The sequence below is a fragment of the Nocardioides sp. NPDC004968 genome (assembly GCF_040608935.1).
Taxonomy (GTDB): Bacteria; Actinomycetota; Actinomycetes; order Propionibacteriales; family Nocardioidaceae; genus Nocardioides.
In genome coordinates, this window is the sequence record NZ_JBEXJF010000011.1 from 57,672 (window position 1) to 112,470 (window position 54,799).

Below are 54,799 nucleotides of genomic sequence, written 5' to 3' on the forward strand. Positions count from 1 at the left end.
CACGAGCTCACCGACGAGACCCTCGCCGACCTGGCACGGATGTCGATCACCGCCTCGACCGCGCCCGAGTCCACGAAGAAGGGTCTGCTCGTCGAGATCGACGACTGGCTCAACACGCCCTCGCAATCCACGGATCCGGCAAGTTAAGACAGAATGTCGGCCATGACGAACCCGTCCGACGATCAGCCCGATCCCAACAAGCCGGCCGACGCCTCCACCCCGCCTCCGCCGACCCCGTCCGAGCCGACTCCCACCGAGCCGACCCAGGCCGACGAGACCCAGGTGGCGACTCCGCCTGCGTCGACGCCGCCTGCGCCGACCCAGCCGATGTACGGCCAGACCTACGGTGAGCAGCCCTCGAACCCCTACGGCGGCGCGACCTTCGACCAGAAGCCGCCGGTCCCGCCGGCTCCGACCCCTGGCTACGGGACGCCTCCGCCGGCTTACGGTGGTCAGCCGAACTACGGTGGTCAGCCGGGCTACGGCCAGGCGCCCTACGGTGCTCCGGCTGCGTACGCCGGTCCGGTCGGCACCCCGGACTCGGGGGCGACCACGGCGATGGTCCTCGGGATCGTCGGGCTCGTGGGGTCGTTCCTCTGTGGTCTCCCCATCGTCCTCTCGCCGTTCGCCCTGTTCATGGGTCTCTCCGCCAAGAAGCGGATCGACGCGTCGGCCGGTGCTCTGACCGGCCGCGGCAACGCGCAGGCGGGCTTCATCCTCGGCATCATCGGCACCGTCCTGTTGGTCCTGAGCATCCTGCTGATCGCCGTCGTCATCATCATCGGCGTCAGCGGCGGGTTCGACGACCCGGGCTACGACAGCGGCTACGAGACCTACGACAGCGAGTTCTGAGATGACGGACACGCCGCCGCCCGGCTACCAGCCCGCACCGGCGCCGTACGGCTTCCCGCAGCCCCCTCCGCATCCCGAGGCCAACTCGGCGATGGTCCTCGGGATCGTCGGGCTGTGCCTGTCGGTCATGTGCGGCGGGATCGGCGTCTTCGTCGCACCCTTCGGATGGGTCAAGGGCAAGCGGGTGATGGCCGAGATCGACGCCAACCCCGCTGCCTACAGCGGGCGCGGCAACGCGCAGGCCGGTTTCATCACCGGCCTCATCGGGACGATCTTCGGGGCGCTCTACATGCTCTTCTGGATCGCCTACATCATCTTCATCATCGTGATGATCGTCGTCGCCTCCAACGAGACCGACAGCACGACGTTCGACAGCATCAACGCGATGCTGAGCAGCCGAATCTGACGGATGGACTGCGGCTACTTCACCTCCGGCGCCTGCCGCTCCTGCCGCTGGCTGGAGATGGCGTACGCCGACCAGCTCGCGCAGAAACAGCGGCGGGTCGCCGGGGCTCTCGGTGACGTACGTTGGGAGGAACCGGTCTCCAGCCCGGAGGCCGGTTTCCGCAACAAGGCGAAGATGGTCGTCGCCGGCTCCGTGGAGGCGCCGACGCTGGGGATCCTGTCGCACGACGGTCTCGGGGTGGACCTGCTCGCCTGCGGGCTGCACACCCCTGGCCTGCAGGCCGCGCTGCCGGTCCTCTCCCGGTTCGTCACGACCGCGCGGCTCACCGCCTACTCCGTGCCGGAGCGGCGCGGCGAGCTCAAGCATGTGATCGTCACCGAGGCGCCCGGCGGCGAGCTGATGGTGCGCTGGGTGCTGCGGTCCACCGAGGCGCTGGCCCGGCTGCGCAAGCACCTTCCGGCTCTGCTGGACGACCTCCCGATCGGCGTCGCCTCGGTGAACATCCAGCCGGAGCACAAGGCCGTCATCGAGGGGCCTGAGGAGATCTTCCTGACCGCCCGCGAGGCGCTCACGATGGAAGTCAACGGGATCGGCCTGCGGCTGCGCCCCCACTCGTTCTTCCAGACCAACACCGATGTCGCGGCCGCGCTCTACCGCCATGCCCGCGACCTGGTCACCTCGGCGGCGCCGACCTCTGTCTGGGACCTCTACTGCGGCGTCGGCGGCTTCGGGCTGCACGTCGCCGCTCCCGGGCGGGAGGTGCTCGGTGTGGAGTCCAGCGAGCAGGCCATCGAAGCCGCCGCCTCGACCGCCGCGGAGCTGGGGCTGCCGGGCACCAGCTGGGTGGCCGGGGATGCGGCTGCGTACGCCCTCTCGGCCGGCTCCGCGCCCGACCTGGTCATCGTCAACCCTCCGCGGCGCGGGATCGGCTCATCGCTCGCCGGGTGGCTGGAGGAGTCGGGGGTCGAGCACGTCGTCTACTCCTCGTGCAACGTCGACACCCTCGCCCGCGACCTGCGCGACATGCCCTCGTTGCGACCGGTGTCGGCGCGACTGCTCGACATGTTCCCGAACACCGATCACCACGAGGTCCTTCTCCTCCTCGAGCGGGGCTAGACGGCTTCGCGAGCCCGCCTGAGCGCGAGAGCGCCGAGGACGAGGCCGGCGAGGCCGAGGACGATCGCCATGCCGCCGCCGACCACGCCGTTGCCGGTGCCGGGTCCGCCGTCGGCCACGAACAGGTTGACGACGCCGACGACGAGGGCGATCGTGCCGCAGCCGAGCGCCACGACGGCGCCGTTGCGGCCATGGTTGCCGACGCCGCGTACGGCACGGGCCAGCGCCACCGCGCCGGCGACCGCTCCCGCCAGGCCGACGAAGGCGGCGAGCGTCGCCCACAGGCGGGCGGTGGTCCGTGTGTAGGCGCCGACGTCAGGGTCGGCGGCGCTGATGAGTACGTCGTTCAGGGACATGGAGGGCTCCTTCGTCGAGTTCGATCGGATGACTCGATCGTCGCGTCGACGCACGCCGGAGTCGTCCTGCCTACGTGGACTCTTCGGGGCCGTCGCTACTGCGTACGTGGTAGCCGGATCTCCTGCGTCAGAGGGACTCCCGGGCGGCGGGCGCGGGCATATCCTGCTCGCATGGCCAGGCAGCGGATCACGGTCGGAGACTGGGTCATCGCCGCTGGTGTGGCTGTGGCCCAGCTGGCGGCTGCACTGAGCGGCGGCCAGCCCGGCTCCGGCAACGAGCTTCTCGGCTACGCCGCGCTGGTCGCGAGCGGTCTGGTCCTGGTGTTCCGCCGTCGGGCGCCGGTCGCCGTGCTGGTCGCCAGCGGCGCGTGCGGGCTGGCCTTCCAGGCACTCGGGTTCGACGTCGCGGTGATCGCGTTCCTGGTCGCGGTCTACGCAGCCGTACGGGAGGGGCACCGGCTGGTCACGGTGCTGGCCGCGGTGGTGATGCAGAGCGGGCTGTTCCTGGTGGCGTACGCCTCCGTGGGTGACCTCGGCGCCGCCTCCGAGCAGGCGCGCGGGGCCCTGGAGATCGCCTGGCTGATCGCGGCGGGCGCCGCCGGCGAGGCGCTGCGGCAGGCCGAGCGGCGTGCCGACGAGGCCGAGCGCACCCGGGAGGCCGCGGCACAGCGCCGGGCCGACGACGAGCGCCTGCACATCGCCCGCGAGCTGCACGACTCCCTCACCCACCAGATCTCGGTCATCAAGGTCCAGTCCGAGGCAGCGGTCCACGTGGCCCAGCGACGTGGCGAGGAGGTCCCTGAGTCGCTGCTCGCGATCCGGGAGGCCGGGCGCGAGGCTGCCCGCGAACTGCGGGCCACGCTGACCGCGCTGCGCGACGACGATCCGAACCCGCCGCGGGGGCTCGAGGACGTACGCGACCTGGTGGGATCCGCCGGGTCCACCGGGCTGGACGTCACGCTGACCGTCGACGGACAGCCCGGCGCGGTGCCGGTCGCGGTGGGCCGGACGGCGTACCGGATCGTCCAGGAGGCGCTGACCAACGTGACCCGCCACGCCGCGGCGACGACCGCGGCGGTCCACATCGACCACCGGCCCGACTCGCTCGGGATCCGGGTCGAGGACAACGGCACCGGCGCCCCGGCGACGACCGTGCCCGGCATCGGGCTGCTCGGGATGCGGGAGCGGGTCTCCGCCCTCGGAGGTCAGCTGCAGGCGCAGCCTCGCGAGGAGGGCGGTTTCATGGTCGAGGCACGGCTGCCGGTGGAGCGTACGTCGTGATCCGGGTGCTCCTGGTCGACGACCAGCCACTCATCCGCAGCGGTTTCCGGGCCCTCCTCGACATCGAGGACGACATCGAGGTGGTCGCCGAGGCCGCCGACGGCATCGAGGCGGTGGCGCTCGCCCGCGAGCACCTGCCCGACGTGGCGATGGTCGACATCCAGATGCCCGTGGCCGACGGTCTCGAGGCCACCCGGCGGATCGCCGCCGACCCGGCGCTCGCTGACGTGCACGTCGTGATCCTGACCAACTACGGCATGGACGAGTACGTCCTCGAAGCACTGCGCGCCGGCGCTGCCGGGTTCCTCGTCAAGGACGTCCAGCCGGAGGACTTCGTGCACGCGGTGCGCGTCGCCGCACGTGGCGACGCCCTGCTCGCGCCGTCGGTCACCCGCGCGCTGATCGACCACTACGTCAGCCAGCCCTCCCCTGCCGACGCTCCCCTCGGGCTCGCCGAGCTGACCAACCGGGAGCGCGAGGCGGTCACCCTGGTCGCCCGCGGCATGACCAACGACCAGGTCGCCGAGGCCATGGTGATCAGCGTGCTGACCGCCAAGACCCACATCAACCGGGCGATGACCAAGCTGCACGCGCGCGACCGCGCTCAGCTCGTCGTGTTCGCCTACGAGTCCGGGCTGGTCGCTCCTAGAGCTCCACGCCGAGCATGACGGGCTCGTTGACGAGCACGATCCCGTACGCCGCCTCGACCCCGTCGCGTACCTCTCTCGCCAGGGCGAGCAGGTCCTCGGTCGTGCCCCCGCCGCGGTTGGTGAGGGCGAGGGTGTGCTTCGTGGAGAGGGACACCTTCTGGTTCCCGTGGCCCTTCTTGAAGCCGGCGTGGTCGATGAGCCAGGCGGCGGAGGTCTTCACCGTGCCGTCGGGCTGGGGGTACGCCGGAGCGCCCTCGGGCACGTCCTCGGGGGCGACCACGGGGTTGGTGAAGAAGGAGCCCGCCGACCAGGTGTCGTGGTCGGCCTCGTCGATGACCATGCCCTTGCTGCGGCGCAGGGACAGGACGGCCTCGCGGATCTGCTTGGACGGCACCCGGGTGCCCTGCTCGACGCCGAGCGCGCCGGCGAGCTGGGCGTACGCGATCGGGGAGCCGGTCTCGCCGTCGGTGCCGAGCCGGAAGGTGACCTCGAGGACCACGTAACGCCCGGGAACGCCCTTGAACCGCGACCACCGATAGCCGAACCCACACTCCCCGGCGGTGAAGCTCCGCACTTCGCGAAGCTCGCGGTCGAACACCTTGACCGAGGTGATGGTCTGGGAGACGTCCTGGCCGTACGCCCCGACGTTCTGGATCGGGGTCGCGCCGGCGCTGCCGGGGATGCCGGAGAGCGCCTCGACGCCGCTCCAGCCCTTGTCGACGGCGGTCGTCACGAAGTCGTCCCATGTCTCGCCGGCAGCCACAGTGACGCGTACGCCACCCTCGACCGGCTCCGCCGCGACGCCAGTGGTCGCCAGCTTGATGACGGTGCCCGGGAAGCCGGCGTCGGCGACCACGAGGTTGCTGCCGCCGCCGAGGACGAGCACGTCCTTCCCGTCCTCATCGGCCGCGGTCACGGCCTCGACGATCTCGGCCTCGGTGGTCGCGGTGACGAACTCCGCCGCCGGGCCGCCGAGATGGAAGGTGGTGTAGTCGGAGAGCTTTTCAGACACGTACGGAGACCTTCGGCATGCCGAGGACCTTCTGGTCGCCGGAGAGGACGGTCAGGGCGATCGTCGCCAGCCCGTCCTCGACCGACTTCACGGTGCCGCTGATCGTCACCGAGGTGCCCTCGTCGTCATCGGGCACGACGACCGGGTTGGTGAACTTGGCGCCGAAGTCGACGACCTCGGCACCGTCGGTCCACTCCGAGACCGCTCGGGCGACCAGGGCCATGGTGAACATGCCGTGCGCGATCACGCCGGGGAGGCCGACGGCGGTGGCGATCCGGTCGGACCAGTGGATCGGGTTGAAGTCACCGCTCGCACCGGCGTAGCGCACCAGCGACGCCCGGGTGATGGGGTAGGTCTTCGGGGCCAGCTCGGCGCCTGCTTCAAGTGCCATCACGCGACCTCCGCCGCTCGGTGGACCAGGGTGGCCGAGGTGGTGCAGACGACCGCCCCGGATTCGTCGGTGATCTCCGAGACCGTTCCGATGATGTCGTTGCCGCCGATCTGCCGCAGCGAGGCGACGCTCAGGGTCGCGACCAGCACGTCCCCCGGTGCGATCGGCCGGGCGTACGAGAACTTCTGCTCGCCGTGCACGATCCGCGACAGCTCGACCTGGACGTCGTCCAGGAAGGCGTTCATCGCGTCGAAGGCGAGCACGATCGGGAACGTCGCCGGAACCGGGTCCCCGCTCTCCCAGCCCACACCGGTGGCGGCAGCGAACTCCCGCACCTTCTCGTCGGTGACCCGATAGGGCCTGGTCGGAGGAAACGCGCGCCCTACGAGCGACCCATCAACTGCCATGCGGGCAACTCTAGTGGCCAGCCGAGAAGTCACCCACGTCGGCCGAACCGTCACCTCGGTCACGTCTCGGCAAATGACGAACGCCCCGCCTCCCGGCCATCTGGAATTCAGTGGCGGGGGCGGGGCGTTCGGAGCGCCGATCAGCGTCGCGCTCTACCTAGAAGACAGGCGTCAGCGGGTCTCGCGGTGCGGGGTGTGCTTGCGGCAACGCGGGCAGTACTTGTTGAGCTCGATACGGTCGGGGTCGTTCCGACGGTTCTTCTTCGAGATGTAGTTCCGCTCCTTGCACTCGGTGCAAGCGAGGGTGATCTTCGGGCGAACGTCGCTGCTCTTGCTGGCCACAGGAGTTTCCTTACGGTGCTGATCGAGGTGATGCGGTCTTTGGCGGTAGCGGGGGCGGGGATCGAACCCGCGACCTCACGATTATGAGTCGTGCGCTCTAACCGCCTGAGCTACCCCGCCTCAACAGGAATCAGGCCCGCAATATTCCTACTGCGGGACCTCAACCCAAGAATCCTAATGGACTCAGAGCCCCTTTACGGAATCGAACCGTAGACCTTCTCCTTACCATGGAGACGCTCTGCCGACTGAGCTAAAGGGGCGTTGCGTGAGAGAACATTACGGTAGGGGCGCCACGCTCAACAAATCGACACGGCCCTTCCCTCCACCGACCGCATCATCGCAGGTCAGCGGGGCCCTCGGCACCTCGATCGGGGTCCCAGATGCGAGCGAAACCCATCGCTTCCTCGAGCTCGTAGGACAGCTCGAGCAGCATTCGCTCGCGTCCCGGCGCCGCCCCGAACATCATCCCCTGAGGCAGCCCGGCGAGGGTCTGCTGAATCGGCAGCGACACCGCAGGCCCACCGGTGACGTTCTGCCACGGCGTGAACGCCACCCAGTCCATCAGCCCCTTCATGACCAGCTCGTAGACCTGGCCCGGCGCCAGCCGCCCGATCTCCGGGGTCTCGTGCGCGACCGTGGGCGTCAGGACGACGTCGTACGCCGCGTGGAACCCCTCCGCGATCGCCTGCGCCTTACGCAGCCGGACGATGGCGGCCGGGACGTACTTGGCGTTCTTGAGCGTGTGCTGGGCGAGGCCGACCGTGAGGTTGTCGAGCCGGCTGCGGTCCCAGGTCTTGCCGCGGAGCGGGCCGGCGTTGACCAGGGCGACCGCGAGCGTCCCCCAGTAGAGGACGAAGTCGTCGGCGAAGGTCTCGGGCACCGGCGGCGGCACCGTCTCGACGGTATGCCCGAGCTCCTCCAGCACGGCCGCCGTCTTCAGCGTCAGCTCGGCGACCTCGGGACTGGCGTCGCGCCCGAGCGCACCCGTGAAGATGGCACAGCGCAGCCGCTTCGACCCGGGGCCGGTGACGTCCCCGATCGGCGGCAGCGAGGTGTGGTGCGCCTTCTCGGCCTCCCGGAAGAAGGCGGCGGTGTCGCGCACCGAGCGGGTCAGCACGCCGTCGGTGACGATCTTGAGCGGCAGCAGACCGTAGAGCGGGTCCTGGGGCAGCCGGTCGCGGGTCGGCTTGAGCCCGACCAACCCGCACGCAGCTGCCGGTATCCGGATCGAGCCGCCGCCGTCGTTGCCGTGGGCGATCGGAACGGCCCCGGCGGCCACCAGTGCACCCGAACCGGCCGACGAAGCGCCCGCAACGCGGCCGGTGTCCCACGGGTTGCGCACCGCGCCGAGACGCGCGTGCTCGGCCGTGCCCGAGAACCCGAACTCCGAGAGTTGGGTCTTCCCCAGCGACAGCAACCCGAGCTTGAAGAGCAGCTTGGTCATCTCGCCGTTGCGTGAGGCCGGCGGCATGACGTACGAATCCGTGCCGTTCCTGGTGGGCACGCCGGCGACGTCGGTGTTGTCCTTGATCAGGGTGGGGACGCCGGCGAAGAAGCCGGCCCGGGGAGCACGCGCCTGGATCCGGGCCCGGTCGAAGGTGCGGTAGGCCATCGCTCCGAGCGCGGCATCGACCGCCTCGATCCGGGCGATGGACGCCTCGACCGCCTCGAGAGTGCTGAAGTCACCGCGCCGCAGAGCCTCGACGACCCCGACCGCGTCGAGAGTGCCGAGTACGTCGTCGGTGAAGGCGTGCACACGGGCCATGAGACCAACGGTAGGCCGCGGGGAGCCTCAGAGGAGGAAGTACGCCACCAGCGGAACCAGGAGACATGTCACAACCGCGGTGAGTCCCATCGCCAGTCCGGAGAAGGCGCCCTCGACCCGGCTCTCCTCCAGCATCCGCGCGGTGCCGATGCCGTGGGAGACCGCGCCGACGGCGATGCCGCGCGCCCGCGGGTCGCGGATGCGGAGCATGGTCAGGACCCGCGGTGCGACCATCGCGGCGAAGGTGCCGATCACGATCGCGAAGCACGCCGACAGCTCCGGGTAGCCGCCCAGCCGCTCGGCCAGCGCGATCGTCACCGGAGCCGTGACGGCCTTCGTGGCCATCGTCCGCTCCAGCACGTCCCCGCCACCGAGCCAGCGCACCAGCAGGATGCCGCTGACCATCGACACGACCGCGCCGGCGGTCAGTGCGACCAGGACGGGCACCACCATCCCCTTCAGCCGCGCGACCTGGTGGTAGAGCGGGATCGCCAGCGCGACCGTCGCCGGGCCGAGCAGGAAGCTGATCAGCGTGGTGGCGTCGGCGTAGTCGTCGTAGGACGTGCCGCTGACGGCCAGCAGGGTGCCGACGATCACGATCGCCACCGCCACCGGCTGGGCCAGCGGCGAATGGGTCCGCTTGCGAAGCCACCGCCCGAACTCGTACGCCGCCACCGTCACGAAGAGCCACAGGATGTGGCTCACTCGATCTCCTCCCCCGGCGCGCCTTCGGTGCCGGCGACCTCGGGCACGCGGCGCAGGAACAGGCTGAGCACCCAACCGACGGTGACCAGCCCGAGGAACCAGGAGCCGAGCAGCGCGACGACGATCGGCACCGCCGCGTCGCGGATGACCGCGAGGTAGGCGATCACGCCGACTCCGGCCGGGATGAAGAAGAGCTGCAGGTGGGAGAGGAAGTAGTCGCCGACCTGGATGACCGGGTCGTCCTCGCCGTCACGGCGCCGCAGGACGAGGACGACGAAGAGCAGCAGCATCCCCACGACGGGGCCTGGCAGCGGGATCCCGGTCAGCTCGACGATCGCGGTTCCGGCCAGCTGGCATCCGAGCAGCCAGAGCAGGCCGACGATCACTGCGGGTCGGAGAGGGACTCGATCGCCATCGCGGCGCAGCCCACCAGGCCCGAGGAGTCGCCGTGGAGCTGAGCCATGAAGGTGAGCTCGCGGGTGGCGATCGGGTTGGAGCGGGCGTAGACGCTCTCGCGCACCCCGGCGGTGTAGAGGTCGAAGGCACCGGCCATGTCGCCGCCGATGACGACGACCTCCGGGTTGAGCAGGTTGACGGCCGTGGCCACGACCTCGCCGAGCTGTCGTCCACCCTCGCGCAGCAGCCCGCGCGCGACGGCGTCGCCGGCGAGCGCGGCGGCCACCAGGTCGCGTACGTGGCCCGCGGGGACCCCGGAGTCCGTCAGTCGTTGGGCGAGCGCCCAGCCGGACGCGACGGTCTCCAGGCAGCCGGTCGAGCCACAGCGGCAGGGCCGGTCTCCGGCCGCGTCGATGCGGGTGTGGCCGATCTCGCCGGCCGCCCCGAGCGCGCCGGTGACGACCTTGCCGTCGACGATGATGCCCATGCCGAGACCGGTCGAGGCCTTGACGACCAGGGCGTTGCGTACGGGATGGTCGGAGTTGAAGAGCTCCGACCGCGCCAGCGCGTGGGCGTCGTGGGCGAGGATCAGCGGCGCGTCGGTCAGCGCGGTGAAGTAGGGGGCCAGCTGGACGCCGTCCCAGCCGCCCATCGCCGGGGTGTCGATGCTCATCCCGAGATCGGGGTTGACCACGCCGGGCAGGCTCATCCCGATCGCCAGCACCGGCAGGTCGATCGAGGTCACCATCTTGGTCATCCGCTCGACGACCTCGGGCATCAGCACCTCGGCGGAGATGCCGACCTCGTGGTCACGGGTGTCGCCGGCCAGCTCGCGCCCGGCGAGGTCGAAGACCGCCGCCTGGCTACGGCTGCGGCCCACCGCCACGGCCAGCACGACCCCTGGGTCTGAGGATTCGTCACTCACGACTGCAGTCTAAGCACGAACTGAGCACGAGCACTGACGCGACCTAAGACCGCGAGCGAAGCCGGGCATTGGGAAGCGGGGGTGCCGGGATCGGCCGCTGGTGGTTGCCCTCGACCACACCGAAACGGCCCTCGGCCAGGTCCTGGGAGTCCTCGACCACCTCGCCGCCACCGCGGGTGACCTGGCCCTGCCACTCGTCGCGGAAGCCGACGACCTCCTCGTGGGTGCGCCCGACGAAGTTCCACCACATGATGATCGACTCGCCGAACGGCGTACCGCCGAGGAGGAGCAACCGGGTCCACGCCTCCCCGGCCTGCAGGATCAGCGTGGTGGCGCCCGGAGGGGCGTAGGCGAGCGAGTCCTTCTCCACCTCGGCCGAAGCCGGGCCGGACGCGCCCAGGCCGGTCATCGACACCTCGCCGGTGTCCACGAGTACGCCGTGCTCGAACCGCTCGTCCACCGGGATCTCGAGCCGGGTGCCGGGCTCGAGCAGGATCTCGGCGCCGAGGATCTCGGAGTGGGTCCGCACCGGCGAGGTGACGCCGAGGAGCGACCCCATGAAGACCCGTACGGTCGCCCCGTCGCGCTCGATCGGCGTGGGCGCATGGTTCTGGAACCCCGGCTCGACGTCGCGGTACTCGTCCGGCAGCGCGACCCACAGCTGCGCTCCGTGCAGGACGGTGGTCTCGGCGGTGGAGTTCTCCGAGTGGGAGATCCCTCGCCCGGCGGTCATCAGGTTGACCTCGCCCGGGCGCACCATCGCGACGGTGCCGACCGAGTCGCGGTGCTCGATCTCCCCGGTGAACAGCCAGGAGACCGTCGCCAGCCCGGTGTGCGGGTGCGGCGGCACCTCCATCCCGCCGGAGACGACGACGTCGTCGGGACCGTAGTGGTCCAGGAAGCACCACGCGCCGATCAGCGAGCGCGAGCGGGCGGGCAGGGTGCGGCGTACGTTCATCGCTCGTGGACCGCCCAGCGGGACGTCGCGCGGAGTGATGATCTGGATCTCGACGCCTTCGTCCCCGTTTCCACCGACACACTCGACGGGGATGGGGTGCGCGTCCAGGTTGGTCATATCTTCAACGATATCTCGTACGTTGCCTCGCCATGCCGACGTCACATCGAGGTCGCCGCAGGGCTACCTCGATGCCACACGATGTGGCCGTGCTCATCGCTCAGCTCGCGAACTTCGTCGGCCCCACCTCCGGCGGCATGAAGACGGCTCTGGAGGCCCTCGCCCGTGGCTATCTCGAAGCGGGCCACGACCGACTTCTGGTCGTCCCCGGTCCGTACGACTCGGTCACCTCGACCGACCTCGGCGAGGTGGTGCAGCTGAGAGCGCCTCGCGTGGGCGGCGGCTACCGGCTGATCATCGAGCCGTGGCGGGTGACCGACGTGCTGACCCGTTTCAACCCGACGAGCCTCGAGGTCAGCGACAAGTTCACGATGCTGCCCGTCTCCCGCTGGGCCCGGCGCCAGGGCATCGGGACGGTGCTCTTCTCCCACGAGCGGCTCGACGAGTACATGCCCACCTACACCGGCATGGACACCACCTCGAAGGTCTCCACCGCGCTGCTCAACCGGATGCTGGTGCGCTCCTTCGACCAGGTGCTGGTGACCTCCGACTACGCCCGGCACGAGTTCGAGCCGCTGGCCGCGACCGTCGGCTGCCCGATCGCGCAGGTGCCGCTGGGCGTCGACCTCGACTTCTTCCAGCCCTCGCTCGGGCACCGCGACGACACTCTGAGGCTCGTCCACGTCGGCCGCCTCTCCCGCGAGAAGTCCCCCGACCTCGCCGTCGCCACCGCCGTCGAGCTGCATCGGCGAGGGTTCGACGTACGCATGGACGTCTACGGCGACGGGCCGCACCGTGCCGAGATCGAGGCCCTCGCCGCCGGATCGCCGGTCGTCTTCCACGGGCACGTCTCCGACCGCCACCAGATCGCCCGGGCGCTGGCCGAGGCCGACGTGGCCCTCTCCGTCTGCCCGCGCGAGACCTTCGGACTGGCCGTCCTGGAAGCCCTCGCCAGCGGTACGCCGGTGGTGACCGCAGACCGCGGCGGCGCCCGGGAGCTCATCGACCCCCGGTGCGGAGCCTGGGCGTCCGCCCATCCGGCGGCGCTTGCCGACGCGGTCATCGACGTCGCCGAGCGGCCGGTGGTGGCGACCCGGCACGCGGCACGCGAGCGGGCCGAGCAGTTCCCCTGGTCGCGCACGATCGAGGACATGCTGGAGCTTCACGAGAGCCTCACGCAGGAGACCGCGCCGACATATCTCCTCGCGCGCTCGCGGCAGCGACAGGCGGCCCGGCGGGCTCGGCGCTATGCGTGAACGGAGCGGGTTCGTCAGGGTGTCGGAGCGCAATTTCTGTTGGGACACCGTTACCCTGCTGTGACCATTCCCTGCAATGACCACGTGAGGCGCACATGAGTGAGTTGACGACGAAACAGCGCACGCACTTCGCCGACTCCTTCGGGCCGGTGTGTCGGGCGTACGGAGAAGAACCGCTGACCTCCTACGACTATCGAGACGTCACCTGTGGTGAATGCCGGCATGCCGCGCCCTACATCAGCGCGCTGCCCGAGCACCTCAAGCCCAGGTCGACCAGGCGGCGCTCGTGGCCGCGGTCGATGCAGGACCGCTAGGAGACCCGGATCTCGGTTCGCTCGTCCTGCACCGGGGTCCATCTGCTCGCCGACCGTGACCGGGCGAGCCCGACGATCCCGGTGACCAGCAGCGCGCCGGCGCTCACCGCGACCCACAGCGTGGGGGCGGAGGCGCCGAAGGCGACCACCGCGGCGACGTACGAGACGGTGGGGTTGGTGATCGTCATCGCCGCCATCGCCCAGGGCAGCGGACCGGCGGCGAGGGCCGCCTGGGTGAGCACGATCCCGAGGCCGCAGGTGCACAGCAGCCCGTAGAACGCCGGCAGCGTGAACAGCCCGAGGAATCCGTCGGCGGCGGCCCGGTCGGCGGTGATCTTCAGCAGCACCGAGGTGGTGGCGAACGAGCAGCCGGCCGCGACCGCGGTGGTCGCCGCCGCGACCGGCGGCGGGAACCGGTGCGCCGCCAGCAGCAGTACGCAGATCACGACCGCCACACACCCGGCGAAGAGCGCGACGCGGCCGACGTCGGCATAGGTGCCACCGCGATGGTCGTCGGTGACCAGCAGGATCACGCCGCCACAGATCGCGGCCCCGCTGATCCAGTCGGAGACCGTCGGCCAGTGGCGGGCGGCGATCGAGGCGAAGACGAGCGCGAAGAGCAGCTGCGTGGGCATCACCGACTGCACGACGGAGACCGACCCCAGATGGAGCGCGACCGCCTGCACCCCGAAGCCGATCGCGTTGATCATCGCGCCGGTGACCCACAGCGGATTGCGCACCAGCGCCAGCATCAACTGCTCGACGCCGGCCATTCCGCCGCTGCGGCCGGGCGCGAGCGCGCTCGCGCGCTGCTGGACCGCGGCGGAGAGCGAGAACAGGACGCATGCGCCGATGGCCAGGCTCACGGCCGCAGCATGATCCATGCTTCGACGCTAGGCCTCGCGAGGAAAGCCCATCCGCTGCTCACGCGAGCATCGTGCGATCAGCGGATGAACCCTGAGGGTCAGATCTTCACCTTCGCGCCCAGGATCTCGCCGTACTCGACCCCGAGGACCGAAGCGTCGCCGTCCTTCGGCACCAGCACCGCGACCGTCACCGCGGTCCGGATGGACAGGTTCTTGCCGGCCTGGCTGCGGAACTCGTCGAAGGGCGGGTTCCACTCCCACTCGGTGCCCTGGCCACCGACGATGCTGTCGACGGTGAACTCCAGCATCGCGAACACGCCCTCGCGCGTCTGCACCATCCGGGGTCCGGTCTCATCGAATGGCTCCACGGTCGTCTTGACCGTGTCCACACCCATCTCCGCGACGTACGCGTCCATCTCGCGTCGCGGTGCCTTGAGCTTCTTGAGCCCGGCGAGACCTTCGACCCTCTTGGGCTTGCCGAGGTATGCGTCGATCTCGTCGGCGACGTCCTGGACCCGCTTCGCATCGGCGGCGGAGACCGGCGCGGCGCCCTCGACCTCGGTGGGGATGGCGCTCGCCTTGACCTTGACCTCGCCACGGTGCTTCCAGGGCGAGAGGGCGTCCTGCTGCTCGTAGACCGCCAGCGGAGACCTCCGGTCGCCGCCGTTGATCTCCACGATGGCCCACATCGGATACTCGCCGAGCTGCGCCGACCAGACCCGGCCCGCATCCACATTGAAGGTGCGCGAGCGCTGCTTGTAGCCGGTGGCCTCGGCCGCGACCGTCGCGGCCCGGAACACGGCGAGCATGGGACCAGTGGCGGCCTGGTCCCATGCCTCGACCTTCCACTTCCCACGCCCGTTGGCCCTGATCGCCTCGTTGCTGCGCGCGTTCCAGTCCCGCATCACAACACCGACGTCGTCGCTCCGTAGCGAAACCTTGCTCGGCTGCTCGAGCTCGACGGACGCGGGCATCGAGCATCCAGTCAGCGAGAACGCCACGACGCCGATCCCGGCCGCTACGCCTAAGCGGCGGTAGAGCCCGCCGGCCGGCGGACGCGGCATGGCGGGGCGATTCGGCGCCGGCCCCGTCGGCCCCGTCAGGACAGGACGGGCCGGCTGGGTCGGGTAGCCCGGCTGGGCGGGGTGGGGCGGCTGGGCGTACGAAACCGGTGGCCGGGGCGGCTGCCACTGGTGCCGGCGTTCACGCTTCCCGGTCACCAGCAGGACGACCGCGCCGATCAGCAGAAGGGCGCCGAAGCCCGCAATGCCCAGCGCGACCAGGAAGATCCCATCGAGCCGATAGCCGAAGGCGACCTTGATCGGCGCACCGTCCCGGCTCGCGGCCAGGAACGAGACCGGCTCCCCAGTGAGCGTCACGTTCAGCTCCTGGGTGCCGGAGCCCGAGACCGTCTCGTCCCACCACGGCGCCTCGGAGGCATCCGGCACGTTCTCCCCCGAGCCGGCCGCACCGCTGACCCTGGTCAGCGGAGTCTTGGCGATCTCGACGGCCTTGGTGCCCTTGACGACGTCGAGCACGTCAACCGGGTTGCCGACACCGACGTATGCCTCCCCCATCGCCTCTACGCGGACGGTGACCGGAAGCCGGTCGAAGGCGAACGCCTCCGGCGTGGAGTACGCCGCGCCCTGCTGGATGGGGGTCTCCTTGCCCATCACGACGTCGTCGGGTCCGGCTGCGATGGCCAGGCCCGCCCCGACGAGAAGGAGTGGTGCGCCGAGCAGGCCGAGGAGCACCGACAGGAGGATCCTGCCGCCCTTCCTCGGCCGACTGGAATCAGCGATCACGGGTGCGTACGTTGCCGAGCTCATCGATGCCTTCTAGGTGGGGGTCCCGAGAAGAGGACGCGGCAATCTAGCGCGCTCGACGAATTCCAGGAATCCATTAACCCGACCGGGCATGGTATTACCCGGCGGTATGGAACGTTTACGTCCACTTGGTAATTACGAAGCCGTGTCGGACAGAACATCGCACGGTGAGCATCCCTAGCGTCATGAACCGCACGCGGACGTGTCGAAACGAGTGTTATCAGCTCGGCGGCCGCGATGCGATCGATTCGAATTGACGATGAAAGGTATGAAATGAGCAAGAAGACAGGGCTGCTCCGCCGCGCCGCGGCCATCGCCGCCTTCTCGGGTGTCGCCGTCGCACTGACCACCGGCACCGCCGTCGCCGCGCCGGCGCCGGCCACCGCCAGCGTCTCCTCCTCCGACCTCTCGCCCTCCTCGCAGAAGGCGTGGGAGGACTTCATCCTCGGCGGCTCCTACGTCGCCGGCGGTGCTGCCCAGATGGTCAGCGGCGCCTGGGTCGGCGCCCCGGGCCTGATCCTCGCCGGCGCCACCGGCTCCCCGATCACCCCGGAGCAGCTGGCTGCCTGGGAGAACTGGGACGAGGGTGGCCACAAGATCGGTGAGGGTGCCGCCATGATGGTCGCGGGCGCCTACGTCGGTGCCCCCGGCATCATCCTCGACCAGATCGCGGGCGGGGCGACCCCGAGCGACCTGTCGCCGGCCGAGCTCGAGCAGGTCACGTTCCTCATCCCGCAGGACAGCCCGGCGCTCGACGGTATCTCCACCGACCAGATCCCGAACCCGATGGCTCCCTTCGGGTCCTTCTGAGCGTCGACATGACGACCGCCGACCGACCGTAGCTCCCACCACGATCCGATCGGCGCCGTCCCCAGATGGCCCCGGCCGTGCCTTCGCGCACGACCGGGCCATCTGCGCATTTACGCGCGTTCAAACAAGAACGTTGCAGGTTGGCGAAAATTACGTCATTACATTTCATTTGTCATTAGTTGACATGAAAACAGCCGTGTCGACTTGCTGCGATGGTCGTTGATTCTCCTAGCATCACTTCCCGGATGCGAACGTATCGATGCATCTGTTATCGATCCGGGGGTCGCGTCCGTGCGTGATGTTTCAATTCGAGTTGATCGATGAAAGGTACGAAATGAACAAGAAGACAGGGCTGCTCCGCCGCGTCGCGGCCGTCGCCGCCTTCTCGGGTGTCGCAGTCGCACTGACCACGGGTACCGCCACCGCAGCCGACGGCACCCACCACAACCGCACCGAGGCCGAGTGCATCGCGGAGAACTCCTCCGGTGCCTCGGACCTCTCGCCCTCGAGCCAGAAGGCCTGGGCCAGCTTCATCTGTGGCGCCGGCCAGGCCACCGGCGGCGCCGCTCGCATGGTCAGCGGCGCCTGGGTCGGCGCCCCGGGCCTCATCCTGATGGGTGCCACCGGCTCCGAGCTGAGCCCGGCGCAGAAGAAGGCCTGGGTGAACTGGGACGGTGGCTCGCACCAGGTCGGCAACGGTGCCGCGCTGGTCGTTTCCGGCGCCTACGTCGGTGCGCCCGGCATCGTGATGGACAAGATCATGGGCGGCGCCTTGCCGTCCGAGCTGTCCGACAGCGAGATGGACCAGGTTTCGTTCCTGCTCCCGATGGAGAACCCGGCTCTCGACGGCCTCCCCGTCGGCCAGGTCCCGAACCCGCTGGCGCTCGGCACCTTCTGAGAAACATGACCATGGCCGAGTGATCAACCCCCTACCGACTGCTCGGCTACGTCACACAGGTGGCCCTGGGCGTGCACACGTGCACAGCCGGGGCCACCTGCACGTTTTCCGCCGTGTTCAGTCGTACGCCAGCGGCTCCTCGATCACGTCCATCACCGCTCTGGCGATCCAGTAGTGCCGGCCGCCGCGGCCCGACCGGCCGGCGGCCTCGATCCACCCACGCCGCTCGGCGTCCTGGATCAGGTTGCGGGCACCCTGGTTGGTCAGGCCGGTCGCGTCCTGGACGCGCTTGACGGTCAGGTAGGGGTTGGCGAACAGCAGCGTGACCAGCCCGGACAGGTTGGCGCGTGAGGTGGCGGCCTCGTCGAGATAGCTCTCCCGGAGCGCGACCAGGCGCTCGGACCTGGTGGTGGCGTCCTCGGCCGAGCGTCGCACCGCGGTGAGGAAGAACTGCAGCCACTCCTGCATCTCACCGCGCTCCCGCACGCTCTGCAGCCGCTGGTAGTAGGCCTGACGGTTGGCCTCGATGTAGCCCGAGAGATAGAGCAGCGGCGTGGTCATCCGCCCCTCCTCCATCAGCATCAGGTTGATCAGCAGCCGCCCGATGCGCCCGTTGCCGTCGAGGAACGGGTGGATCGTCTCGAACTGGTAGTGCATCAGCGCGCACCGCACCAGCGTCGGACTGAGATCGGGGACGTTGACGTACGCCTCCCAGTCGGCGATCAGCTCGGGCAGGTCGGGAGGGAGGGGTGGGACGTACGCGGCGGTGGTGGGGTTGTCGGTCGGCGACCCGACCCAGACCGGGCTCCGCCGGAACTCGCCGGGGTGGCGCTCGTGACCCCGGACGCCGGTGAGGAGGGTCTTGTGCAGCTCGAGGACGAGCCGCTGGCTGAGCGGCCAGCTCCTGATGAGCTCGAATCCCTGACGGGTCGCGGCAAGGTAGGCCTTGACCTCGGCGACGTCCTCGCTCCTGGTCGCCTGACCGCTGACCTCGTCCTGGAGGACCTCCTCCAGAGAGGTCTGGGTGCCCTCGATCCGGGACGAGGCGACGGCCTCCTGGGTCAGATAGGGCCCGATCAGCAGCTCGGGATCCTGGATCAGCGCGCTCACTCCCTGGAGGCGCCCCAGCGCGGCGTCGGCATCCGAGAGCGCCTTCACGGTGAGCGGCTGTAACGGCAGGTCACGCGGGATGTGGGCGGGTCGGTAGTACCAGTAGGCCCACTTGTTTCCCGGCTCGCGGGTCGCCCTGCCGAACTGCGGAGCGTCGTACCTCTCCGGATCCATGACCGGTGAACTTACCACTCAGGGGTGGTTTGAGTTGGAAGTTGATGAGAACCTCCAAGTGGAGCTTGGGAGTTCCCCACCAACCTCCAAGTCAGATCCGGTCGAGCAGGAGCTCGGTGGCTCGCCAGAGCTCGTCCTGGGCGGAGACGTCGGTGGCCGGATCCGCGGGAACGAGCTCGCGCCTGTGCTTCTCGGTGACGTACAGGCCGCTTCGCCCGGCGTAGCGCGCCTCGGTGGCGAGGTCGACGATCAAGCCCGCGCCGCGAGCAGGGTCACCGATGCGCAACGCTCGAAGCACCCGCTCGAGTCCGGCAGCGAAGCGGAGGTCGCGACCCAGGCCCGTCACGTTGAACCCCGGGTCCACGCAGTTGGCGGTGACCGTGGAACCGTCGAGTCTCCGAGCGAGCGCGAGCGTGAACATGATGTCGAGGAGCTTGCTCTGTCCGTAGCGCTCCGACGACCCGCGGGCCGTGAACGGGGTCGTGTCGCTCAGGACCTGCGGGATACGGAGGTCGCCGTGTCGACGTGACGCCTCGGACGCGACATTGACCACCCGGCCCGCGGGAGATCGCTGCAGCGACGGCAGCAGCTCACGGGTCAGCACGAAGGGCGCGAGGTAGTTGACCGCGATCATCTCGGGGAGTCCGTCCGCCGTGACCCGCGGCTCGAAGGCATGTATCCCCGCGTTGTTGATGAGTACGTCGATCCGCCCGTGCCGAGACCGGATCTCCTCGCCCACCTTGCGCACCTCTCCCGGCCGGGAGAGGTCGACCACGAACACCTCCGGATCCGCGGACGGCGCGACCTCGCGTACGGACGAGATCGTGGCCTCCGCGCGCTGCGCGCTCCGCGCCGTGATGACCAGGTGCGCTCCCGTCGCGGCCATCGAGGTCGCGGCGAGGGCACCGAGGCCACCCGTCGCCCCGGTGAGGACGATCGTCGGAGCCTCGTCGTTCATGCGGCACTGCCTCTCTTCGACCCAGCGGCCGATATAGTGTGAATATGCCCACTATATCTAATGGTGTGCAAATGCCCATTACTTGGAGAGCTGCATGACCCCGGCGACCACACGGCTCGGCTTCGAGCTCAACGCTCTGCTCAGCGCCTCGCGCGCACTCACCGAACGGTCCGCCGCGGCGTTCCACGAAGAGCTTCGCCCGGCCGCCTTCCACCTCGCCCGCTGGCTCTACGCGTACGGCCCAGCCAGACCGAGCGCAGTGGCCGAGGCCGTGGCGATGGACCGCAGCTCCGCCAGCGCCCTCTTCAAACGCATGACGTCCCTCGGTCTGGTCCAGAGCGATCGTGCGCCCGAGGACGGACGCTCGGTGCTCGTGTCCCTGACCGACGAGGGCCGCACGCAGGTCGAGCGAGCGCTCGCGCTGCGCCAGGACGAGCTGGAACGGCGTGTCGACGGCTGGTCCGAGGACGACCTGGATCGGCTCGTGTTGCTGCTCCATCGGTTCAACGACCTGCCGGGCGGTGGGGTGCAGCGAGACGGCAGTTGAACCTAGTGTGGGAACCGTGCAGTTCGGCCAGTACCCCTCTCCACGTCATACGATCGCCCACCTCTCCGACCCTCACCTCTACGCCGGGGACCGGCGGATCTTCGGCAAGGTCGACCCGACGCCCGGGTTCGAGCGTGCGCTGGACCGGCTGCGGGGGATGACGATCCCGCCGCAGGCGATCGTCTTCACCGGTGACCTCGCCGACCTGGGTGAGCGCGATGCCTACGTACGTCTCCGGAAGCAGGTCGAGCCGGTCGCCGCGGATCTCGGCGCCGAGATCATCTGGGTGATGGGCAACCACGACGAGCGGGAGGTCTACTCCGAGGTGCTCTTCGGGGAGGCCTCGGACGCGCCGCAGGACCGGGTCTACGACATCGACGGGCTGCGGATCATCGCCCTGGACACCACCGTGCCCGGCTGGCACCACGGCGACATCACCGAGCCTCAGCTCGACTGGCTGACCGACGTGCTCGCCGAGCCGGCGCCGCACGGCACCCTGCTCACGATGCATCACCCGCCGGTCCCGCTCCCCCTCAACGAAGCCAGCGTGATCATCGAGCTCGACGGCCAGGACCGGCTCGCTCAGGTGCTGGCGGGGACCGACGTACGCGCTGTCCTCGCAGGTCACCTGCACTACTCGACCTTCACCACCTTCGCCGGCATCCCGGTCTCGGTCGCCTCCGCGAGCTGCTACACCTCGGCGCCGGCGACCCTCGACCGCTACTCCGCCTCCGTCGACGGCCACCAGGCGATCTCGCTGGTCCACCTTTACGACGAGGGCGTCGGCGGCGTCCCCGGCGCGCCGGTCGTCCACACCACCGTGCCGATCGGCGAGGCCCCCGAGGTCGCCGGCTTCCCCGCCTCCGTCCTCGAGAAGCTCGGCCCGATGACCCCGGCCGAGCGCCGCGACCTCTTCTCCCGCAAGGGCAAGGCCGCTCGCGCCCTGCGGCGTCAGCTTCGAGACTGACCAAGAACGCCTCGATCTCCGACTCGAGGCTGATGTGGGCGTACGCCCGGGCCCGGAACGATGGCTGCGAAACGTCAACGACGACAGGAGCAGCCATGTCTCGGACCCTCGTCCGCACGGGCACCGCAGCGATCGCCGCGGTGCTCCTTCCCCTGACGGCCGTGCCGGCCGCGTACGCCCAGCCTGATCCGGGCCCCGCGGCGATGGCGCCGGACCCGACCGCACTGACCCGGGAGGCGACCGCGATCGCCGAGCGGGCCGCCGCCGAGCGGCAGGGTCTCCGGGCCCGGTCGGCGACTCCCACGGCCGCCGACCTCGACCGTGCCGTCGACGCGTTCATCGCCGATGGCGCCGTGGGCGTGACCGCCCGGGTGGAGACGCCCGGCCTGGAATGGTCGGGCGCGGGTGGCGTACGCGAGGTCGGGAAGAAGAAGCCGGTCAGGCCCGGCGACCGGTTCCACGTGGCCAGCAACACCAAGACGCTGATCGCGACCCTGGTGATGCAGGAGGTCGAGAGCGGCGGCTGGACCCTGGACACGCCCGCCAACGACCTGCTCCCGGGCACCTTCCCCGACGGCGTCACGATCAAGCACCTGCTCAACCACACCTCCGGCGCCCCGCGCGGGCCCGAGGAGATCCTCTTCGATCGCGTCGAGGACCCGACCTCGTGGGACCAGCTGATCGACGCGCTCGGGCAGTACTACTCCGAGGCCGAGCACCTCGCCTTCATGCGCGGCGCCGGCTGGCTCTTCGAGCCCGGCACCGACTTCTCCTACTCCAACTACGGCTACGTCGCGCTCGGGGTCATGCTCGAGAAGGAGACCGGGGAGCGGATCGAGGATCTCGTACGCGACCGGGTGCTCGAACCCGCGGGCATGCGGCAGAGCGCCTACCCGACCGATGCCCGCAACCGCGGCCCGTTCCTCGAGGACGCCGGTCATTACGAGGGCAGCTGGCGGCCGATGACCGACCTGCACCCGAGCATCTTCCACGCCGCCGGGGCCGCGACGAGCACCACCGAGGACCTCGCCGACCTCAACGAGTCGCTCCTCACCGGGAGGCTGCTCAGCCCGGACTCGGTCGAGAAGATGCTGCCGCCGATCGCGGGCAGCACCGACCCGGACTACGGGTTCGGGATCTACCGGGTCGCCGACCCGTGCAACCCCGGCGAGTACCTCTATGGCCATGACGGCGCCCACATGGGTGCGCAGTCGATCAGCTGGGGCTCACCGGACGGCACCCGCCAGATCACGCTCGGTTGGACCGGTCGCAACTGGGACAGCGCCGACCCGATCTACGACCTCGGTCTCCTGCTCGAGCCGATGCTGTTGGCGACCTGCTGACCGCCGGCTCCACCGAAGGAGGCAGTCACCGCAGTCAAGGTCGCAGGATGCGACGCTCGGTGGACCGTATGCGGTAGGTGCCGCGGGCGGCTGGCCAGTGCTCACGCACCGGCCAGCCGCCGCGGGTGTAGTGGCGCACGTAGATATCGCCCCCGGCGGCGAGATCATCGGCGACCTCGGCGCTGACCGCCTCGACGTCGTCGGGGGCGGTCCAGCCGGCGCCGGGCACCCACACGGCCGCCGCATCTTCGGTGGCGCCGGTCAGTGCGGGATCGACGAGCTGGGCGGCGTACGCCTCGGCCTCGGCCGCGGTGATGTCTTGTGCGCCGGGCACTCCTCGAGCCTCTTTGGGATACGCCGTGGCCCACTCGTCGGGCACCTGGAGGTGCTCGAACGGAGGGATCTTTCCCAGGATCCTCTTGGTCGCGATCGCAGCTCGCAGCTCCTCGAGATCGACCCGCTGCGTACGGGCCAGCACCACGAGGTCGACCAGGTCCTTGACGCGGCTGGAGGCCCCGGTGGGATAGTTGGTGTCCATCGTCGCGCACACCTTGTCGCCGATCTGATCGGCGACCGGATAGAGCCGGTAGGGGTGGGTGACCAGCCTTCGGCGCAGCTGCAGGCGGTTCGCGGGCTCGACGACCTCGGGCCTGCCGACCGGGGCGGGGCCCACGACCAGATCCACCTTCACCTGGTCGATCTCGCGCTCGCCACCGAACGCGCCGCCGGTGTCGATGCAGGAGAAGACGTAGCGCCGGGTGAGCACGCCGGGCTGGTTCTCCCCCAGCCCGGTCGGCGTGCTGCTGAGCAGCCGGAAGGTGAGATGGTCGCCGAGATCCACGTCGACGGCACGGACCAGTGCCGCCTCGGCCTCGGCCAGGTCGCCGGCGCGTTCAGCGGCGAGGTCCACGTCCTTGGTCGTGCGTGCCTGCGGGACTCGGGCGAGCATGCTCATCCCTCCCTTGAGCATCCATGGGGAATCTCCGCCGTCAGCGAAGACCCGCGAGAGGAACCGGTCGAACCGGGCTTGCCGGATCTGGGCGTCAACGGTCGCCGCTCGTACGTTCGACCCGGCTTCTCGGGAGGCCTTCTTGGCTGCCTCCTTCATCGCAAGCTCGATCGAGCGCCAGTCGCGGTAACCCTCGGAGCTGTCTGGCGTCTCGCTGTTCATGCCGCCCACCCTTCGGGAGCGATGCCGGCAAGCTTGAACAGGTCGTCTGCCAGGGAGCGGCCGTCACCCCTACCGATGTCGCGCCGCATCTGCGCCCTGGCGATGGGCTCGAGGTAGGTCGTCAGGCGGTCTGGGGCCAGGAGCCGGCCGGCGAGTACGGCGTCGCGTACGACGCCGGCAACGAGGGAGAGGTCGGTCCACTGCTCCACCAGGTCCGCGATGGTCCGCTCCACCGACAGGACCGGGAGCCCGTTGGCCGAGCCGACCTCCTCGCGGGTCAGTCGCCGGATGCGCAGCCGTACGCCGGGCAGCCTCGTTCCCTTGCGCGTCGGGACCATGAAGTCGAACCCGTCGAGGAAGAAGTCGCCCAGGTCGTGGGCGATGGCCGCGGTGATCCCGGCGGCGACCAGGGACGGGGCCCCGGACTGCGTCTTCGGCATCGTCGCCCCGCCGAGAGCGAGCCAGGTCGCGTAGATCGCCTCGTGGTTCTGATGCGGTGCGCCGGCCATGCGGTAGACGCCCTGGGCGACCCGCTCCATCGCTCCAGAGGCAGCCATACGGGCCAGTTGCTGTCGCGAGACTCCGACTGCGGCGGCCTGGGCGGTGGTGACCATGCCCCATCGCTGCTCGGCTATGGCGCCGAGCCGCCCTAGCGTCGAGTCGATCATGCAACAATTGTATCACCAGTGATGACAAATGTTGCACCTCAACGTCGGGGTCGACTGGCCAACATTTGTTCGCGGGAAGATGACAAATGATGCGATCCGTAATGGCCCCACGCTCAGGGTCGCAGGATGCGACGCTCGATGGCCGTGGCTACGGCGCCGGCGCGGGTGTCGACGCCGAGCTTGGTGTAGATGTGGGAGAGGTGCGACTTGACCGTCGCCTCGCTGACCAGCAGCTCGCGAGCCATCTCCTTGTTGCCCAGGCCTTTGGCGAGCAGCCGCAGGATCTCGACCTCGCGCGGGCTCACCTTCGGCGTCGGCGAGGCGGCCCGCTGCAGCAACCGGGTCGCGACAGAGGGGGCGAGCACGGTCTCTCCTCGTGCGGTGCCGCGGATGGCGCGGAACAGCTCGTCGGGCGGCGCGTCCTTGAGCAGGTAGCCCGCCGCACCGGCGTCGACGGCCTCGAGGACGTCGGCCTCGGTGTCGTAGGTCGTCAGCACCAGTACGTGCGGCGGCGACGGCAGCTCGCGGACCAGCCGGGTGGTCTCCGCCCCGCCCGGTCCGTCACCGAGGCTGAGGTCCATCAGCACCACGTCCGGCCGGGTCTCGCCGACGACCGCGACGGCCTGGGTCGAGTCGGCCGCCTCGCCGACCACGTCCAGGTCGTCCTGGGCGTCCACCAGGGCGCGTACGCCTGCCCGGACCACCGGATGGTCGTCCACCAGCACCACCCGGATGCGTTGCTCAGCCACGACGTTCCTCCCCCTGAGATGCTGTCTGTCCGGCCGCGAACGAGGCGGCGACCACCGTGCCCTCGCCTGGGGCACTCTCGATGACCAAGTCTCCACCCAGCAGGCGGGCGCGAGCCCGCATCCCGGCCAGGCCGTGTCCGCGCAGCCCGTCGGGCTCTTCCTTCAGCCGGGTTGCGTCGAACCCGGCTCCGTCGTCGCGTACGTCCAGGGCGACACCGCCCTCGTGGAAGGTGAGGGAGACGACCGCCGTCGTCGCGCCGGCATGCTCGGCGACGTTGGCGAGCGCACCCCGCAGGGTGCGTACGACGGCGGTCGCCACCCGCCCGCCGACCTCGTGCGGGTCGCCGTGGACGTGGACCGGGACGCTGAGCCCGGTGGTGGCGGCGACGTCGTCGGCGACCTGGCGTACGGCGGTGGCCAGCGCCGATCCGCCGGTCAGCTCGGTGGGGGCGAGGTCGCGGACGACCCGTCGCGCCTCGTCGAGCGAGGAGCGGGCCATCGTCGCCGCCTGGTCGACGTGGCCGCGGGCGTCGGCCGGGCGCGACTCCCATTCCTGGTCGGCCGCCTGGAGCAGCAGGTTGATGCTGGTCAGACCCTGGGCGACGCTGTCGTGGATCTCCCGGCTCAGCCGCGCGCGCTCGGCCACGACTCCGGCTCGGCGCTCGGCGTCCGCGACCTCGTCCTGGGCCGCCTCGAGGTCTGCGAGGAGCGCGCGCCGGGTGACCGCGTCGCGTTCGAGAGCGCGGTAGGCGGTCACCGCGAGCACCGCGACGCAGACCGGTCCGAGCAGCACGGTCGGGTCGGCCAGGCCGGTCATCCGGCTCCAGGCGACGGCGACGATCGCGACGAGGAAGACCGTGACGGCCACGGCCCAGCGGAACGGCAGCACCCGCAGCGCCAGGAAGACCAGCGGCACGGCCGCCCACGAGAACGACGGCGCGATCAGCGCCAGCACCGTCCAGCAGGCGATCACTGCGCCCAGCCAGACGACCGCGGCCGTGCCGACGAGGCGGCGGCCCGCGGCGTACGCGATCAGGAGGACGGCGGCGCCGGGCAGGACCACCTCGGCCTGGTCGCCGAAGCCGTGCCCCTGCAGGTAGCGCGCGACCGAGGCGATGACGAGCACCACCAGTGAGACGTGGAGCCAGCGGTCGAGCATCGTCTGGCCGGCCAGGATCCCACCGGCGCTGGGTCCTGGAGCTGGCGCGGTATCGGTCGACATGGTCGTTCCAGGCTAGGCCGGTCGCGGGGCTCCGGCATCATCCGATCGGCTATCCGGGGTGTCGCCGAACGGCTATCCAGACGTCGCCGGTCACCCGATGTCCGGACCCCTCCCCGACGGCGATGGTTGATGCATCAGCTCGACCAACCGCACCGAACACCGGAGGAGCACCACCATGCGTACGTCCCGAACCGCCGCCCTCGCCGGCCTGGCCGGCATCGCCGCCTCGGCCACCCTGTCCTTCACCGCCCTCGGCATGGGCACCGCGGCCAACGCCTCCGAGGGCAACGGCCGCCCGGCGAGCTACCTGCTCGAGGGCGACCCGTCCGCCCAGGGCGGCTCGAAGTTCGAAGGCATCGGCGTGGACCAGGAGTCCGGGAGGTTCTACGTCAGCGAGGTCACCGGCGGCGAGATCCAGCGCGGCTCGGCCGACCGTGCCCAGGCCGAGGAGTGGCTGGCCGGTGACGGCACCGACGGCCGCTACACCGCTCGCGGCATCACCGTCGACGACGAGGGCCGCGTCTACATCGCCGGCGGCCCGAACGGCACCGGCAATGACCGCCCCGACCTGTGGGTCTACAGCCCCGAGGGCGAGCTGCTCGCCGCCCTCCGCGTCCCCGACAACAACGCGTTCCTCAACGATGTCGCGATCGGGCCGGACGGGGCTGCGTACTTCACCAACTCCAACGACCCGACGATCATCCGCGTCGCCGAGGGTGCCGAGACGACCGGAGCGAGGTCGAGCGGCGAGCTTGCTCGTCCGCTCGCGCCGAGCGAGGGAGTAACCGCGCGAAGCGCGGACGGCTGGCAGGCCACCGAGTGGGCCGACGGCAGCTCGCTGATCACCACGGTCGAGGGCTTCAACCTCGGTGGCATCGTGCTGAGCCAGGACCGCTCCGCCTTCGTCGTCGCCCAGGGCACCACCGGGCAGCTGTGGCGCTTCTCCGTCGCCACCGGCGAGGTCAGCGAGATCGACACCGACGGCGCGAACCTGCGCAACGCCGACGGTCTGATCCGGCAGGGGCGCGACCTCGCGGTGATCCGCAACTTCGACAAGGAGATCGTGCACCTCGAGCTGAACCCCTCCGCCACCTCCGCGGAGCACGTCTCCTCCCGTGCCACCGACCCGAACCGCATCTTCACCACCGGCAAGCTGCTCGGCGGCAGGTTGCTGCTGGTCGACAGCCACTTCGACGAGCAGACCGCGCAGGGACCGTACGAGATCGTCACCGCCCGGATGCCGCGATGACGCTGTCCACATCTGCGCGGCCACACCTGCGGTGGTCGACCGCCGCCGCGGCGATGGCCGTGCTTCTGGCAGGCTGCGCCGCGGCGCCGTCGGAGACCGCCGAACCGTCTCCATCGAGCTCCGCGTCGAGTCCGGCGTCCGCCCCGACGAAGGGGGCGAAGAGCACCCCCGACCCCGAGGAGCGACAGCGGATGAACGAGCAGCTGATCAAGGCCGCCTGGGACAACGACGTGGCCCGTGCCCGTCAGCTGGTCCAGGCCGGGGCCGACGTCAACTACGAGGACGAGACCCAGCAGAGCGCCTACCTCATCGCCGCGAGCGAGGGCTACGTCGACCTGCTCGACCTGACCCTCCGCAACGGCGCCGAGGTCAACGCCAAGGACTCCTACGACGGCACCGCGCTGATCCGCGCCGCCGAGCGCGGCCACGCCGACGTCGTGGGGCGTCTGGTGCAGGCCGGGATCGACCTCGATCACGTCAACAACCTGGGCTGGACCGCCCTGCACGAGGCGGTCGTCCTGGGTGACGACGGCCCGGACGCGGCCGACACCGTACGGGTGCTCGTCGCGGCCGGCGTGGACATCTCGATCGAGGCGGGCCGGGACGGGAAGACCGCGCTGGAGCACGCCGAGGAGCGTGGTTTCGACGCGATCGTGTCGACGCTGCGTACGGCTTCGGCCGAGGTCGCCGACGGTGACCAGCAGCTCCTGCGGGCGGCTTCGTCGGGCGACACGGACTCGGCCGCGGCCGCGCTCCGTGGCGGCGCTGACCTGGAGGCCAGAGACGGCAACCGGCGTACGCCGCTGCTGCTCGCCGTCACCGACGACCACCTCGAGACGGCTCGCCTGCTCGTGCACCTGGGGGCCGACCCGGACGCCCTCGACGGCCAGCACGACACGCCCTGGCTGGTCACCGGTGTCACCGGGAGCGTCCCGATGGCCGAGCTGCTGCTCAGCGTCGACCCGGACCTGACCGTACGCAACCGCTACGGCGGCCTCTCGATCATCCCCGCCAGCGAGCGCGGCCACGCGGACTACGTGGAGCGGGTCGCTCGCACCGAGATCGACATCGACCACGTCAACGACCTCGGCTGGACCGCCCTCCTCGAGGCCGTGATCCTCGGCGAGGGCTCCGACCGCTGGCAGCGGGTCGTCCGCAGCCTGCTCGAGAACGGCGCCGACCCGGGCATCGCCGACCGCGACGGCGTGACCCCGCTCGAGCATGCCCGCAACCGAGGCTTCACCGAGATCGCGCAGATCATCGAACAGCACAGTATTGAGCAGCACGGCGGCTGATCAGCCGCCTCAGGTGACACGAAAGACCGGCCAGCCGATCTCGGTGCGCCACGCAGCGGGATCGCTCGTGTCACGAGGACCGACGACGTAGACCTCCCGCACCGGCCCGGCCACCGACATCGCATTCTCCACCACCCAGGTCCCGAGCTCGCCGTACGTCACCTCGATGCCGTCGTGCTCGCCGACGTGGGTGGTGACTGCCAGCTCCGCGGCCGGAAGGGTCGCGGGGTGCACACGGCCGGTGCGAGGTGGCGCATCGGTCGGCAGGTAGACGAGCGCGTGACCGCGCTCCTGCTCGAAGAGGGCGTTGGCGTAGCTGCCGCCCGGCGGTCCGGTCACGGCGGTGCCGACGGCCGCCTCCAGCTCGGCCATCGCGCCTGCGTACCAGGTCTCGACGTCGCGATGCCCGACGACGGCCTCCACCGCGGCGACCGTCCGGGCGGGCTCCGCACGCAGCTCGACGTCGATCGGCGCGGGGTCGGGCCGGAGCAGGCGGCGCAGCGACACGACCGCGGCCCGGGTGCGGTCGAGCTCGTCCTCGAGGCGTTGCAGATGGTCCGCGACCAGGGCCGCCCGGACGCCCGGGTCGGGGGTCCGCAGGATCCGTTGCACATCGCCCAGAGGGACGTCGAGCTCGCGGAGTCGGTGGATGACCTGCGCGGTCGGGATCTGGTCGACGCTGTAGTAGCGGTAACCGGTGGTCTCGTCCACCACAGCGGGATCCAGCAGGGCCGCCTCGTGATAGCGACGCAGGGTCCGCACACTCAAGTGGGTCAACCGCGAGAACTCCCCGATGGTCAGCACCCCCTCATTGTGAACGCTCCCCCTGGGGGAGAGTCCACCGCTTGACCCTCCCGCGCGGCGAGGCCAGATGGTGGGCTCATGACACAGCACACCGATCTTCCGTCCGACCTGCTCCCGACCACCGTGCGCGAGTTCCTCGCCGCCCACGTCGCCCGCGACGCCGACACCGCCTCGTCGTTCCTCGTCGAGGATGCCGTGGTCGTCGACCAGGACGAGACCTTCCGCGGCCGAGAGGAAGCCCACGCGTTCCTGCGGGACGCCGGCACCGAGTTCGAGTACACGACCGAGCAGATCGGCGCTCGCCGCGTCGATGACGCCCACTGGGTGGTCACCGTGCGGCTCGAGGGCACCTTCCCGGGTGGCGTCGCCGAGCTCGACTACCGGTTCGCGCTGCGGGATGGCCTCGTCGCCGAACTCGTCATCGCCAACCACCCAGTCTGACCGAACCCACACCACCTCGATCTTCAAAGGAGAGAAATGTCCATCTCAGATCGCGATCGTCTCGATGGTCGCCGGGCGTTGGTCACGGGCGGCTCGAAAGGCTCGGGCAAGGCCGTCGCGGAGAGACTGCGAGAGCTGGGTGCCGACGTGTACGTGACGGCGCGCACCATGCCCGACGGGTACGAGCACCCTGACCGGTTCATCGAAGCGGACATCTCGACGGCAGAAGGCACCGATGCCGTGGCCGCTCGCATCGCAGAGGCCGGCGCACTCGACATCCTGGTGCACGTCGTCGGAGGGGCGTCGACGCCGTCCGGTGGTTTCGCGGTCATCACCGATGACCAGTGGCTCACCGAGCTGAACCTCAACTTCCTCGGGGCGGTACGGCTGGATCGAGCTCTTCTCCCGGCGATGATCGGGGCCGGGTCGGGCGTGGTGCTGCACTTCACCTCGATCCAGCGTGAGCTGCCCCTGTACGACGCGTCCTTGGCCTACGCAGCAGCGAAGGCCGCGCTGCGCACGTACAGCAAGGGGCTTGCCAACGAGCTCGCGCCGCGCGGCGTACGGGTCAACGCGATCAGCCCCGGCGGGATCGAGACCGAAGCGTACGAACGATTCGTGGACCGGATCGCCGAGGGCAACGGACTCACCCGTGAAGCAGCCAAGCAGACGATCTACGACTCCCTCGGAGGAGTACCCCTGGGACGGTTCGCGAACACCGAGGAGATCGCGGACCTGGTCGGATTCCTCGTCTCGGACCGCGCCTCGGCGATCGTCGGCGCCGAGTACGTGATCGACGGCGGCACCGTCCCGACCGTCTAAGCCGGGCGCCGTCAGCGAGCAACCACCTCGTCCCGGCTGAACGTGAGCTGCTGGACGTCGATGTAATCGGCCGCGAACCCGGCCCGGGAGTACTCGAGGTAGAAGTGCCACATCCGCAGGAACGTCTCGTCGAACCCGAGCGCCCGGACCTCGTCGGCGCGATCGAGCAGCGCGAGGTCCCACCGCCGCAGGGTCTCCGCGTAGTGGGCACCGAACGAGAGCCGGCTCCGCAGCCGGAGCCGGGTGTGTGCCTCGGTGACACCGGTGATCGCCTCGGTCGAGGGGAGCAGCCCGCCGGGGAAGATGTACTTGGTGATCCAGGTCTCGGTGCTCCGGGTGGCGAGCATCCGGTCGTGCGGCATGGTGATCGCCTGGACCACCGCGGTGCCGCCCGGGGCCAGGACCTCGTCGATCTTCGCGAAGTAGACCGGCCAGAACCGTTCGCCGACCGCCTCGATCATCTCGACCGAGACCACCGCGTCGTACGTCCCGTCCACGGCCCGGTAGTCGCGCAGCTCCACGTCCACCCGATGGTCCAGACCGGCCGCGCCGATCCGGCGCCGGGCCAGCGCGGCCTGCTCGACGGAGAGGGTCACCGAGGTGACTTGGGCGCCCCGGGCGGCGGCCCGCAGGGCGAGCTCTCCCCAGCCGGTCCCGATCTCGAGCAGACGGGTGCCGGGTCCGACTCCCGCCTCATCGAGGATCCGGTCGATCTTGCGGTGCTGGGCGAGCGCCAGGTCCTCCGTCGAGGGCAGGGTCGAGAAGAGGCCCGCCGAGTAGCTCATCGTCGGGTCCAGGAAGAGCGCGAAGAACTCGTTCGACAGGTCGTAGTGGTGCCCGATGTGCTCGCGCGCGTTCTCCGGGGTGTTCAGGTCCTTCGCGCCGCGGCGCCGCTCGTAGACCCCACGCAGCCCCTGCGCCCACCCGGGCAGGAGACCGTCGAGATCCCGGCACAGCACGGTCAGCGTCTCCCCCAGCTCCGGGGCTTCCCAGGCGCCGGTCATGTACGCCTCGCCGAAGCCGATCAGCCCGTGCCGGCTGAGCCTGGCGTAGAACTCCTCGGGCCGGTGCAGCACGATGTCGGCCGGGCTGCCGTCCTCGCTCACATTGATCCCGAGCCGCTTCGTAGCGGCCCGGAAGACGGCCGCCGCGGCCGCCGCGGTGCCCCGGGTCACCAGCCCGCTGGGTGCTTCCTGCAGCATGGGCCAGCGCTCTCCCACCGAGGTCTGAGCGGCGGGGGCTTCGATGGTCTTCATCGGACTCCTTCGTGGTGGTGCAGTGGTGTCTACGTACCGGCAGGCGTCGTAGCCCCGGTCGCGGAGTCGGGCCGCGCCGCGGGGTTCGTCCAGGAGAGCCCCAGCCGTTCGGCCGCCCGGGCACCGGAGCGGGCGCCGTCCTCGTGGAACCCCCAGCCCCGCCAGGCGCCGGCGAAGACCAGCGCCGCGGAGTCCAGCTCGTCGGCCCGCTGCTGGGCCGCCACCGACTCCGGGGTGTAGAGCGGGTGCTCGTACTCCATGGTGGCGATGACCTTCTCGGGATCGATCAGGTCGGCGCCACCGAGCGTGACCAGATGACGTACGCCGCCGGGAGCCGGCAGCCGCATCAACCTGGTGAGGTCGTAAGTGACCGTGACCTGGCCGCGGCCGGGGCGCTCCAGGTAGTTCCACGAGGACCGGACGTGCTCGCTGGCCGGCAGGAGGCTGGTGTCGGTGTGCAGCTGAGCCTGGTTGGCGGAGTACGGGAACCCACCCAGGATCTCCCGCTGGGCCGCCGTGGGCTCGCCGAGCATCGCCAGCGACTGTCCGGGATGGGTCGCCAGCACGGCCGCGTCGAAGAGCTCGGTGCGCCCGTTGCCGTCGGTGATCTCGACCCCCGCGCCGGTCTCGACCACGTTCACGATCTTCGTCGAGGTCAGCACCCGGCCGCCGCGGTCACGGATCGCGGCAGCGACCCGCTCGACGTACGTCGCCGACCCGCCGGTGACCGTGCGCCAGCGCGGCGAGCCGAAGACCTGCAGCATCCCGTGGTGGCTGAGGAACTCGAAGAGGTAGCGCGCCGGGTAGCTCAGCGCCGTGGCCGGGTCGCAGGACCACACCGCGGCGACCAGCGGGGCCATGAAGTGGCGACGGAAGTGCGGCGTGAACCCGTGCTCGTCCAGGAACGCCTCGAGGGTGCGATCGTCGGGCTCGTCGCTCGCGAGCAGCGCCCTGGCGGCCCGGTGGAACCGCGGGATCTCGGTGAGCATCCGCAGGTGCGCCGGACGGAACGCACGACGGTCGGGCAGCACCCCGCGCAGCCCGCGCGCACCTGCGTACTCCACTCCGGCGCTCTGCGAACGCACCGACATCGACATCTCGGAGACCTGCGTCGGCACATCGAGCTCCGCGAAGAGCCGGAGCAGGGTCGGATACGTACGCCGGTTGTGCACGATGAACCCCGTGTCGATCGCCAGCTCGCTCCCGTCCGGCGCGGTGACCCGGTGGGTGTCGGCATGGCCGCCCAGCCGGTCATCGGCCTCGAAGAGCGTCACCGCGCATTGGCCGGAGGCGACGTAAGCCGCGGTCAGGCCGGCCACCCCGCTGCCCACCACGGCGATCCGACGGTGTGCGTGGTCGGGACTGCTCATCGGGCTCCTCGAGGGTCGAAGTGGGGAACAACGCGCAAGCGCTGTCACCCGGTCTTCGGTCACCGAGGCGAATCGGATTTGGTCCTCAGGTCAGATTCTCGTCCGATCCTGGATCCGTAGCGCCCAAAGCGGCCTGGCCGAACAGTTCTGAAACGCAGGCAGCGCCCCACCCACGGGTATCTGAGGTGGGGCGCTGATTCTTGTGTCGGCGAGGGTCACGAGCGCCGGGCGAACTCCAGCACGATTGCGTCCGGGGCCTCAGGAGCGTCCCATTCGGTCCAAGCGGCGAAGTGGGAGCGGCCGAACCCGCTGGCCGTCACAACCTGCTCCAGGGCGTCGGTCCTGCTCGTACGAAGACCAAGGGCGCTAATCGGCCATGCCGCGCGCTCGTTGCCCACGTGCATTGGCTCATCCTTATTCCAGCCGCGCGCGGAGATCTGCTTGTAAAGGCTTCGGGCTTGGTCGCCGTCGATCTGACCCAGCTGCTGGAGCCGTACGACCATCGCTTTGACAGCTACGCCCCAGCGTTCCTTGAGCTTCACGAGGGTCGACAGTGTCTTGCGCCCGCCTAAATGGTCGAGATCTGCGAGGAACTCCTCGGCTGGTAGCAGGAAGGCCCCAGCGAACCGGTGGGCCTGTTTCTCCAGGACACGGGACTCCTCGGCGGTCTTCGGTTCCGGGGTGGAGGCATGCATCCCGATGTGGCCGAGCTCGTGAGCAACGGTGAATCGTTGGCGGTCGCCGGGGATGCCGCCGATCGCATCGGGGCGACTGACCCGGATAACGGGGATGCCATCGACGTAGAGAGACATCCCGAGGTGTTTGCCTAACTCGTGGTCGAGCGGCAGGACGATGCATCCAAGGCGTTCGGCGGCACGAGTGACGTTCCGTACGTGCCCTTCGGGGACTTCGGCGGCCTGGCGGACGAACCCGGCGTACTCCTCGATGTCGTAGGCACTGTTGGAGTCGCCGTCGAACGTAGGGATGATTTCGGGCAGTCGGCGCGCACCCACGGTCTGAAACATCTCGACGGCGAGCAGGGTATCTGCCAGGTACTGGTCGACAGTCTTCTTCGGGGCATCCGCATAGGCACGGAGCAGGGGCCGCGTGTGAAGGTAGTTAGGCGGCGCGGTGGTGAGTAGTTCGAGTGAACAGTCGAGGGTCTTGGCGATCGATTCCACCGCGGCCTGGTCGATGGGCGTGTGGCCCTTGGTGACGCGGGAGAAGGCGCTCGGAGGGATGCTGAGCACTGCTGCCAAGTCGGCCTGGGTGTGGCCGCGGGCGAGGCGAAGTCGCTCGATGCGATCAGGGTTCAGTCGCGTGTTCATGTGCGGCGGTTCCTTCATGCAACCTGCTCTCACAGGTGTGGGGGAATCTGAGAAGCGACAATAGTCAGGGCGGACGTCGCCGGGACTACATGGCCTCGCTCCCATCCTCGCCGGACTCCTCGTCGCCGAATCCGTCCAGGTCCTCGTCGGGCGGCTGGTAGCCACGACCCTCGGGAGGCGGCGTCAGGCCCGTGCCCAGGATCGTGATCCCCTCCAGGAGCAGATGCGGCACCTTGTGCTTGCTGAGGCCGGCGACTCGAGCCTCGAAGACGTCGATGATCATGCCGGCGTCGTCGACGGTGTAGGCGAAGACCCAGCGTTCAGTCGTGGTGAACATGCTGGGCTCGGCGTCGGCGACATCGAGGAGGTTCTCCGAACCAAGGATGTCGTACGCGTCGGTCTCGGGATCCTTGGTGGCCTTGAGGACCCGGTAATGGCGCTCTGTAAGGTCGTCGAAGATCAAGATGTCGCAGCCGCCACCGGCGACCGTCTTCACCCCGATGTTCAGAACTCTCGCTTGCTCGGTGATGGCGTCGAGCACCATGTTGCGTGCCAGGCCGGACTGGGGAACCTTGGAACGCCCAAAGGAGGGGTGAAGACTAACCGCCTTCTTGATGTTGTGGCCGTCTGCGCTGAACGTCTCGCGAACCGCGTCCGCCAACTGGTGCATCTGCTCCATGACAAGAGTGTGACATTTACGCGAAACGCTTTCAAGCGTATGTCACACCCTTGGCGTGTCGCCACAGTATGAGCTGCTCTTACTCAGTTTCCCTGATCGGAACTCACCTAGCTGGCCAGGCACCGGGTCAGCCGCGGCCGGCGTACGGCATCCCGGTCGCGAGAATGGTCATCGCGGGGACGCTGACGCCGAGCGGGAGCTGGGCCATGGCGACGACCGCGTCGGCGACGTGCTGCGGGTCGAAGGTCGGCTCGGGGCGTACGGAGCCGTCGGCCTGACGGGCGCCGACAGCGATGCCGGCGGTCATCTCGGTGGCGGCGTTGCCGATGTCGATCTGGCCGACCGCGATGTCGTGGGCACGGCCGTCGAGGGCCAGGGCACGGGTGAGACCGGTGATCGCGTGCTTGGAGGTGGTGTAGGCGGCGCTGCCCGGTCGCGGTACGTGCGCGGAGATGGAGCCGTTGTTGATGATCCGCCCGCCCCGAGGGTTCTGCCGCTTCATCTGGGCGAAGGCCTCGCGGGCGCAGAGGAAGGAGCCGGTGACGTTGACGGCCAGGGTCGCGGCGAACTCCTCGGGCGCGATCTCGTCGACCTCGCCACTCGGCCCGAAGGTGCCGGCGTTGTTGACCAGCAGGTCCACGCGGCCCCACATCCCGACGGCAGCGGCGAACGCCGCCGACACCTCGGCGGCGGAAGCCACGTCCGTGGGCAGTACGAGGGACCGTGCCATCACCGACGCGGTCTCCTCCAGAGACGACCGGGTGCGGCCGAGGAGCGCGACCTGGAAGCCGGCGCCGTCCAGCGCTTGCGCGATCACCCTCCCCAGGCCGGAGCCAGCCCCGGTGACGACCGCGACCGCCATCAGGTGAACTGCCGGCTCAGCTGGGCGTGCCGGTTGACGTCCTTGTAGAGCAGATAGCGGAACCGGTCGGGACCACCGGCGTAGCAGGCCTGCGGACAGAAGGCCCGCAGCCACATGAAGTCGCCCTCCTGCACCTCCACCCAGTCCTTGTTGAGCAGGTAGACGGCCTTGCCCTCGAGGACGTAGAGCCCGTGCTCCATCACGTGCGTCTCCGGGAACGGGATCGCGCCGCCCGGCTCGAAGCTGACGATGTTGACGTGCATGTCGTGGCGTACGTCATCGGGGTCGACGAAGCGCTGGGTCTTCCAGGCGCCGTTGGTGCCCGGCATCTCGCCACCGGGCACGTCGACCTCGTTGGTGACGAAGGGTTCCGGCACGTCGATGCCCTCGACCCGCTGGTAGGCCTTGCGGATCCAGTGGAAGCGGGCGACCTGGTCGCTGGTGTTGTGCAGCGTCCAGGTGGAGCCGGGCGGGAGGAAGGCGTAGCCGCCGGGGGTGAGGTCGTGCTTCGCGCCCTCGACCGAGAGCGTCAGCGCGCCCTCGACCACGAACAGGACACCCTCCGCGCCCGGGTCGAGCTCGGGCTTGTCGCTGCCGCCGCCGGGCGAGACCTCGACGATGTACTGCGAGAAGGTCTCGGCGAACCCCGAGAGCGGCCGGGCGATCACCCACAGTCGGGTGCCCTCCCAGAACGGGAGCTTGCTGGTGACGATGTCGCGCATGGTGCCACGGGGGAGCACGGCGTACGCCTCGGTGAAGACGGCCCGGTCGGTGGTCAGCTCACGCTGCGACGGGTGACCGCCGGTCGGGGCGTAGTAGCGGGGTTCGCTCATGGTCGGGCTCCTTCTGTGGTGACTCTGCTGAGCAGCCGGCCCTGGGGCGCGGCCTCGATGTCGATCTTCTCGCCACGCAGCCAGGTCTGGCGGACGACGCCTGCGAGCGATCGACCGTGGTAGGGCGTGACTGCGTTCTTGTGATGGAGCTTCGCGGCATCGACCACGTAGGAGTCGTCGGGGGCGAGGACGCAGAAGTCGGCGTCGTGGCCGACCTCGATCCGCCCCTTGCGGCTGAGCCCGGCATGACGTGCGGGAGCCTCGGACATCCAGCGGGCGACGTCGGTGAGTGTGAAGCCGCGGCTCCTTGCCTCGGTCCAGACCGCCGACAGGCCCAGCTGGAGCGACGAGATGCCGCCCCAGGCGACCCCGAAGTCGCCGGTGTCGAGGGCCTTCAGGTCGGGCGTCGAGGGCGAGTGGTCGGTGACGACCATGTCGATGACGCCCGTGCGCAGGCCCTCCCAGAGCAGTTCGCGGTTGCTCGCCTCGCGAATCGGCGGGCAGCACTTGTACTGCGTCGCGCCGTCGGGGATCTCCTCGGCAGCGAAGGTGAGGTAGTGGGGGCAGGTCTCCGCCGTGATCGGGACCCCGTCGCGGCGGGCCGAGGCCAGCATCGCGAGCACGTCGGAGCTGGAGACGTGCAGGATGTGGACGCGGCAGCCGGTCCACCGGGCCAGCTCGATCACCTGGGCGATGGCGAGGTTCTCCGCGCCCCGCGGCCGACTGTGCAGGAAGCGTTCGTACGCCTCACCACCCGCCGCCGGCGCGTGCTCGATCGCGTGGGCGTCCTCGGCGTGCACGATCAGCAGACCGTCGAAGGAGTGGATCTCGCGCATCGCCTGCTCGAGCTGCTCGGCGTCGAGCGGCGGGAACTCGTCGACCCCCGAGTGCAGCAGGAAGCACTTGAAGCCGGAGACCCCGGCCTCGTGCAACGTACGCAGCTCTCCGACGTTGCCGGGGATGGCGCCACCCCAGAAGCCGACGTCGACGAAGGCCTGGCTCGCGGCAGTCTTGCGCTTGAGGTCGAGCGCCGGGAGGTCGCAGGTGGGCGGGATGCTGTTGAGCGGCATGTCCACGATCGTGGTGACGCCGCCGGCGGCCGCGGCGCGCGTCGCCGAGGCGAAGCCCTCCCACTCGGTCCGACCCGGGTCGTTGACGTGTACGTGCGCGTCGACGACGCCGGGCATCAGCACCTCGTCGTCGGCGAGCTCGACCACCCGGGCCGCGGCCAGGTCCTCCGCGATCGGCGCTACCGCGACGATCTCGCCGTCGCGAACTCCGACGACTCCCGCTCGCTCGCCCTCGGGGGTCACCATCCGTGCCGCCCGGATGACGACATCGAGATCTCGACTCACACCCTCACCTCCGCCTCATCGACTGCCACCACCCGCGTCCGCTGGCGCCCGAGACCGGTCACCTCGGCCTCCACCACGTGCCCCTCCCGCAGGAAGGGCCGGGGCTCGGGCCGCAACGCTGCGACCCCGCCAGGTGTCCCGGTCAGCACCAGGTCGCCGGGCTCGAGTGTCATCAGCGTACTGAGGAAGGCGAGCAGCTCACCGACGCCGTAGGCCATCCGGGCGGTCGTCCCTCGCTGTCGCCGCTCGCCGTCGACCCAGAGCTCCAGGCCGAGGGCCTGCGGATCGCCGACGGCGTCGGGGGTGACCAGCCACGGGCCGATGGGGGTGAAGGTGTCGGCACACTTCCCCTTGGCCCACGTCGGCCCGGCCGCGATCCGCGCACGCTCGCTGACGTCGTCGGCCGTGAGGTAGCCGCCGACCGCGGCCAGGGCCTGCCGCGGGTCTCTGCACCGGGACAGCCGGCGCCCGATCACCACGCCCAGCTCGACCTCGTAGTCGGTCGTCGTCGATCCCGGCGGCAGTTCGATCGCGTCGTGGGGCCCCACGACGGAGGTCGAGGGCTTGAGGAACACGACCGGCTCGTCCGGGATGGCGACGCCGGCCTCCTCCGCATGGTCCTCGTAGTTGAGCCCGATCCCGATGACCTTGCCCGGCCGGGCAATCGGCGGCCCGATCCGGGTACCGCCGGCGACGACGGGCAGGTTGCCCGAGGCGATCAAGTCTTGGATCAACTTGAGCCGCACCGTGTCGCCGAGCAGGTCGCCGTCGATCGCCGGCACGATGGCCGACAGATCGCGCAGTATGTCCTGGTCGTCGAGGGCCGCGGGGCGCTCCTGGCCCGGCGGACCCACACTCAGTAGCCTCATGCGTCCTCCTTGATGAGATGGTCGGCGGCGATCCGCTCGGCGATCTGCTCGAGCAGGGCGGCGCCCTCGGTCAGGCAGCGTTGCCGGTCGGGCTCGATGTCCGTCAAGGCGTACGCAGCGCCGATCCCGGCCGCTCGCAGCCGGTCGTGGTCGAGATGGTTGACCCCGCAGACCGCCACGACCGGGACACCGGCGCGCGCGGCCGCGGCGGCGACGCCGGCCGGGGCCTTTCCGTTGAGGGTCTGCTCGTCGAGCGCGCCCTCGCCGGTGACGACGAGGTCCGCCCCGTCCAACCCGACGGCGAAGTCGACCAGCTCGAGCACGAGCTCGATGCCCGATCGCAGCTCCGCGCCCAGCAGGGCGAGTGCGGCGAAGCCGACACCGCCGGCCGCTCCGGCGCCGGGCTGACCACGGAGATCGGACCCGGTGAACGACGCCACGAGAGATGCCCAGCGGCCGAGCGCGGCGTCCAGCCGTCGTACCTGGTCCGCATCGGCCCCTTTCTGCGGGCCGTAGACCGCGGCCGCCCCGGTAGGGCCGGTGAGCGGGTTGTCGACGTCGCACGCGACCGTGACCGAGACCCCGTCGAGGCGCCGCCGCAGCTCGTCGACCTCGATCCGGGCGACCTCCTCGAGCCCGGCTCCGCCTGGACCCACCGGTTTCCCGGCGACGGTGAACAGCCTGGCGCCGAGCCCGCAGAGCAGACCCGCTCCCCCGTCGGTGCTGGCGCTGCCGCCGATCCCGAGCACGATCCGGCGACAGCCCGCATCGATCGCGGCCGCCATCGCCTGCCCGGCCCCGAGGCTGGAGGCCCGCATCGGATCCGGCACACCCGGCAGCCGCGCCAACCCGGAAGCGTCGGCGAGCTCGACGACCGCGGCTGCGCCGCGACGGGCGTACGCGGTCTCGACCGGCTCTCCCGTCGGCCCGGCCACGCGGACCGGCACGAGGACGAACCCGGCGGACTCGGCCGCCGCCAGGGTGCCGTCGCCACCGTCGGCGACCGGGATCGTGTCGACGACCACACCGGCACTCCCCCGGCGGATCCCGGCGCTCACCGCCGCCGCGACCTCGGCAGCGGTGAGCGATCCCTTGAACTTGTCGGAGGCGACCAGCACGCGGACCATGAGGCGATCAGTCCAGCGGGACGAGCGCGGTCGGGGCGTGCTCACCACGCTCGGCCAGCTCCTCGAACTCGACGACGCCGTCGATCTCGACGCCCATCGAGACGTTGGTGACGCGCTCGAGGATCACCTCGACCAGCACCGGCACGCGGTATTCGGCCATCAGGGCCTTGGCCTTCTCGAAGGCGGCACCGAGATCGGCAGGATCGGTCACCCGGATCGCCTTGCAGCCCAGGCCTTCGGCGACCTTGAGGTGGTCGACGCCGTAGCCCTCGAGCTCTGGGCTGTTGACGTTGTCGAAGGCGAGCTCGACGCAGTAGTCCATCTCGAACCCACGCTGGGCCTGGCGGATCAGGCCGAGGTAGGAGTTGTTCACGACCACGTGGATGTAGGGGATGTTGAACTGGGCGCCGACCGCCAGCTCCTCGATCAGGAACTGGAAGTCGTAATCGCCCGAGAGCGCGACGACCTGGCCGTCGGGGACGGCGGTCGCGACCCCCAGGGCGGCCGGCAGGGTCCAGCCGAGCGGGCCGGCCTGGCCGGCGTTGATCCAGTGCCGCGGCTTGTAGACGTGCAGCAGCTGGGCCGCCTGGATCTGGGACAGACCGATCGTGGTGACGTAGCGGGTGCCGGAGCCGAAGGCCCGGTTCATCTCCTCGTAGACCCGCTGCGGCTTGATCGGGACGTTGTCGAAGTGGGTCTTGCGCTGCAGGGTCCCCTTGCGCTCGGCACACTCCTCGGCCCAGGCGGTCCGGTCAGCGACGCGTCCGTCCGCCGCCCACTCCTTCGCGACCTCAACCAGCACCTCGAGCGCCGCGCGGGCGTCGGAGACGATCGAGTAGTCCGCCGCGAAGACCCGGCCGATCTGGGTCGGCTCGATGTCGATGTGCACGAACGTACGTCCGCGGGTGTAGGTCTCGACCGAGCCGGTGTGGCGGTTGGCCCACCGGTTGCCGATGCCGAGCACGAAGTCGCTGGCCAGCATGGTCGCGTTGCCGTAGCGGTGGGAGGTCTGCAGCCCCACCATGCCCGCGTTGAGCGTGTGGTCGTCCGGGATCGTGCCCCAGCCCATGAGCGTGGGGACGACGGGAACCCCGGTGACCTCGGCGAGCTCGACGAGCAGGTCGGCGGCGTCGGCGTTGATGACGCCACCGCCCGCGACGATCAGCGGGCGCTCCGCCTCGAGCATCATCGCCAGCGCCTTCTCGGCCTGGGCACGGCTGGCCGCCGGCCTGGCGATCGGCAAGGGCTCGTACGTCTCGATATCGAAGTCGATCTCGGCCTGCTGGACGTCCAGCGGCAGGTCGATCAGGACCGGGCCGGGACGGCCCTCGCGCATCAGCCGGAAGGCCTTCTGGAAGGTGCCCGGGACCTGGGCGGGCTCCATCACGGTGACCGCCATCTTGGTGAGCGGTCCGGCGATGGAGGCGATGTCGACCGCCTGGAAGTCCTCCTTGTGGAGCTTCGCGACCGGAGCCTGGCCGGTGATGCACAGGATCGGGATCGAGTCGGCGGAGGCCGAGTAGAGCCCGGTGATCATGTCGGTGCCGGCGGGACCGGAGGTGCCGATGCAGACGCCGATGTTGCCGGCCTTCGCTCGGGTGTAACCCTCGGCCATGTGCGAGGCCGCCTCGACGTGGCGGGCGAGCACGTGCTGGAGCCCGCCGTGCTTGCGCATCGCGCTGTAGAACGGGTTGATCGCGGCACCCGGGAGGCCGAACAGTTGGGTCGCGCCCTCCTTCTCCAGGATCAGGACAGCGGCGTCGACCGCGCGCATGCGTGCCATGTCAGTTCTCCCCCTTGCTGCCCGAGCCGCTCAGGCGCTCGACGCCACGCAGCAGGGCGGAATGGTCCAGGCCGCCGTCGCCGTTGGCCCGCGCGCTCGCCATCAACTGGGCGACCAGCGAGCCGAGCGGGACCACGACGCCGGCCTCGCGGGCAGCGGCGGTGACGATCCCCATGTCCTTGTGGTGCAGGTCGATCCGGAAGCCGGGCTGGAAGGAGCGGGTGAGCATGTTCTCCTTCTTCTGGTTGAGCACGCTCGAGCCGGCGAGCCCGCCACCGAGCACCTCGAGGGCGGCCTTCGTGTCCACGCCGTACGCCTCGAGGAAGACGACCGCCTCCGAGAGCGCCTGGATGTTGGCGGCGACGATGAGCTGGTTGGCTGCCTTGACCGTCTGGCCGGCGCCGCTCGGGCCGACGTGGACGATGGTCTTGCCCACGACGTCGAAGAGCGGCTTCGCGGTGGCGAAGTCGTTGGCTTCACCGCCGACCATGATCGAGAGGGCCGCGTTCTTCGCGCCCGCCTCGCCACCGGAGACCGGGGCGTCGAGGATGCGGAAGCCACGCGCCGTGGCCTGCTCGGCGAGCGCGGCGCTCACGTCCGGCCGGATGCTGGAGAAGTCGATGATCAGCGCGCCGGCCGGGGCGGTCTCGAAGACCCCGCCCTCGGCGGCGAGGACCTCTTCGACGTGGGGCGAGTCCGGGACCATGACGCAGACGACGTCGGCGTCGCGACAGGCCTCCGCGGTCGAGGTCGCCGCACGGCCGCCCGCGGTGGCCAGTGCCTGGGTGCGCTCGGGGCTGTGGTCGAAGCCGGCGACGGTGTGACCGGCGTCGACGAGGTGGGCGGCCATCGGGCTGCCCATGATGCCGAGGCCGATGAAGGCGATGTTGGTCATGATGTTCCCTCCTACGGGGGTCGTCAGTGGGTGGCGGTGGCGGTGGCGGTGGCGGTGGCGGTGGCGCGGCGATCTCGCGGCAGCCAGTCGAAGCTCTCGGCCGAGGTCGTGGCGGGCTTGTACTCCAGCCCGACCCAGCCGGCGTACCCGGCCGCCTCGAGCGCGGCGAGCTGCCGCTCGAGCGGGAGCTCGCCGGTGCCGGGTTCGTTGCGGCCCGGGGCGTCGGCGATCTGTACGTGGGCGATGCGAGCGGCGTACGCAGCGATCACCGCGTCGACGTCGTCGCCGTTCACGGCGAGGTGGTAGAGGTCGGCGAGCAGGCCGATGTTGGCCTCGCCGGCTCGGTCGATCGCCGCGATCGCGTCGGCGGCGGTGAGCAGCGGATAGCGATCGGCACCGCTGACCGGCTCGACCAGCACGGTGCCGCCGATCCGGGCGGCCGCGCGGGCGGCCAGCGCGAGGTTCTCGGCGCCGAGCTCGTCCTGCGCCTCGGGGGCAACGCCGGCGACGCGGTTGCCGTAGAGAGCGTTGAGTGCGGCGCAGCCGAGCCGCTCACCGATGCCGATCGTGACGTCGATGTTGTCGCGGAACTCCGCCGAACGAGCCGGCCAAGAGACCAGGCCGCGGTCACCGGCGGGCATGTCGCCGGCGAAGAAGTTGAGGCCGACCAGGTGCACCCCGGCGTCCTGCACGGCGGCGACGAAGGCGTCTACGTCCTTGTCGGACGGCACCGCCTCGGCGAACGGCCACCAGAACTCCACCGCGTCGAAGCCGGCGGCCTTCACCGCCGCGGGGCGCTCGAGCAGCGGGAGCTCGGTGAACAGGATCGAGCAGTTCACCTCGTACCGGAGCTGGTGGTTCATCACACCGTTCCTTCCGTATTGCGGAATTTGATTTCTGACATTCGAAATATAAGGATGTGAGCGGAGTCACGTCAACCCCGAGCAGGACTCGGCCGCAAAGTGGTGAAGAAACGACAACGGGCCTCCCGTGCACGTGCGCGGGCGTTGTACGTTCCTCCAAGACGCGGCCGAATTGGACCGGCCGACCGGTGGAGGCACCGTGCTACTTGCAGAGCTGTTGGATACGCCCAGCCTGGGCCTGCGACTCCTGCACGCGCCCGAGGGCTCGCTCGAGCGTCCGGTGGGGCGCACGATCACGATCGACCTGCTCGAGCCGGGTCGCTACCTGAACGGCGGCGAGCTCGTGCTCACCGGTCTGGTCTGGCGCCGCGGGCCGGAGGACAGCGAGACGTTCGTGTCCTCGATCGCGGAGGGCGGCGCGACGTGTCTGCTGGCCGGAGCGGCCCTGCTCGGCGCGGTTCCCGACGACCTCGTCGACGCCTGCCACCGCCATCAGGTCGCCCTGGTGGAGGTGCCCGGGGACGTGGCGTTCGCCGACGTGACCGAGTACGTCGCGGCCGCCGGCGCCGCCGGTGCGAGCGCCCGGATGTCGGCCAGCTTGGCCCGGCAGCGCCAGCTCCTCTCCGCCATCGCCTCGGGCCGCAGCCTCGACGAGCTGGCCGCACGGGTGACCTCCGAGATCGGCCACGCGTGCCGGGTGCTCACCGCGAGCGGACGCCATGTCGTACCGGGACCCGGGGAGCTCGATCCGGAGACGGTCGACGCGCTGACCCGCCGCTTCCTGACCGCCGACCTGCTGCCCGCCGTGGCCGAGGTGGGCGACCGCAGCTATTCCCTGTTCCCCATCGGATCGGGCCTGGCCGACCGCCTCACCGGATGGACCGTGGCGGTCGAGGGCGACCACACCACCTGGCCGCGGGAGGACCTCGACATGGTCCACGAGTTCGGCGCCATCACCGCACTGGACCGCTCGCGGCGCGACGAGGGATTTCGGGTCCGGCGACCGCTCGCGGCCGCCACCCTCGCCCACCTCGAGGCCGGTGCCTCACCTGCCGAGATCGCGACCGGGCTACGCCAGTCCGGGCTCGATCCGGAGCGGCCGCTGGTGCTCGCCGTGGCCGAGCTCGGGCCAGGTGGCCCGCCGGACGCGGTGGCCGCGGTGCTCGAGGACGTGGCCCTCGGCCTGGGGCCGTCCGTGGTCGCGAGCGCGCGGGACGGTTGTGCCGTCGCCTTCCTCCCGGCCCGCCCGGACCTCACCGACCAGCTGCGCCGCTCGCTCACCCGGCTGGCGCCGGCTCTGGTCCGCGGCTCGCTGTCGGTCGGGCTGAGCGGCGAGAGCGGCGTCGACGCGCTGGCCGGCGCGCTCGAGGAGGCCCGGTTCGCGCACCGGGTCGCCCGCTCCGGCGGCGGCGCGGTGGCGCTGTCCAGCTCGGAGGAGGTCACTTCTCACGTACTCCTGCTCGCCACGGTCCCCGACGACATCCGCCGCACCTACGCGCAGCGCGTCCTCGGCCCCGTCCTCGATCACGACCAGCGCACCGGCAGCGACCTGGTGCCGACGCTCGACCGGTTCCTGACGTACGCCGGGTCGTGGACGCGTACGGCCGAGTCGCTCCATCTCCACGTCAACAGCGTGCGCTACCGGATCTCCCGGGTCGAGGAGCTGACCGGCCGCGACCTGACCACGATGGAGGACCGGGTCGATGTCTTCCTCGCCCTCAGATCGCTGTGAACCAGCCTGCAACGCGCTGGGCCGCCGCCGTGTAACACGTCGTTCGTAGGACTACTCGCCCTATTGGAACGACCGGAAAGTCCTACGAACAGCGTGTTACAGCCGATCCCGGAGCCGTGTTTCACGCCACGGAAACCACACGGAAACCGGCCGTACGTCATTCTGGAGCATCACACAAAGGCCGTATCCGCGGTGACCTCATCTTCGGATGATCGGCGGGTGCCGCTCGGGGCCTCGACGGACCAGGCTGTGGGGTAAGTCACAGCTCACCTGCCCACCAGGGCTCCCCCGAGAAAGGTGTGAGGATGAACGCAAGAGCAGTGCTGAGGTCGATCCGGCCCCAGAAGAAGGACGGTGGCCGCCCCGTTCACCCCGTCGACGAGGTGCTCCCGGCGCCCAAGCTCGCCGTCTACGGGCTCCAGCACGTGCTCGCGTTCTACGCCGGGGCGGTGATCGTCCCGATCCTGCTCGCCAACGCGATCGGGTTGAACCAGCAGGAGTTGATCCACCTGATCAACGCCGACCTGTTCACCTGCGGCATCGCCTCGATCATCCAGTCGGTCGGCTTCTGGAAGGTCGGCGTACGCCTGCCGCTGCTGCAGGGTGTCACCTTCACCGCCGTCTCGCCGATGATCGCGATCGGGCTCGCGGCGGGCGGCGGCACCGACGGGCTGCTCGTCATCTACGGCGCGGTGATCGTCGCCGGTCTGGCGACCTTCTTCATCGCCCCCTACTTCAGCCGGCTGATCCGGTTCTTCCCGCCCGTCGTGACCGGCTCGGTGATCACCATCATCGGCATCGCGCTGCTCCCCGTCGCGGCCGCGGACGCGACCGGTGGCGCCGGCCCGACCTCGGACCCCACCAGCGGGCGCAACCTGGCGTACGCCCTGGGCACCCTGGCCCTGATCGTGATCATCCAGCGGGTGTTCAAGGGCTTCATGGCCACCGTCGCCGTGCTCGTCGGCCTGGTCGTCGGCACCCTGGTCGCCTGGGCCCTCGGGGACGCCCACTTCGACGCGGTCGCCGGCTCCGACTGGGTCGGGGTGACCACCCCGTTCCACTTCGGCTGGCCACAGTTCTCCGCCGCCGCGATCGTGTCGATGATCGTCGTCATGCTGATCACCGCCGTCGAGACCACCGGTGACGTCTTCGCCACCGGCGAGATCGTCGAGAAGCGGATCGGCCGCAGAGACATCGCCCGCGCCCTGCGCGCCGACGGCCTGGCCACCACCATCGGCGGCGTCTTCAACTCCTTCCCCTACACCTGCTTCGCCGAGAACGTCGGCCTCGTCCGGCTGACCCGGGTCAAGAGCCGCTGGGTCGTCGCCACGGCCGGCCTGATCATGGTGTTCATCGGACTCCTCCCGAAGGTCGGCGCGATCGTGGCCGGCATTCCGCACCCGGTCCTCGGCGGCGCCGCCCTGGCCATGTTCGCGACGGTCGCGGTGGTCGGCTTCCAGACGCTCAGCAAGGTCGACTTCCACGACCACCGCAACGTGGTGATCGTGGCGACCAGCGTCGGCCTGGCGATGTACGTCACCGCGCAGCCCGAGGTCGCCCAGGCCGTCCCGGACTGGGCCGAGATCATCTTCGGCAGCGGCATCACCCTCGGCAGCCTCACCGCGATCCTGCTCAACGTCCTGTTCCACCACGTCGGTCCGGACTACGGCCCCGCCGTCGCCGGCCAGCCGGGCGAGGGCGTCCGGCTCGACCAGGTCAACCAGATGGGACGTACGGAGTTCGTGGAGACGTTCGACGGGCTCTTCCAGGGCCCGCGGTGGATGGTGGAGCGGGCCTGGGAGCAGCGCCCGTTCGCCGACACGCACGCCCTGCGTCGCGCCTTCCAGGACGCCCTCTTCAGCGGCTCCGTCGAGGAGCAGCGCGAGCTGATCGAGGCCTACCCCGAGCTGGGTTCGCGGCTGGTCTCGGACGGGATGGTCGGCGAGGAGTCGCTGCGCGACCAGTCCTCGCGCGGCCTGACCCACCTGGCCGAGCCGGACCAGGAGACGCTGGCCTCGCTCACCGACGCCTACCACGAGCGGTTCGGCTTCCCGCTGGTCATCTCCGTACGCGACACCGACTCGCTCGACCGGATCCTCGCCGAGGGCCGGTCGCGGCTCGGCAACTGCGAACGGCAGGAGCACGCCGCCGCGCTGATCGAGATCGCCAAGATCGCCGGCCACCGCTTCGACGACTTCCTGCGTGACGCCAACCCGATCCACAGCGCCCGCACCCGCAAGCCGATCCGGAGCCAGTCATGACCACAACCAGCGCCCCCTGTGTCACGGTCAACGGGGACCAGGTGCCCCTGACCGGGGTCGCCACCCACACCACCGCCCTCGACTGGCTGCGCGGCCGCGGCCTCACCGGCGCCAAGGAGGGCTGCGCCGAGGGCGAGTGCGGCGCCTGCTCGGTGCTGGTCGCCCGCCCCGGCACCGACACCGCGACCGAGTGGACCGCCGTCAACGCCTGCCTGGTCCCGGTCGCCGCGCTCGACGGCCAGGAACTGGTCACCAGCGAGGGCCTCGGCACCAGCAGCGACCTCCACCCGGTCCAGCAGGAGATCGCCGTACGCGGCGGGTCGCAGTGCGGCTACTGCACCCCCGGGTTCGTCTGCAGCCTGGCCGCGGAGTTCTACCGCCCCGGACGTGCCGCCGACGCCGAGGCCGAGCCCTGCGATCACGAGCACGGCCCGAACGGGGTCGACCTGCACGCCCTGAGCGGCAACCTGTGCCGCTGCACCGGCTATCGCCCGATCCGCGACGCGGCGTACGCCCTGGGCGCACCTGACGAGGACGACGCCCTCGCGGCCCGCCGCCAGGCACCGCCGCCCGCCCCGCGCCCGACCAAGATCGCCGTCGACGGCGCCGAGTTCGTACGTCCCGCGACCCTTGCCGAGACCCTCACCCTGCTCACCGAGCGGCCGGAGGCGCAGGTCGTGGCCGGTTCGACCGACTGGGGCGTGGAGGTCAACATCCGCGGCCGCCGTGCACCGCTGGTCGTGGCGGTGGACCGGCTGCCCGAGCTCCGCTCGCTCACGGTCGGCGACGACACGATCGAGATCGGCGCCGCGCTCACCCTGACCGAGATCGAGCGCCGCCTCGACGGTCGGGTCCCGCTCCTGGCCGAACTGTTCCCGCAGTTCGCCTCGCGCCTGATCCGCAACGGCGCGACGATCGGCGGCAACATCGGCACGGCCTCTCCCATCGGCGACGCCCCGCCGGCGCTGCTGGCGCTCGATGCCGAGATCGTCCTGGCCTCGCCCCGCGGCGAGCGGGTCGTACCGCTGGCCGACTACTTCACCGGCTATCGCGAGACGGTCCGGGCCGCGGACGAGCTGATCCGCAGCGTGCGGCTCCCGCTGCCGCTGGCCCCGCTCGTCGGCTTCCACAAGATCGCCAAGCGCCGCTTCGACGACATCTCCAGCGTGGCCGTGGGCTACGCGCTCGAGATCGTCGACGGCACCGTGGCCCGCGCCCGGATCGGCCTGGGCGGCGTCGCGGCCACCCCGCTGCGAGCCGTCGCCACCGAGGACGCCCTGGTCGGCCGGCCCTGGACCGAGGAGACCGTACGCCGCGCCGCGGCCGTCCTCGCCGGTGAGGGCACACCGATGGACGACCACCGCGCCAGTGCGTCCTATCGCTCGGCGATGCTGGGCCAGTCCCTGCTGCGCCTGTTCCACACCCACCCCGAGACCCACACCGACCGTCAGGAGGTGCCGGCATGAGCGCCCTGTCCGAACGCCCCGCGAACCCGATCGTCGGGATCCCGCTGCCCCACGAGAGCGCCGCGCTGCACGTCACCGGCGAGGCGCTCTACACCGACGACCTGGTCGGGCGGATCGCCGGCACGCTGCACGCCTGGCCGGTCCAGGCCCCGCACACGCACGCCCTGGTCACCGCGCTTCGCACCGAACCGGCGTACGCGGTCCCGGGGGTCGTCCGCGTGCTCACCGCCGACGACGTACCCGGCATCAACGACGCGGGCGTCAAGCACGACGAGCCGCTCTTCCCGACCGAGGTGATGTTCCACGGCCACGCGGTGTGCTGGGTGCTCGGCGAGACCCAGGAGGCCGCCCGGCTGGGCGCGGCCGCGGTCGAGGTCGACTACGAGCCGCTGCCCTCCCTGGTCACCGTGACCGAGGCGATCGCGGCGGAGAGCTTCCAGGGCACCCCGCGCAACCTCGAGCGCGGCGACGTCACGGCGGCACTGGAGAACGCCGCCCACGTCTTCGAGGGTGAGTTCGAGTTCGCCGGCCAGGAGCACTTCTACCTCGAGACCCACGTCTCCCTCGCCCTGGTCGACGAGGGTGGCCAGGTGCTGGTGCACAGCAGCACCCAGCACCCCTCCGAGACCCAGGAGATCGTCGCCCACGTACTCGGCGTCCCGAGCCACGAGGTCACCGTCCAGTGCCTGCGGATGGGCGGCGCGTTCGGCGGCAAGGAGATGCAGCCGCACGGCTACGCGGCCATCGCCGCGCTCGGCGCCACCCTGACCGGGCGTCCGGTGCGACTGCGCCTCAACCGCACCCAGGACATCACCATGTCCGGCAAGCGCCACGGCTTCCACAGCACCTGGCGCGTCGGGTTCGACGACGAGGGCCACATCCTCGGCCTCGAGGCCACCCTCACCGCCGACGGCGGCTGGAGCCTCGACCTCTCCGAGCCGGTGCTGGCCCGCGCGCTGTGCCACATCGACAACGCCTACTGGGTGCCCGACATCCGTGTCGACGGCCGGGTGGCGCGCACCAACAAGACCTCGCAGACCGCCTTCCGCGGCTTCGGCGGGCCGCAGGGCATGCTCGTCATGGAGGACCTGCTCGGCCGGTGCGCGCCACTGCTCGGCATCGACCCGCTCGAGCTGCGCCGCCGCAACTTCTACCAGCAGGACCAGACCACTCCCTACGGCCAGCCCGTGCGCCAGGCCGACCGGCTGGCGGCCTGCTGGGACCAGGTCGCCTCGTCCGGCGAGATCGCGCGCAGGCGCGCGGAGATCGCGGAGTTCAACCGCGTCCATCCGCACACCAAGCGGGGCCTGGCGATGACGCCGGTGAAGTTCGGCATCTCGTTCAACCTCACCGCCTTCAACCAGGCCGGCGCTCTCGTGCACGTCTACAAGGACGGCTCGGTGCTGATCAACCACGGCGGCACCGAGATGGGCCAGGGCCTGCACACCAAGATGCTCCAGGTGGCGGCCACCGCGCTCGGCCTGCCGCTTTCCCGGGTCCGGTTGGCACCGACGCGCACAGACAAGGTCCCGAACACCTCGGCGACCGCGGCCAGCTCCGGCGCCGACCTCAACGGGGCCGCGATCAAGAACGCCTGCGAGCAGATCCGCGAACGGCTCGCCCAGGTCGCCGGTGGCCGTCTCGGGATCAGCCCCAGCGACGTACGCTTCGACGACGGTGTCGTCCACGGCCTCTCCCCCGCTTCAGGGGAGATCGGCTGGAACGAGCTGGTCAATGTGGCCTACCACCAGCGGGTGCAGCTGTGGGCGGCCGGCTTCTACCGCACCGAGGGCCTGCACTGGGACCCCAACGTCATGCAGGGCGAGCCGTTCAAGTACTTCGCCAACGGGGTCGCGGCGTCCGAGGTCGAGGTCGACGGCTTCACCGGTGCCTACACGCTGCGGCGCGTCGACATCGTCCACGACGTCGGCGACAGCCTGAGCCCGCTGATCGACATCGGCCAGATCGAGGGCGGCTTCGTGCAGGGCGCCGGCTGGCTGACCCTCGAGGACCTGCGCTGGGACACCTCCGACGGACCCAACCGGGGCCGGCTGGCGACGCAGGCGGCGAGCACCTACAAGCTGCCGAGCTTCTCCGAGATGCCCGAGGACTTCCGGGTGAAGCTGCTCGAGAAGGCCCACGAGGAGGGTGCCGTCTACGGCTCCAAGGCCGTCGGGGAGCCTCCGCTGATGCTCGCCTTCTCCGTACGCGAGGCGCTGCGCGAGGCGGCCGCCGCGTTCGGTCCGGCCGGCATCAGCGTCGACCTGGCCTCCCCGGCGACGCCGGAGGCGGTCTTCTGGGCGCTCGACAAAGCACGTACGCCCCAGGCCCCCGCACCCAGCGACATCGGTGCCGAGCCTGCCCTGGTGAGCGGGAGGTGACGACATGGAGTGGCTGAAGGCCGTCCAGCGGCTGCGCGAGCAGCGGATCCCCGGCGTACTGGTGACCCTGACGTCCGTACGCGGTCATTCGCCGCGCGAGGCCGGGGCGAAGATGGTCGTCTCTGCCGACCGCACCTGGGCCACCGTCGGTGGCGGCAACCTCGAGGCGGTCGCGATCGAGCGTGCTCGCGCGATGCTCAGCGAGGACCGTGCGGTGCCGGAGACCCTGAAGGTGTCGCTCTCCGACAAGGCGCCCTACCAGCACGGTGTGCAGTGCTGTGGTGGTGAGGTCGAGCTGCTGCTCGAGCCGCTGCCCGTCGTACCGTCCGTGGCCATCTTCGGGATGGGCCACGTCGGGCTCGAGCTGGCGCGCATCCTCGCCCGCCACGATCTCGAGCTGCACCTGGTCGACTCCCGCACCGCCCAGCTCGAGCCGGAGCAGCTGCGGGGGCTGGACGACGCCGTCGCCGGCATCCACGTCCACCAGGTGCCGGTACTGCCCGAGCTCGTCATCGGCGAGCTGCCCGAGGGCACCCACGTCCTGGTCATGACCCATGACCACGCCGAGGACGCCGCGCTCTGCGACGCTGCGCTGCGCGCCGGGCATCTGGCGTCGATCGGGCTGATCGGCTCGAGCGCCAAGTGGAGCCGGTTCCGGGCCAAGCTCGCCGACGAGGGCCACGCCCTCGAGGCGATCGCCCGCATCACCACACCCATCGGACTTCCCGATCTCGGCGGCAAGGAACCGGCCACGATCGCTGTCAGCGTCGCGGCCCGGCTGCTCCAGATCTTCGCGGGCGAACCCGCATCAACCGAACAACAACCAAGGTGAACCCCACGATGACGCTCTTCCGAGGAACCTTCCTCGACACGCCCGACGACCCCTTCACCGGCGGTCGGCTCCGCGCCGAGCAGGACGGTGCCATGCTCGTACGCGACGGTGTGATCCGCGCCCGCGGTAGCTACGCCGACCTGCACCGTCAGCACCCCCAGGAGGACGTCGTCGACCTCTCCGGCGGCTTCGTGCTGCCCGGATTCGTCGACACCCACGTGCACTTCCCGCAGGTACGCGTCATCGGCGGCCTCGGCATGCCACTGCTCGACTGGCTCGACCAGACCGCCCTCCCCGAGGAGGCGCGCCTGGCCGACCCGGCCTACGCCGAGGGCGTGGCCAGCGACTTCGTCCGCGGCCTGGTCGGTGCGGGCACCACCACGGCACTGGTCTTCGGCAGCCACTTCGCGCCCGCGGTCGACACGGTCTTCGCCGAGGCCGCCCGCGTCGGGCTGCGGATCACCAGCGGCCTCGTGGTCAGCGACCGGCTCATCCGCGAGGACCTGTTCACCGACCCGGACCGGGCCCGCGAGGAGTCTCTTGCCCTCGCGGCCCGCTGGCACGGCGTCGGCCGGGCACGCTACGCCGTGACGCCGCGGTTCTCGCTGTCGTGCTCCGACCCGTTGCTCGCGGCCTGCGCCGACGTACTCCGTGCCGTGCCGGGGGCGATGCTGACCTCTCACGTCAACGAGAACACCCGCGAGATCGAGACCGTCGAGGCGCTCTTCGGCTGCGACTACGTGACCTCCTACGACCGGCACGGCCTGGTCGGCCCCGGCACCGTCCTGGCGCACAACGTGCACCCGACCGACCCCGAGCTCGCCCTGTTGGCCGCCCGCGGCGCCGCCGTCGCGCACTGCCCCTCCAGCAACGCCGCCCTCGGCAGTGGCCTGTTCCCGCTGGCCCGCCACCGCGCCCACGGGGTGCGGGTGGCGATGGGCTCCGACGTAGGCGCCGGCACCGGGTTCTCCCTGCTCAAGGAGGGCCTGAGTGCGTACGTCGCCCAGCAGCTCCTCGGCGACCAGGGCCACCCACTCACCCCCGCCCACCTCCTCCACCTGGCCACCCGTGCCGGCGCCGAGGCACTCGGCCTGGGGGCCGCGGTCGGCGACTTCTGCGTCGGCCGCCGCTTCGACGCCCAGTGGATCAAGCCGGCCACGAGCACACCCCTCGACGTCGGCCTCACCCACGCCGCCGACCCCGGCGACGCCCTGGCCAAGATGTTCGCCCTCGGCACCCCCGCCGACGTCCGCAGCGTCTGGATCGAGGGCGAGCTCGTCAACGCCCCCGACCCTCACCTCGTGGGCTGACCCTCCCCCGAGGCCGAGTCGGCGCATCCCGACGAAAATCACGCCGAGTCGGCTCGTTATGACGAGCCGACTCGGCGGGTTTTCAGGTGACAACGGGCCGACTCGACCTCCGGAGAGCGGTAACGCCCGCCCCGACGGGGGCGGGCGCTGCGACGTACGGCATTCCTCAGCAGACAAGCAGGCAACCTGCTCAGGGCAGCAAGTCCCAGTACTGCTTTCGGGCCGGCATCGCGTGGATGACCATCTCGTCGCCACTTTCGAAGATCAGCACAACTGTCTCGAGCAGGCGCGCCCGGGTGTCGAAGCCGAGGCGCAGTTCACGGTGTGGCCAGTCGTCTTCCTCGAGAGGCTCGATCCACTGCGACCAGTCAGCCGCCTGTACCGCGTCCTCATGCGCCACCCCATGCTTGAGCGCGCTGGGATGGACT

General features: G+C 70.4%; 55 protein-coding genes and 2 tRNA genes (2 of these 57 only partly in view). 23 read left to right on the forward strand and 34 right to left on the reverse strand.

All coding sequences use genetic code 11. The features are described from left to right. The 4 genes in view from ABZU72_RS13430 to rlmC are tightly spaced (at most 15 nt apart) and all read left to right on the forward strand, a layout consistent with a single transcriptional unit that may run on beyond the window. Positions 1-147: the final stretch of an adenosine deaminase gene (locus tag ABZU72_RS13430; RefSeq protein ID WP_355019348.1), read on the forward strand. The gene continues 915 nt to the left of window position 1, outside the view; the window shows 147 of its 1,062 coding nt (coding positions 916-1,062); its start codon lies off the left edge, out of view; its stop codon occupies positions 145-147. A 15-nt stretch (positions 148-162) separates the two neighbouring features. Next, a complete protein-coding gene (locus ABZU72_RS13435) occupies positions 163-852 on the forward strand; it encodes a DUF4190 domain-containing protein (protein ID WP_355019349.1) in 690 nt (229 codons plus the stop codon). 1 nt (position 853) lies between these two features. After that, on the forward strand, positions 854-1,258 hold the full coding sequence (locus ABZU72_RS13440) for a DUF4190 domain-containing protein (RefSeq protein WP_355019350.1): 405 nt from the start codon (positions 854-856) through the stop codon (positions 1,256-1,258). Between the two features lie 3 nt (positions 1,259-1,261). Further along, a complete protein-coding gene (gene rlmC / locus ABZU72_RS13445; protein ID WP_355019351.1) occupies positions 1,262-2,374 on the forward strand; it encodes a 23S rRNA (uracil(747)-C(5))-methyltransferase RlmC in 1,113 nt (370 codons plus the stop codon). Here the strand turns inward: rlmC and ABZU72_RS13450 are convergent. Continuing rightward, the gene (locus tag ABZU72_RS13450) at positions 2,371-2,730 is read right to left on the reverse strand and encodes a DUF6223 family protein (protein WP_355019352.1); all 360 of its coding nucleotides are present in this window, start codon (positions 2,728-2,730) and stop codon (positions 2,371-2,373) included. The two genes, rlmC and ABZU72_RS13450, sit on opposite strands and share 4 nt — an antisense overlap. Before the next feature lie 171 nt (positions 2,731-2,901). On the opposite strand from ABZU72_RS13450, the gene ABZU72_RS13455 reads away from it, so the two are divergent. Further along, complete coding sequence (locus ABZU72_RS13455; protein ID WP_355019353.1) at positions 2,902-4,011, forward strand: histidine kinase; 1,110 nt, start codon at positions 2,902-2,904, stop codon at positions 4,009-4,011. Further along, complete coding sequence (locus tag ABZU72_RS13460; protein ID WP_355019354.1) at positions 4,008-4,679, forward strand: response regulator transcription factor; 672 nt, start codon at positions 4,008-4,010, stop codon at positions 4,677-4,679. The genes ABZU72_RS13455 and ABZU72_RS13460 overlap by 4 nt, the downstream gene beginning before the upstream one ends. Here ABZU72_RS13460 and ABZU72_RS13465 read toward each other — a convergent pair. The 11 genes from ABZU72_RS13465 to ABZU72_RS13515 form a co-directional block, all read right to left on the reverse strand. After that, entirely contained in the window at positions 4,657-5,673 is a 1,017-nt protein-coding gene (locus ABZU72_RS13465) for a UDP-N-acetylmuramate dehydrogenase (protein WP_355019355.1), read from the reverse strand. The two genes, ABZU72_RS13460 and ABZU72_RS13465, sit on opposite strands and share 23 nt — an antisense overlap. Then, a complete protein-coding gene (locus ABZU72_RS13470) occupies positions 5,666-6,064 on the reverse strand; it encodes a MaoC/PaaZ C-terminal domain-containing protein (RefSeq protein ID WP_355019356.1) in 399 nt (132 codons plus the stop codon). Before ABZU72_RS13470 ends, ABZU72_RS13465 begins: the two co-directional genes overlap by 8 nt. Beyond that, positions 6,064-6,471 carry a MaoC family dehydratase N-terminal domain-containing protein gene (locus tag ABZU72_RS13475; RefSeq protein WP_355019357.1) on the reverse strand — a complete coding sequence of 136 codons (408 nt, stop codon included), beginning with the start codon at positions 6,469-6,471 and terminating at the stop codon, positions 6,064-6,066. Before ABZU72_RS13475 ends, ABZU72_RS13470 begins: the two co-directional genes overlap by 1 nt. Before the next feature lie 171 nt (positions 6,472-6,642). Next, complete coding sequence (rpmG, locus tag ABZU72_RS13480; protein WP_355019358.1) at positions 6,643-6,813, reverse strand: 50S ribosomal protein L33; 171 nt, start codon at positions 6,811-6,813, stop codon at positions 6,643-6,645. A 46-nt stretch (positions 6,814-6,859) separates the two neighbouring features. After that, a tRNA-Met gene (locus tag ABZU72_RS13485) sits at positions 6,860-6,933 on the reverse strand. Between the two features lie 67 nt (positions 6,934-7,000). After that, a tRNA-Thr gene (locus ABZU72_RS13490) sits at positions 7,001-7,073 on the reverse strand. A 74-nt stretch (positions 7,074-7,147) separates the two neighbouring features. Continuing rightward, positions 7,148-8,578: an amidase gene (locus ABZU72_RS13495; protein ID WP_355019359.1), complete on the reverse strand. Its 1,431-nt coding sequence runs from the start codon at positions 8,576-8,578 to the stop codon at positions 7,148-7,150. Positions 8,579-8,605: 27 nt separating this feature from the next. Then, positions 8,606-9,283, reverse strand: coding sequence for an LrgB family protein (locus tag ABZU72_RS13500; protein WP_355019360.1), 678 nt, complete (start codon positions 9,281-9,283; stop codon positions 8,606-8,608). Further along, positions 9,280-9,669: a CidA/LrgA family protein gene (locus ABZU72_RS13505; RefSeq protein ID WP_355019361.1), complete on the reverse strand. Its 390-nt coding sequence runs from the start codon at positions 9,667-9,669 to the stop codon at positions 9,280-9,282. The genes ABZU72_RS13500 and ABZU72_RS13505 overlap by 4 nt, the downstream gene beginning before the upstream one ends. Further along, a complete protein-coding gene (locus tag ABZU72_RS13510; RefSeq protein WP_160025612.1) occupies positions 9,666-10,604 on the reverse strand; it encodes an ROK family protein in 939 nt (312 codons plus the stop codon). Before ABZU72_RS13510 ends, ABZU72_RS13505 begins: the two co-directional genes overlap by 4 nt. Positions 10,605-10,647: 43 nt before the next feature. Beyond that, positions 10,648-11,679, reverse strand: coding sequence for a pirin family protein (locus ABZU72_RS13515; protein WP_355019362.1), 1,032 nt, complete (start codon positions 11,677-11,679; stop codon positions 10,648-10,650). A gap of 71 nt (positions 11,680-11,750) precedes the next feature. On the opposite strand from ABZU72_RS13515, the gene ABZU72_RS13520 reads away from it, so the two are divergent. Further along, positions 11,751-12,935 (forward strand): glycosyltransferase, encoded by a 1,185-nt coding sequence (locus ABZU72_RS13520; RefSeq protein ID WP_355019363.1) that lies wholly within the window; start codon positions 11,751-11,753, stop codon positions 12,933-12,935. A 95-nt stretch (positions 12,936-13,030) separates the two neighbouring features. Further along, entirely contained in the window at positions 13,031-13,249 is a 219-nt protein-coding gene (locus tag ABZU72_RS13525) for a hypothetical protein (protein WP_355019364.1), read from the forward strand. Here ABZU72_RS13525 and ABZU72_RS13530 read toward each other — a convergent pair. Both ABZU72_RS13530 and ABZU72_RS13535 read right to left on the reverse strand, forming a co-directional pair. Next, on the reverse strand, positions 13,246-14,133 hold the full coding sequence (locus ABZU72_RS13530; protein WP_355019365.1) for a DMT family transporter: 888 nt from the start codon (positions 14,131-14,133) through the stop codon (positions 13,246-13,248). The two genes, ABZU72_RS13525 and ABZU72_RS13530, sit on opposite strands and share 4 nt — an antisense overlap. Positions 14,134-14,213: 80 nt before the next feature. Beyond that, positions 14,214-15,944 carry a hypothetical protein gene (locus tag ABZU72_RS13535; RefSeq protein WP_355019366.1) on the reverse strand — a complete coding sequence of 577 codons (1,731 nt, stop codon included), beginning with the start codon at positions 15,942-15,944 and terminating at the stop codon, positions 14,214-14,216. Between the two features lie 270 nt (positions 15,945-16,214). On the opposite strand from ABZU72_RS13535, the gene ABZU72_RS13540 reads away from it, so the two are divergent. Both ABZU72_RS13540 and ABZU72_RS13545 read left to right on the forward strand, forming a co-directional pair. Continuing rightward, entirely contained in the window at positions 16,215-16,751 is a 537-nt protein-coding gene (locus tag ABZU72_RS13540; protein ID WP_355019367.1) for a type III effector, read from the forward strand. Between the two features lie 334 nt (positions 16,752-17,085). Then, positions 17,086-17,649, forward strand: coding sequence for a type III effector (locus tag ABZU72_RS13545; protein WP_355019368.1), 564 nt, complete (start codon positions 17,086-17,088; stop codon positions 17,647-17,649). 117 nt (positions 17,650-17,766) lie between these two features. Here ABZU72_RS13545 and ABZU72_RS13550 read toward each other — a convergent pair whose 3' ends face one another. Both ABZU72_RS13550 and ABZU72_RS13555 read right to left on the reverse strand, forming a co-directional pair. After that, complete coding sequence (locus ABZU72_RS13550; protein WP_355019369.1) at positions 17,767-18,933, reverse strand: Fic family protein; 1,167 nt, start codon at positions 18,931-18,933, stop codon at positions 17,767-17,769. Between the two features lie 91 nt (positions 18,934-19,024). Then, positions 19,025-19,891 (reverse strand): SDR family NAD(P)-dependent oxidoreductase, encoded by an 867-nt coding sequence (locus tag ABZU72_RS13555; protein ID WP_355019370.1) that lies wholly within the window; start codon positions 19,889-19,891, stop codon positions 19,025-19,027. Positions 19,892-19,985: 94 nt separating this feature from the next. Between ABZU72_RS13555 and ABZU72_RS13560 the strand changes: the two genes are divergently transcribed. The 3 genes from ABZU72_RS13560 (at position 19,986) to ABZU72_RS13570 (ending at position 22,748) form a co-directional block, all read left to right on the forward strand. Further along, positions 19,986-20,438: a MarR family transcriptional regulator gene (locus tag ABZU72_RS13560; RefSeq protein WP_355019371.1), complete on the forward strand. Its 453-nt coding sequence runs from the start codon at positions 19,986-19,988 to the stop codon at positions 20,436-20,438. A 16-nt stretch (positions 20,439-20,454) separates the two neighbouring features. Then, the gene (locus ABZU72_RS13565; RefSeq protein ID WP_355019372.1) at positions 20,455-21,405 is read left to right on the forward strand and encodes a metallophosphoesterase; all 951 of its coding nucleotides are present in this window, start codon (positions 20,455-20,457) and stop codon (positions 21,403-21,405) included. Positions 21,406-21,500: 95 nt separating this feature from the next. Then, on the forward strand, positions 21,501-22,748 hold the full coding sequence (locus ABZU72_RS13570; protein ID WP_355019373.1) for a serine hydrolase domain-containing protein: 1,248 nt from the start codon (positions 21,501-21,503) through the stop codon (positions 22,746-22,748). Between the two features lie 34 nt (positions 22,749-22,782). On the opposite strand, the gene ABZU72_RS13575 is transcribed toward ABZU72_RS13570, so the two are convergent. The 4 genes from ABZU72_RS13575 to ABZU72_RS13590 form a co-directional block, all read right to left on the reverse strand. Then, positions 22,783-23,919 (reverse strand): nucleotidyl transferase AbiEii/AbiGii toxin family protein, encoded by a 1,137-nt coding sequence (locus ABZU72_RS13575; RefSeq protein ID WP_355019374.1) that lies wholly within the window; start codon positions 23,917-23,919, stop codon positions 22,783-22,785. Then, positions 23,916-24,587, reverse strand: coding sequence for a type IV toxin-antitoxin system AbiEi family antitoxin domain-containing protein (locus tag ABZU72_RS13580; RefSeq protein WP_355019375.1), 672 nt, complete (start codon positions 24,585-24,587; stop codon positions 23,916-23,918). Before ABZU72_RS13580 ends, ABZU72_RS13575 begins: the two co-directional genes overlap by 4 nt. Positions 24,588-24,700: 113 nt before the next feature. Next, positions 24,701-25,336 (reverse strand): response regulator transcription factor, encoded by a 636-nt coding sequence (locus ABZU72_RS13585; RefSeq protein ID WP_355019376.1) that lies wholly within the window; start codon positions 25,334-25,336, stop codon positions 24,701-24,703. After that, entirely contained in the window at positions 25,329-26,558 is a 1,230-nt protein-coding gene (locus tag ABZU72_RS13590) for a sensor histidine kinase (protein WP_355019377.1), read from the reverse strand. The genes ABZU72_RS13585 and ABZU72_RS13590 overlap by 8 nt, the downstream gene beginning before the upstream one ends. Positions 26,559-26,733: 175 nt before the next feature. Between ABZU72_RS13590 and ABZU72_RS13595 the strand changes: the two genes are divergently transcribed. Next, positions 26,734-27,807: a gluconolaconase gene (locus ABZU72_RS13595; protein ID WP_355019378.1), complete on the forward strand. Its 1,074-nt coding sequence runs from the start codon at positions 26,734-26,736 to the stop codon at positions 27,805-27,807. Beyond that, positions 27,804-29,102, forward strand: coding sequence for an ankyrin repeat domain-containing protein (locus tag ABZU72_RS13600; RefSeq protein WP_355019379.1), 1,299 nt, complete (start codon positions 27,804-27,806; stop codon positions 29,100-29,102). The genes ABZU72_RS13595 and ABZU72_RS13600 overlap by 4 nt, the downstream gene beginning before the upstream one ends. Before the next feature lie 9 nt (positions 29,103-29,111). Here the strand turns inward: ABZU72_RS13600 and ABZU72_RS13605 are convergent, their stop codons facing one another. After that, positions 29,112-29,906 (reverse strand): MerR family transcriptional regulator, encoded by a 795-nt coding sequence (locus ABZU72_RS13605; RefSeq protein ID WP_355019380.1) that lies wholly within the window; start codon positions 29,904-29,906, stop codon positions 29,112-29,114. A 78-nt stretch (positions 29,907-29,984) separates the two neighbouring features. On the opposite strand from ABZU72_RS13605, the gene ABZU72_RS13610 reads away from it, so the two are divergent. After that, positions 29,985-30,347 (forward strand): nuclear transport factor 2 family protein, encoded by a 363-nt coding sequence (locus ABZU72_RS13610; RefSeq protein ID WP_355019381.1) that lies wholly within the window; start codon positions 29,985-29,987, stop codon positions 30,345-30,347. 36 nt (positions 30,348-30,383) lie between these two features. After that, entirely contained in the window at positions 30,384-31,169 is a 786-nt protein-coding gene (locus ABZU72_RS13615; protein ID WP_355019382.1) for an SDR family oxidoreductase, read from the forward strand. Positions 31,170-31,180: 11 nt separating this feature from the next. Here ABZU72_RS13615 and ABZU72_RS13620 read toward each other — a convergent pair whose 3' ends face one another. From ABZU72_RS13620 to ABZU72_RS13675, 12 genes are all read right to left on the reverse strand, one after another. After that, positions 31,181-32,425: a cyclopropane-fatty-acyl-phospholipid synthase family protein gene (locus ABZU72_RS13620; protein ID WP_355019383.1), complete on the reverse strand. Its 1,245-nt coding sequence runs from the start codon at positions 32,423-32,425 to the stop codon at positions 31,181-31,183. A gap of 29 nt (positions 32,426-32,454) precedes the next feature. Continuing rightward, the gene (locus tag ABZU72_RS13625) at positions 32,455-33,795 is read right to left on the reverse strand and encodes an FAD-dependent oxidoreductase (protein WP_355019384.1); all 1,341 of its coding nucleotides are present in this window, start codon (positions 33,793-33,795) and stop codon (positions 32,455-32,457) included. Between the two features lie 215 nt (positions 33,796-34,010). Further along, the gene (locus tag ABZU72_RS13630; RefSeq protein WP_355019385.1) at positions 34,011-35,123 is read right to left on the reverse strand and encodes an ImmA/IrrE family metallo-endopeptidase; all 1,113 of its coding nucleotides are present in this window, start codon (positions 35,121-35,123) and stop codon (positions 34,011-34,013) included. An 85-nt stretch (positions 35,124-35,208) separates the two neighbouring features. Further along, complete coding sequence (locus ABZU72_RS13635) at positions 35,209-35,802, reverse strand: hypothetical protein (RefSeq protein WP_355019386.1); 594 nt, start codon at positions 35,800-35,802, stop codon at positions 35,209-35,211. A 127-nt stretch (positions 35,803-35,929) separates the two neighbouring features. Further along, positions 35,930-36,664: an SDR family oxidoreductase gene (locus ABZU72_RS13640; RefSeq protein WP_355019387.1), complete on the reverse strand. Its 735-nt coding sequence runs from the start codon at positions 36,662-36,664 to the stop codon at positions 35,930-35,932. After that, positions 36,664-37,497 carry a bifunctional allantoicase/(S)-ureidoglycine aminohydrolase gene (locus ABZU72_RS13645; protein WP_355019388.1) on the reverse strand — a complete coding sequence of 278 codons (834 nt, stop codon included), beginning with the start codon at positions 37,495-37,497 and terminating at the stop codon, positions 36,664-36,666. The genes ABZU72_RS13640 and ABZU72_RS13645 overlap by 1 nt, the downstream gene beginning before the upstream one ends. Continuing rightward, positions 37,494-38,852 carry an allantoinase AllB gene (allB, locus tag ABZU72_RS13650; RefSeq protein WP_355019389.1) on the reverse strand — a complete coding sequence of 453 codons (1,359 nt, stop codon included), beginning with the start codon at positions 38,850-38,852 and terminating at the stop codon, positions 37,494-37,496. Before allB ends, ABZU72_RS13645 begins: the two co-directional genes overlap by 4 nt. Continuing rightward, a complete protein-coding gene (locus tag ABZU72_RS13655; protein ID WP_355019390.1) occupies positions 38,849-39,721 on the reverse strand; it encodes a fumarylacetoacetate hydrolase family protein in 873 nt (290 codons plus the stop codon). The genes allB and ABZU72_RS13655 overlap by 4 nt, the downstream gene beginning before the upstream one ends. Next, a complete protein-coding gene (locus ABZU72_RS13660) occupies positions 39,718-40,893 on the reverse strand; it encodes a glycerate kinase (protein ID WP_355019391.1) in 1,176 nt (391 codons plus the stop codon). The genes ABZU72_RS13655 and ABZU72_RS13660 overlap by 4 nt, the downstream gene beginning before the upstream one ends. Beyond that, positions 40,856-42,631 (reverse strand): glyoxylate carboligase, encoded by a 1,776-nt coding sequence (gene gcl, locus ABZU72_RS13665; RefSeq protein WP_355019392.1) that lies wholly within the window; start codon positions 42,629-42,631, stop codon positions 40,856-40,858. Before gcl ends, ABZU72_RS13660 begins: the two co-directional genes overlap by 38 nt. A 1-nt stretch (position 42,632) precedes the next feature. Further along, a complete protein-coding gene (locus tag ABZU72_RS13670) occupies positions 42,633-43,526 on the reverse strand; it encodes a 2-hydroxy-3-oxopropionate reductase (RefSeq protein ID WP_355019393.1) in 894 nt (297 codons plus the stop codon). Positions 43,527-43,549: 23 nt separating this feature from the next. Beyond that, positions 43,550-44,389, reverse strand: a complete 840-nt coding sequence (locus ABZU72_RS13675) for a TIM barrel protein (RefSeq protein ID WP_355019394.1) — start codon at positions 44,387-44,389, stop codon at positions 43,550-43,552. 199 nt (positions 44,390-44,588) lie between these two features. Here ABZU72_RS13675 and ABZU72_RS13680 point away from each other — a divergent pair, with 199 nt between their 5' ends. The 6 genes from ABZU72_RS13680 to ABZU72_RS13705 all read left to right on the forward strand — a co-directional run bounded on the left by ABZU72_RS13680 (position 44,589) and on the right by ABZU72_RS13705 (position 54,371). After that, positions 44,589-46,121, forward strand: coding sequence for a helix-turn-helix domain-containing protein (locus tag ABZU72_RS13680; RefSeq protein WP_355019395.1), 1,533 nt, complete (start codon positions 44,589-44,591; stop codon positions 46,119-46,121). A gap of 305 nt (positions 46,122-46,426) precedes the next feature. Next, positions 46,427-48,382, forward strand: a complete 1,956-nt coding sequence (gene uraD / locus ABZU72_RS13685) for a 2-oxo-4-hydroxy-4-carboxy-5-ureidoimidazoline decarboxylase (RefSeq protein WP_355019396.1) — start codon at positions 46,427-46,429, stop codon at positions 48,380-48,382. After that, positions 48,379-49,848, forward strand: coding sequence for an FAD binding domain-containing protein (locus ABZU72_RS13690; RefSeq protein WP_355019397.1), 1,470 nt, complete (start codon positions 48,379-48,381; stop codon positions 49,846-49,848). The genes uraD and ABZU72_RS13690 overlap by 4 nt, the downstream gene beginning before the upstream one ends. Continuing rightward, positions 49,845-52,229, forward strand: a complete 2,385-nt coding sequence (gene xdhB / locus ABZU72_RS13695; protein ID WP_355019398.1) for a xanthine dehydrogenase molybdopterin binding subunit — start codon at positions 49,845-49,847, stop codon at positions 52,227-52,229. Before ABZU72_RS13690 ends, xdhB begins: the two co-directional genes overlap by 4 nt. A gap of 4 nt (positions 52,230-52,233) precedes the next feature. Then, the gene (xdhC, locus tag ABZU72_RS13700; RefSeq protein WP_355019399.1) at positions 52,234-53,061 is read left to right on the forward strand and encodes a xanthine dehydrogenase accessory protein XdhC; all 828 of its coding nucleotides are present in this window, start codon (positions 52,234-52,236) and stop codon (positions 53,059-53,061) included. Between the two features lie 8 nt (positions 53,062-53,069). Further along, positions 53,070-54,371: a guanine deaminase gene (locus ABZU72_RS13705; protein ID WP_355019400.1), complete on the forward strand. Its 1,302-nt coding sequence runs from the start codon at positions 53,070-53,072 to the stop codon at positions 54,369-54,371. A gap of 190 nt (positions 54,372-54,561) precedes the next feature. Here ABZU72_RS13705 and ABZU72_RS13710 read toward each other — a convergent pair whose 3' ends face one another. Continuing rightward, a protein-coding gene (locus ABZU72_RS13710) for a hypothetical protein (protein WP_355019401.1) crosses the window boundary here: on the reverse strand, positions 54,562-54,799 show its 3' portion. Its footprint extends 5 nt past the window's final position; 238 of the gene's 243 nt are visible here — the last part of the coding sequence; the start codon falls outside the window, past its right edge — the gene reads right to left on this strand; its stop codon occupies positions 54,562-54,564.

What these genes read in the sequence shown, in the direction of transcription:
- xdhC (WP_355019399.1), top strand. Translation starts at nt 52,234, where the DNA reads ATGGAGTGGCTGAAGGCCGTCCAGCGGCTGCGCGAGCAGCGGATCCCC.
- ABZU72_RS13440 (WP_355019350.1), top strand. Translation starts at nt 854, where the DNA reads ATGACGGACACGCCGCCGCCCGGCTACCAGCCCGCACCGGCGCCGTAC.
- ABZU72_RS13635 (WP_355019386.1), bottom strand. Translation starts at nt 35,802, where the DNA reads ATGGAGCAGATGCACCAGTTGGCGGACGCGGTTCGCGAGACGTTCAGC.
- ABZU72_RS13530 (WP_355019365.1), bottom strand. Translation starts at nt 14,133, where the DNA reads ATGGATCATGCTGCGGCCGTGAGCCTGGCCATCGGCGCATGCGTCCTG.
- uraD (WP_355019396.1), top strand. Translation starts at nt 46,427, where the DNA reads ATGAACGCAAGAGCAGTGCTGAGGTCGATCCGGCCCCAGAAGAAGGAC.
- ABZU72_RS13435 (WP_355019349.1), top strand. Translation starts at nt 163, where the DNA reads ATGACGAACCCGTCCGACGATCAGCCCGATCCCAACAAGCCGGCCGAC.
- ABZU72_RS13535 (WP_355019366.1), bottom strand. Translation starts at nt 15,944, where the DNA reads ATGAGCTCGGCAACGTACGCACCCGTGATCGCTGATTCCAGTCGGCCG.
- ABZU72_RS13590 (WP_355019377.1), bottom strand. Translation starts at nt 26,558, where the DNA reads ATGTCGACCGATACCGCGCCAGCTCCAGGACCCAGCGCCGGTGGGATC.
- ABZU72_RS13615 (WP_355019382.1), top strand. Translation starts at nt 30,384, where the DNA reads ATGTCCATCTCAGATCGCGATCGTCTCGATGGTCGCCGGGCGTTGGTC.
- xdhB (WP_355019398.1), top strand. Translation starts at nt 49,845, where the DNA reads ATGAGCGCCCTGTCCGAACGCCCCGCGAACCCGATCGTCGGGATCCCG.
- ABZU72_RS13455 (WP_355019353.1), top strand. Translation starts at nt 2,902, where the DNA reads ATGGCCAGGCAGCGGATCACGGTCGGAGACTGGGTCATCGCCGCTGGT.
- ABZU72_RS13555 (WP_355019370.1), bottom strand. Translation starts at nt 19,891, where the DNA reads ATGAACGACGAGGCTCCGACGATCGTCCTCACCGGGGCGACGGGTGGC.
- ABZU72_RS13655 (WP_355019390.1), bottom strand. Translation starts at nt 39,721, where the DNA reads ATGAGGCTACTGAGTGTGGGTCCGCCGGGCCAGGAGCGCCCCGCGGCC.
- ABZU72_RS13545 (WP_355019368.1), top strand. Translation starts at nt 17,086, where the DNA reads ATGAACAAGAAGACAGGGCTGCTCCGCCGCGTCGCGGCCGTCGCCGCC.
- ABZU72_RS13675 (WP_355019394.1), bottom strand. Translation starts at nt 44,389, where the DNA reads ATGAACCACCAGCTCCGGTACGAGGTGAACTGCTCGATCCTGTTCACC.
- ABZU72_RS13470 (WP_355019356.1), bottom strand. Translation starts at nt 6,064, where the DNA reads ATGGCACTTGAAGCAGGCGCCGAGCTGGCCCCGAAGACCTACCCCATC.
- ABZU72_RS13620 (WP_355019383.1), bottom strand. Translation starts at nt 32,425, where the DNA reads ATGAAGACCATCGAAGCCCCCGCCGCTCAGACCTCGGTGGGAGAGCGC.
- ABZU72_RS13670 (WP_355019393.1), bottom strand. Translation starts at nt 43,526, where the DNA reads ATGACCAACATCGCCTTCATCGGCCTCGGCATCATGGGCAGCCCGATG.
- ABZU72_RS13690 (WP_355019397.1), top strand. Translation starts at nt 48,379, where the DNA reads ATGACCACAACCAGCGCCCCCTGTGTCACGGTCAACGGGGACCAGGTG.
- ABZU72_RS13610 (WP_355019381.1), top strand. Translation starts at nt 29,985, where the DNA reads ATGACACAGCACACCGATCTTCCGTCCGACCTGCTCCCGACCACCGTG.
- ABZU72_RS13495 (WP_355019359.1), bottom strand. Translation starts at nt 8,578, where the DNA reads ATGGCCCGTGTGCACGCCTTCACCGACGACGTACTCGGCACTCTCGAC.
- ABZU72_RS13705 (WP_355019400.1), top strand. Translation starts at nt 53,070, where the DNA reads ATGACGCTCTTCCGAGGAACCTTCCTCGACACGCCCGACGACCCCTTC.
- ABZU72_RS13520 (WP_355019363.1), top strand. Translation starts at nt 11,751, where the DNA reads ATGCCACACGATGTGGCCGTGCTCATCGCTCAGCTCGCGAACTTCGTC.
- ABZU72_RS13525 (WP_355019364.1), top strand. Translation starts at nt 13,031, where the DNA reads ATGAGTGAGTTGACGACGAAACAGCGCACGCACTTCGCCGACTCCTTC.
- ABZU72_RS13595 (WP_355019378.1), top strand. Translation starts at nt 26,734, where the DNA reads ATGCGTACGTCCCGAACCGCCGCCCTCGCCGGCCTGGCCGGCATCGCC.
- ABZU72_RS13450 (WP_355019352.1), bottom strand. Translation starts at nt 2,730, where the DNA reads ATGTCCCTGAACGACGTACTCATCAGCGCCGCCGACCCTGACGTCGGC.
- ABZU72_RS13640 (WP_355019387.1), bottom strand. Translation starts at nt 36,664, where the DNA reads ATGGCGGTCGCGGTCGTCACCGGGGCTGGCTCCGGCCTGGGGAGGGTG.
- ABZU72_RS13630 (WP_355019385.1), bottom strand. Translation starts at nt 35,123, where the DNA reads ATGAACACGCGACTGAACCCTGATCGCATCGAGCGACTTCGCCTCGCC.
- ABZU72_RS13475 (WP_355019357.1), bottom strand. Translation starts at nt 6,471, where the DNA reads ATGGCAGTTGATGGGTCGCTCGTAGGGCGCGCGTTTCCTCCGACCAGG.
- ABZU72_RS13625 (WP_355019384.1), bottom strand. Translation starts at nt 33,795, where the DNA reads ATGAGCAGTCCCGACCACGCACACCGTCGGATCGCCGTGGTGGGCAGC.
- gcl (WP_355019392.1), bottom strand. Translation starts at nt 42,631, where the DNA reads ATGGCACGCATGCGCGCGGTCGACGCCGCTGTCCTGATCCTGGAGAAG.
- ABZU72_RS13580 (WP_355019375.1), bottom strand. Translation starts at nt 24,587, where the DNA reads ATGATCGACTCGACGCTAGGGCGGCTCGGCGCCATAGCCGAGCAGCGA.
- ABZU72_RS13550 (WP_355019369.1), bottom strand. Translation starts at nt 18,933, where the DNA reads ATGGATCCGGAGAGGTACGACGCTCCGCAGTTCGGCAGGGCGACCCGC.
- ABZU72_RS13600 (WP_355019379.1), top strand. Translation starts at nt 27,804, where the DNA reads ATGACGCTGTCCACATCTGCGCGGCCACACCTGCGGTGGTCGACCGCC.
- ABZU72_RS13575 (WP_355019374.1), bottom strand. Translation starts at nt 23,919, where the DNA reads ATGAACAGCGAGACGCCAGACAGCTCCGAGGGTTACCGCGACTGGCGC.
- rlmC (WP_355019351.1), top strand. Translation starts at nt 1,262, where the DNA reads ATGGACTGCGGCTACTTCACCTCCGGCGCCTGCCGCTCCTGCCGCTGG.
- ABZU72_RS13570 (WP_355019373.1), top strand. Translation starts at nt 21,501, where the DNA reads ATGTCTCGGACCCTCGTCCGCACGGGCACCGCAGCGATCGCCGCGGTG.
- ABZU72_RS13645 (WP_355019388.1), bottom strand. Translation starts at nt 37,497, where the DNA reads ATGAGCGAACCCCGCTACTACGCCCCGACCGGCGGTCACCCGTCGCAG.
- ABZU72_RS13540 (WP_355019367.1), top strand. Translation starts at nt 16,215, where the DNA reads ATGAGCAAGAAGACAGGGCTGCTCCGCCGCGCCGCGGCCATCGCCGCC.
- ABZU72_RS13515 (WP_355019362.1), bottom strand. Translation starts at nt 11,679, where the DNA reads ATGACCAACCTGGACGCGCACCCCATCCCCGTCGAGTGTGTCGGTGGA.
- ABZU72_RS13560 (WP_355019371.1), top strand. Translation starts at nt 19,986, where the DNA reads ATGACCCCGGCGACCACACGGCTCGGCTTCGAGCTCAACGCTCTGCTC.